Origin of the sequence: Streptococcus lutetiensis (assembly GCF_900475675.1) — a bacterium.
GTDB lineage: Bacteria > Bacillota > Bacilli > Lactobacillales > Streptococcaceae > Streptococcus > Streptococcus lutetiensis.
Map to the genome: position 1 here is coordinate 1,613,624 of NZ_LS483403.1, position 57,671 is coordinate 1,671,294.

General features: G+C 38.5%; 49 protein-coding genes, 1 other RNA gene and 2 pseudogenes (2 of these 52 running past the window's edge). 11 read left to right on the forward strand and 41 right to left on the reverse strand.

Annotated elements, in window-relative coordinates:
- Positions 1-573: the 5' portion of an ABC transporter substrate-binding protein gene (locus tag DQN23_RS08105; protein WP_020917515.1), read on the reverse strand. The gene continues 795 nt to the left of window position 1, outside the view; only the first 573 of its 1,368 coding nucleotides appear in the window; the start codon lies at positions 571-573; the stop codon falls past the left edge of the window.
- A gap of 380 nt (positions 574-953) precedes the next feature.
- Here DQN23_RS08105 and DQN23_RS08110 point away from each other — a divergent pair, with 380 nt between their 5' ends.
- Both DQN23_RS08110 and DQN23_RS08115 read left to right on the forward strand, forming a co-directional pair.
- Complete coding sequence (locus DQN23_RS08110) at positions 954-3,650, forward strand: GH36-type glycosyl hydrolase domain-containing protein (RefSeq protein WP_111713011.1); 2,697 nt, start codon at positions 954-956, stop codon at positions 3,648-3,650.
- Positions 3,651-3,670: 20 nt separating this feature from the next.
- Entirely contained in the window at positions 3,671-6,082 is a 2,412-nt protein-coding gene (locus DQN23_RS08115) for a GH36-type glycosyl hydrolase domain-containing protein (RefSeq protein ID WP_111713012.1), read from the forward strand.
- Positions 6,083-6,461: 379 nt separating this feature from the next.
- On the opposite strand, the gene bglS is transcribed toward DQN23_RS08115, so the two are convergent.
- The 21 genes from bglS to DQN23_RS08215 all read right to left on the reverse strand — a co-directional run bounded on the left by bglS (position 6,462) and on the right by DQN23_RS08215 (position 25,622).
- Positions 6,462-7,157, reverse strand: coding sequence for a beta-glucanase (gene bglS, locus DQN23_RS08120; RefSeq protein ID WP_407697482.1), 696 nt, complete (start codon positions 7,155-7,157; stop codon positions 6,462-6,464).
- Between the two features lie 414 nt (positions 7,158-7,571).
- The gene (locus DQN23_RS09105) at positions 7,572-7,745 is read right to left on the reverse strand and encodes a hypothetical protein (protein ID WP_164496880.1); all 174 of its coding nucleotides are present in this window, start codon (positions 7,743-7,745) and stop codon (positions 7,572-7,574) included.
- Between the two features lie 267 nt (positions 7,746-8,012).
- On the reverse strand, positions 8,013-8,147 hold the full coding sequence (gene rpmH / locus DQN23_RS08125; RefSeq protein WP_002885866.1) for a 50S ribosomal protein L34: 135 nt from the start codon (positions 8,145-8,147) through the stop codon (positions 8,013-8,015).
- Between the two features lie 191 nt (positions 8,148-8,338).
- Positions 8,339-8,740 (reverse strand): DUF3021 domain-containing protein, encoded by a 402-nt coding sequence (locus tag DQN23_RS08130; RefSeq protein WP_111713013.1) that lies wholly within the window; start codon positions 8,738-8,740, stop codon positions 8,339-8,341.
- 10 nt (positions 8,741-8,750) lie between these two features.
- On the reverse strand, positions 8,751-9,206 hold the full coding sequence (locus DQN23_RS08135; RefSeq protein ID WP_111713014.1) for a LytTR family DNA-binding domain-containing protein: 456 nt from the start codon (positions 9,204-9,206) through the stop codon (positions 8,751-8,753).
- Between the two features lie 13 nt (positions 9,207-9,219).
- On the reverse strand, positions 9,220-10,059 hold the full coding sequence (locus tag DQN23_RS08140; RefSeq protein WP_111713015.1) for an ABC transporter permease: 840 nt from the start codon (positions 10,057-10,059) through the stop codon (positions 9,220-9,222).
- Positions 10,060-10,911 (reverse strand): ABC transporter ATP-binding protein, encoded by an 852-nt coding sequence (locus tag DQN23_RS08145; protein WP_020917523.1) that lies wholly within the window; start codon positions 10,909-10,911, stop codon positions 10,060-10,062.
- Between the two features lie 76 nt (positions 10,912-10,987).
- A protein-coding gene (locus DQN23_RS08150) for an IS3 family transposase (protein ID WP_111712835.1) occupies positions 10,988-12,339 on the reverse strand; the annotation gives its coding sequence in 2 pieces (ribosomal slippage) (positions 10,988-11,880 and positions 11,880-12,339; 1,353 coding nt in all).
- A gap of 135 nt (positions 12,340-12,474) precedes the next feature.
- On the reverse strand, positions 12,475-13,482 hold the full coding sequence (gene jag / locus DQN23_RS08155) for an RNA-binding cell elongation regulator Jag/EloR (RefSeq protein ID WP_020917524.1): 1,008 nt from the start codon (positions 13,480-13,482) through the stop codon (positions 12,475-12,477).
- A 12-nt stretch (positions 13,483-13,494) separates the two neighbouring features.
- Entirely contained in the window at positions 13,495-14,310 is an 816-nt protein-coding gene (locus DQN23_RS08160) for a YidC/Oxa1 family membrane protein insertase (RefSeq protein WP_039696185.1), read from the reverse strand.
- A complete protein-coding gene (gene rnpA, locus DQN23_RS08165; protein ID WP_020917526.1) occupies positions 14,294-14,653 on the reverse strand; it encodes a ribonuclease P protein component in 360 nt (119 codons plus the stop codon). The genes DQN23_RS08160 and rnpA overlap by 17 nt, the downstream gene beginning before the upstream one ends.
- 140 nt (positions 14,654-14,793) lie before the next feature.
- Positions 14,794-16,188, reverse strand: coding sequence for an argininosuccinate lyase (argH, locus tag DQN23_RS08170; RefSeq protein WP_061408999.1), 1,395 nt, complete (start codon positions 16,186-16,188; stop codon positions 14,794-14,796).
- A 435-nt stretch (positions 16,189-16,623) separates the two neighbouring features.
- Entirely contained in the window at positions 16,624-17,814 is a 1,191-nt protein-coding gene (locus DQN23_RS08175; RefSeq protein WP_111713016.1) for an argininosuccinate synthase, read from the reverse strand.
- Between the two features lie 216 nt (positions 17,815-18,030).
- Positions 18,031-19,197: an MFS transporter gene (locus DQN23_RS08180; RefSeq protein ID WP_111713017.1), complete on the reverse strand. Its 1,167-nt coding sequence runs from the start codon at positions 19,195-19,197 to the stop codon at positions 18,031-18,033.
- A gap of 105 nt (positions 19,198-19,302) precedes the next feature.
- A complete protein-coding gene (gltX, locus tag DQN23_RS08185; protein WP_111713018.1) occupies positions 19,303-20,760 on the reverse strand; it encodes a glutamate--tRNA ligase in 1,458 nt (485 codons plus the stop codon).
- A gap of 122 nt (positions 20,761-20,882) precedes the next feature.
- Complete coding sequence (locus tag DQN23_RS08190) at positions 20,883-21,380, reverse strand: LURP-one-related/scramblase family protein (RefSeq protein ID WP_058832849.1); 498 nt, start codon at positions 21,378-21,380, stop codon at positions 20,883-20,885.
- A gap of 38 nt (positions 21,381-21,418) precedes the next feature.
- Positions 21,419-22,345, reverse strand: a complete 927-nt coding sequence (locus DQN23_RS08195) for an aldo/keto reductase (protein WP_111713019.1) — start codon at positions 22,343-22,345, stop codon at positions 21,419-21,421.
- A 26-nt stretch (positions 22,346-22,371) separates the two neighbouring features.
- Complete coding sequence (locus tag DQN23_RS08200; RefSeq protein WP_020917533.1) at positions 22,372-22,869, reverse strand: beta-class carbonic anhydrase; 498 nt, start codon at positions 22,867-22,869, stop codon at positions 22,372-22,374.
- Between the two features lie 115 nt (positions 22,870-22,984).
- Positions 22,985-24,346: a DNA repair protein RadA gene (gene radA / locus DQN23_RS08205; RefSeq protein WP_111713020.1), complete on the reverse strand. Its 1,362-nt coding sequence runs from the start codon at positions 24,344-24,346 to the stop codon at positions 22,985-22,987.
- Positions 24,347-24,381: 35 nt separating this feature from the next.
- A complete protein-coding gene (locus tag DQN23_RS08210; RefSeq protein WP_020917535.1) occupies positions 24,382-24,828 on the reverse strand; it encodes a dUTP diphosphatase in 447 nt (148 codons plus the stop codon).
- 26 nt (positions 24,829-24,854) lie between these two features.
- Positions 24,855-25,622, reverse strand: coding sequence for an epoxyqueuosine reductase QueH (locus tag DQN23_RS08215; RefSeq protein WP_058814289.1), 768 nt, complete (start codon positions 25,620-25,622; stop codon positions 24,855-24,857).
- A gap of 199 nt (positions 25,623-25,821) precedes the next feature.
- On the opposite strand from DQN23_RS08215, the gene DQN23_RS08220 reads away from it, so the two are divergent.
- Both DQN23_RS08220 and galU read left to right on the forward strand, forming a co-directional pair.
- On the forward strand, positions 25,822-26,838 hold the full coding sequence (locus tag DQN23_RS08220) for an NAD(P)H-dependent glycerol-3-phosphate dehydrogenase (protein ID WP_111713021.1): 1,017 nt from the start codon (positions 25,822-25,824) through the stop codon (positions 26,836-26,838).
- Between the two features lie 60 nt (positions 26,839-26,898).
- Complete coding sequence (gene galU, locus DQN23_RS08225; protein WP_373104342.1) at positions 26,899-27,819, forward strand: UTP--glucose-1-phosphate uridylyltransferase GalU; 921 nt, start codon at positions 26,899-26,901, stop codon at positions 27,817-27,819.
- A 61-nt stretch (positions 27,820-27,880) separates the two neighbouring features.
- On the opposite strand, the gene DQN23_RS08230 is transcribed toward galU, so the two are convergent.
- From DQN23_RS08230 to DQN23_RS08255, 5 genes and pseudogenes are all read right to left on the reverse strand, one after another.
- Positions 27,881-28,552, reverse strand: a complete 672-nt coding sequence (locus DQN23_RS08230; RefSeq protein WP_020917539.1) for a rhomboid family intramembrane serine protease — start codon at positions 28,550-28,552, stop codon at positions 27,881-27,883.
- A complete protein-coding gene (locus DQN23_RS08235) occupies positions 28,549-29,076 on the reverse strand; it encodes a 5-formyltetrahydrofolate cyclo-ligase (RefSeq protein ID WP_111713022.1) in 528 nt (175 codons plus the stop codon). The genes DQN23_RS08230 and DQN23_RS08235 overlap by 4 nt, the downstream gene beginning before the upstream one ends.
- 280 nt (positions 29,077-29,356) lie before the next feature.
- Positions 29,357-30,490: an N-acetyldiaminopimelate deacetylase gene (locus DQN23_RS08240; RefSeq protein ID WP_111713094.1), complete on the reverse strand. Its 1,134-nt coding sequence runs from the start codon at positions 30,488-30,490 to the stop codon at positions 29,357-29,359.
- Positions 30,491-30,548: 58 nt separating this feature from the next.
- Positions 30,549-31,247, reverse strand: coding sequence for a 2,3,4,5-tetrahydropyridine-2,6-dicarboxylate N-acetyltransferase (gene dapD, locus DQN23_RS08245; protein ID WP_020917542.1), 699 nt, complete (start codon positions 31,245-31,247; stop codon positions 30,549-30,551).
- Positions 31,248-31,965: 718 nt separating this feature from the next.
- Positions 31,966-32,757 (reverse strand): annotated as a pseudogene (locus tag DQN23_RS08255) (IS982 family transposase); the annotation flags it as partial.
- Between the two features lie 394 nt (positions 32,758-33,151).
- On the opposite strand from DQN23_RS08255, the gene DQN23_RS08260 reads away from it, so the two are divergent.
- On the forward strand, positions 33,152-33,688 hold the full coding sequence (locus DQN23_RS08260; protein WP_061408720.1) for a hypothetical protein: 537 nt from the start codon (positions 33,152-33,154) through the stop codon (positions 33,686-33,688).
- A 73-nt stretch (positions 33,689-33,761) separates the two neighbouring features.
- On the opposite strand, the gene DQN23_RS08265 is transcribed toward DQN23_RS08260, so the two are convergent.
- A complete protein-coding gene (locus DQN23_RS08265; RefSeq protein ID WP_111713023.1) occupies positions 33,762-35,876 on the reverse strand; it encodes a heavy metal translocating P-type ATPase in 2,115 nt (704 codons plus the stop codon).
- Positions 35,877-36,021: 145 nt separating this feature from the next.
- Here DQN23_RS08265 and DQN23_RS08270 point away from each other — a divergent pair, with 145 nt between their 5' ends.
- Complete coding sequence (locus DQN23_RS08270; RefSeq protein WP_233422880.1) at positions 36,022-36,339, forward strand: LPXTG cell wall anchor domain-containing protein; 318 nt, start codon at positions 36,022-36,024, stop codon at positions 36,337-36,339.
- Between the two features lie 17 nt (positions 36,340-36,356).
- On the opposite strand, the pseudogene DQN23_RS08275 reads toward DQN23_RS08270, so the two are convergent.
- The 7 genes and pseudogenes from DQN23_RS08275 to tgt form a co-directional block, all read right to left on the reverse strand.
- Positions 36,357-37,246 (reverse strand): annotated as a pseudogene (locus tag DQN23_RS08275) (IS982 family transposase).
- Between the two features lie 203 nt (positions 37,247-37,449).
- Complete coding sequence (locus DQN23_RS08280) at positions 37,450-38,799, reverse strand: glucose-6-phosphate isomerase (RefSeq protein ID WP_020917549.1); 1,350 nt, start codon at positions 38,797-38,799, stop codon at positions 37,450-37,452.
- A 319-nt stretch (positions 38,800-39,118) separates the two neighbouring features.
- Positions 39,119-39,204: signal recognition particle sRNA small type (ffs, locus tag DQN23_RS08290), an RNA gene on the reverse strand.
- Between the two features lie 31 nt (positions 39,205-39,235).
- On the reverse strand, positions 39,236-39,742 hold the full coding sequence (gene tadA / locus DQN23_RS08295) for a tRNA adenosine(34) deaminase TadA (protein ID WP_061408726.1): 507 nt from the start codon (positions 39,740-39,742) through the stop codon (positions 39,236-39,238).
- Entirely contained in the window at positions 39,742-40,518 is a 777-nt protein-coding gene (locus tag DQN23_RS08300) for an MBL fold metallo-hydrolase (RefSeq protein WP_020917552.1), read from the reverse strand. Before DQN23_RS08300 ends, tadA begins: the two co-directional genes overlap by 1 nt.
- 75 nt (positions 40,519-40,593) lie before the next feature.
- Positions 40,594-41,136, reverse strand: coding sequence for a biotin transporter BioY (locus DQN23_RS08305; RefSeq protein WP_043895136.1), 543 nt, complete (start codon positions 41,134-41,136; stop codon positions 40,594-40,596).
- Positions 41,137-41,584: 448 nt separating this feature from the next.
- Positions 41,585-42,727, reverse strand: coding sequence for a tRNA guanosine(34) transglycosylase Tgt (gene tgt, locus DQN23_RS08315; RefSeq protein WP_020917554.1), 1,143 nt, complete (start codon positions 42,725-42,727; stop codon positions 41,585-41,587).
- A gap of 264 nt (positions 42,728-42,991) precedes the next feature.
- Here tgt and DQN23_RS08320 point away from each other — a divergent pair, with 264 nt between their 5' ends.
- The gene (locus DQN23_RS08320) at positions 42,992-43,744 is read left to right on the forward strand and encodes a DUF975 family protein (protein ID WP_058814302.1); all 753 of its coding nucleotides are present in this window, start codon (positions 42,992-42,994) and stop codon (positions 43,742-43,744) included.
- Between the two features lie 85 nt (positions 43,745-43,829).
- Here DQN23_RS08320 and perR read toward each other — a convergent pair whose 3' ends face one another.
- The 6 genes from perR to DQN23_RS08350 all read right to left on the reverse strand — a co-directional run bounded on the left by perR (position 43,830) and on the right by DQN23_RS08350 (position 51,862).
- The gene (gene perR, locus DQN23_RS08325; protein WP_020917556.1) at positions 43,830-44,330 is read right to left on the reverse strand and encodes a peroxide-responsive transcriptional repressor PerR; all 501 of its coding nucleotides are present in this window, start codon (positions 44,328-44,330) and stop codon (positions 43,830-43,832) included.
- Positions 44,331-44,511: 181 nt separating this feature from the next.
- On the reverse strand, positions 44,512-44,982 hold the full coding sequence (locus DQN23_RS08330) for a CoA-binding protein (protein WP_111713024.1): 471 nt from the start codon (positions 44,980-44,982) through the stop codon (positions 44,512-44,514).
- Between the two features lie 103 nt (positions 44,983-45,085).
- Entirely contained in the window at positions 45,086-47,722 is a 2,637-nt protein-coding gene (polA, locus tag DQN23_RS08335; RefSeq protein ID WP_111713095.1) for a DNA polymerase I, read from the reverse strand.
- A gap of 279 nt (positions 47,723-48,001) precedes the next feature.
- Complete coding sequence (locus tag DQN23_RS08340; protein WP_111713025.1) at positions 48,002-48,946, reverse strand: AEC family transporter; 945 nt, start codon at positions 48,944-48,946, stop codon at positions 48,002-48,004.
- A 131-nt stretch (positions 48,947-49,077) separates the two neighbouring features.
- Positions 49,078-50,325, reverse strand: coding sequence for a YkvI family membrane protein (locus DQN23_RS08345; protein WP_058814305.1), 1,248 nt, complete (start codon positions 50,323-50,325; stop codon positions 49,078-49,080).
- Between the two features lie 244 nt (positions 50,326-50,569).
- Positions 50,570-51,862 (reverse strand): adenylosuccinate synthase, encoded by a 1,293-nt coding sequence (locus tag DQN23_RS08350; protein ID WP_020917561.1) that lies wholly within the window; start codon positions 51,860-51,862, stop codon positions 50,570-50,572.
- A 409-nt stretch (positions 51,863-52,271) separates the two neighbouring features.
- Between DQN23_RS08350 and gshAB the strand changes: the two genes are divergently transcribed.
- The 4 genes from gshAB to hslO all read left to right on the forward strand — a co-directional run.
- Positions 52,272-54,521, forward strand: coding sequence for a bifunctional glutamate--cysteine ligase GshA/glutathione synthetase GshB (gshAB, locus tag DQN23_RS08360; RefSeq protein ID WP_111713026.1), 2,250 nt, complete (start codon positions 52,272-52,274; stop codon positions 54,519-54,521).
- A gap of 97 nt (positions 54,522-54,618) precedes the next feature.
- Positions 54,619-55,437, forward strand: a complete 819-nt coding sequence (locus DQN23_RS08365) for a hypothetical protein (RefSeq protein ID WP_020917563.1) — start codon at positions 54,619-54,621, stop codon at positions 55,435-55,437.
- A gap of 18 nt (positions 55,438-55,455) precedes the next feature.
- Positions 55,456-56,730 (forward strand): toxic anion resistance protein, encoded by a 1,275-nt coding sequence (locus tag DQN23_RS08370; RefSeq protein ID WP_111713027.1) that lies wholly within the window; start codon positions 55,456-55,458, stop codon positions 56,728-56,730.
- 113 nt (positions 56,731-56,843) lie between these two features.
- On the forward strand, positions 56,844-57,671 hold the 5' portion of the coding sequence (gene hslO / locus DQN23_RS08375) for an Hsp33 family molecular chaperone HslO (RefSeq protein WP_043895138.1). 39 nt of this gene lie beyond the right edge of the window; 828 of the gene's 867 nt are visible here — the first part of the coding sequence; the start codon lies at positions 56,844-56,846; its stop codon lies off the right edge, out of view.

Consider the following 57,671-nt stretch of genomic DNA (forward strand, 5'->3'; position numbering starts at 1 on the left):
AACTGCTGTTGGGTCATCAGTACCAAAGACATCTTTTGCAATATCACGACGATAGATTAGAACACCTGGACATGTTTGCCAAGTTGAACCGCGTTGAACGCCATCTTCATCAGAAGCTGTTTCTTTAGTGAATGCATATTGGTCAGCCAAATCTTTCTTAGGATCAATTCCTAAATCTTTCAAAGGCATTGCAACATTTGCTTTTTTAGAAGTGTATTTTCTCACGTAGTCAGTTTCTGACAAGAAGATATCAATCTTATCATCAGCAGAAGCTGAGTCTTGTTTTTCAAGTGCTTCATCCAATTTTTGTTGGTAAACACCATCTTGGTTTGGATTGATAATCCAGTGGATTTCACTACCGTCTTTTAGTTTAGTAACTGTTCCATCTTTAGAAGTTGATTTAACTTCTGGATATACAGCTTCCACACGTTGACGGAATTCATCATTCCAAGAGTAGATGTTGATAACTTTGCCTTCTGCACCCGAAGCTGATGTACTTGATTTAGAAGAGCAACCAACCATTGTCCCTGCTGCAAGAGCAATCGCTATAAAAGCGCTTACTTTTTTGTTCATAATCCTTCTCCTTTTTGAGGTTTCCCCTCATGTTTTTTGTAACTGCATTATAACGCTAATCCAAGAAGTGTTATATTATAATATTTTAAAAAATATCAGTTTTATGACCTTGTTTGAAAAAATTTTTATAAAAAATCACGCTTTTCTAATCTTTTTAATAGGTAAACCTTTTCATATAAAACGCCGTTTTTCCTATAAAATTAGGGTTTATGGCCACTTTTCTAACTTTATAAACCATAGTTTCCTAATAAAGTGCCATATGTAAAAAAAAATGATACTTCTTGAGTTAATATCATAATTATGATATTTTTCTCTTCTTTTTTATTTCCTATAAGGCTAATTTCGACTAAAATATGGGGCAGAAGATAAAGGAGATAACTATGAAGCCATTAACTTTTACTAATAATAAGGGGGATTTCAAACTATCCCAAGCAGAAAATATCAGTTCTTTGTACTTTCCACTTGCCTCAGAAGTTGGACTAAAAAGTGCAGTCACTCCTAACTTGGGTGGGGATTCAAAAATCAATCAAGAAACTTTCCTATTAGAACCTGTCAGCGTGGATAACCTCCACAACAATCGTTCAACTCGAAATTTCTGGGTTCGCGACGACAAAGGAAATGTTTATTCTGCAACAGGTGCTTCTGCTAAGCAAGAAGCTCTACGTTTTTCAGATCAAGAAGAAAATTCTGTAGAAGCTGGTTTTATGTGGCATACTATTGAACGTCAATCAGCTGACTTACCTTTAAAATCTACAATCACATCATTTGTTCCACAAGATGAAAATGTTGAAGTCATGCTTGTAACACTTGAAAATTTATCTGATGCTGACCAAACTTTAACAGCATACGGTGCCATTCCGATTTTCGGACGTAGCGCTGATAATATCCGTGACCACCGAAATGTAACATCTATGCTTCACCGTATCAAAACTACAGATGAAGGTGTTTTAGTTTGTCCAACCATGTCATTTGATGAACGCGGTCACCAACTCAATCACCAAATTTACTACGTGCTTGGCTTTGATGACAAGGAAAAAACACCTGAAACATTCTATCCAACCGTAGAAATGTTTATCGGTGAAGGAGGAACATTTACTCATCCAGCTGCCGTTTATAAAGAAACAAGTGGCGTAGCAAGCGACAGCCATATCGATGGGCGCGAAGCCATGGGTGCCTTCAAATTTGAACCATTCACCTTAGCTGCTGGTCAAAGCAAAACTTTCATCCTATTAATGGGGATCAACGAAAATCAAGAACATATCCAAGCAGTCGCTCAAAAATATAAAAATCTTACGACTGTCGAAAAAACATTGCAAGAAACAAAAGATTACTGGCAAGAAAAAGTTGGAGTTGATTTCAAAACTGGCGACAGCGACTTTGATGGTTATATGAAATGGGTTTGTTTCCAACCATTCCTACGTCGTCTCTTTGGTTGTTCATTCCTTCCACACCATGACTATGGACGTGGCGGACGCGGTTGGCGTGATCTTTGGCAAGACTGCTTGTCACTACTTTTAATGGAACCAAAAACAGTTGGTGATATGATTGTCAACAACTACAAAGGAGTTCGTCTTGATGGTACCAACGCTACAATCATCGGTGAAGGTGATGGTAACTTCCTTGCTGATCGTAACGGTATCACACGTGTTTGGATGGACCACGCACTTTGGCCTTTAATGACAACAAAACTTTATATCGACCAAACAGGCGATATCGATATCTTAACTAAAGAAGTTTCTTACTTTAAAGACCCACACGTCAAACGTGGTACTGAAATCGACCAAGACTGGAACGATGCCTACGGCAATGAACAACGTACTGCTGACGACGCTGTCTACACAGGTAGCATCCTAGAACACTTGTTAATCCAACATTTGACAGGATTCTATGAAGTTGGCGAACACAATATCTATCGTCTCCGCGGAGCTGACTGGAATGATGCCCTTGATATGGCGGATAAAAATGGTGAAAGTGTTGCATTTACCGCTGCTTACTCTGGTAACTTGATGGAACTAGCAAGCCTTGTTCGCCTCCTAGAAAGCGAAACCAATACTGAATCTATCGAAATTCTTGAAGAAATCGGACTCTTGCTCAAAAAAGATTCTGATATCTACGATAATATCGAACGCAAGCACCAAATTCTTGATGCTTACACTAACCAATGCCTTCACAATGTGAAAGGACGCAAAATCAGAATTTCACTTTCTGAACTTGCTCTTAACCTCATTCAAAAAGCAGCTTGGTTGCGTCAACACCTTCAACAACAAGAATGGCTTGACTTTAACGACCAAGAAGGTTGCTACAATAGCTACTACGACAACAGCAGCAAACCAACGGAGGGCTTCTACAATGACCGTATGCACATGATGTTGACTGGACAAGTCTTCCCTATCATGAACTACGTCGCTACAGATGAACAAATCCGTAAAATCACTGCCAGCGCTGACCACTACCTCTACCGCCCAGAAATCGGTGGCTACCGCCTCAATACAGATTTTAAAGAAATCAAAACAGACCTTGGACGTATGTTTGGTTTTGCTTACGGTGAAAAAGAAAACGGTGCTGTCTTCTCTCACATGACTGTTATGTATGCTAATGCGCTTTACCGTCGTGGCTTTGCCAAAGAAGGTTGGAAAGCTCTTAAGACACTATCTGATACAGCTCTAAAATTTGAAACTAGCCGTATCTATCCAGGAATTCCTGAATACTTCCGTGCAGATGGTCGAGGAGTTTATCACTATCTAACTGGTGCAGCAAGCTGGTACATGTTGACAATGGTTACTGAAGCCTTTGGTGTTCACGGTAAAGCAGGTGACTTTGTCCTTTATCCAAAACTTCTTGCAGAACAATTCGACGAAAATGGACGTGCAAGTATCACAACTCAATTTGCTGATAAAACCTTCCAAATCCACTACGATAATCCAAATCAAAAAGATTTTGGAAAATACATTATCAAAAAAGCCACTTGTGATAGCCAAGAAATCGATATTACGGATGATGCTTTTGCCTTTATCACAAAAGCTGACCTTGCTAACCTAAGCGACGAGGTTCATGAAATTGTCATTACACTAGATTAAGAAAAAGAAAGGATTTTCTCATGAAATACGGTTATTTTGATGACGTTAATCGCGAATATGTCATCAACCATCCAAACACACCCAAACCTTGGGTCAACTACCTTGGTTCCCCAGAATACGGTGCCATTATCTCAAACAACGCTGGCGGTTACAGCTTTGCTAAATCAGGTGCCAATGGACGCATTTTACGCTACGTCTTCAATAACTTTGACCAACCAGGTCGCTACATCTACCTTCGAGACGATGATACCAAAGACTTCTGGTCTGCCTCATGGCAACCTGTTGGTAAAGACCTTAAAGACTACCACAGTGAATGCCACCATGGTATGGGCTACACTAAAATGATTGCTAATTACTCTGGCATTCATTCAAAAGCCAGCTACTATGTGCCAAAAGATAAAAGCTATGAAGTTTGGGCAATTACCGTTACTAACCGTTCTGAACAAACTCGCCATTTAACACTAACTGGTTACGCTGAATTTACCAACCACAGCAACTACGAACAAGACCAAGTTAACCTACAATATTCACTTTTTATTACACGCACACTTTTCCAAGATAACCGCATCATCCAACAAATCCACGGAAATCTTGATACCCTTGATGACAGCGAACAAGTTGATGAAAAGAATGTTACTGAACGTTTCTTCGGTCTTAGCGGTGCTAGCGTCAGCTCATATTGTGGAGACAAAAAAGGCTTCTTAGGCGGCTACAACGGCTACGACAAACCTGTTGGTGTCACATCAGGAGACCTCGGCAACCAAACAAGCTACAATGAAAATGCTTGTGGTGCCCTTTCAAGTAAAGTCACTCTTGAACCTCAAGAAAGCAAAACACTTGTCTTTCTTCTTGGTGAAAAATCATCACAAGAAGCTGCCGAAATCCTAGAACATTACAAACACCCTGCAGAAACTGTTGAAGCAGAAATTCAAGAACTTCGCAAAGAATGGGAAGACCGCTTGACTAACCTACAAGTCAATACACCTAGCCCAGAATTCAACACTATGCTTAACACTTGGAACGCTTATAACTGTTACATGACCTTTATCTGGTCACGCGCAGCATCATTTGTTTACTGTGGTCTTCGTAACGGTTATGGTTACCGTGACACCGTTCAAGATATTCAAGGTATCATTCACTTGAAACCTGAAATGGCTGCCGAAAAAATTCGTTTCATGTTATCAGCTCAAGTTGACAACGGTGGCGGACTTCCACTTGTAAAATTCACTCACAACCCAGGACATGAAGACACACCAGATGACGCTTCTTACGTTCAAGAAACTGGGCACCCAGCTTACCGTGCTGATGATGCTCTCTGGCTCTTCCCAACAGTTTACAAATACATTTCTGAAACAGGAAACCTTGCTTTCCTTGATGAAGTGATTCCATTTGCCAATAAAGGCGAGGCTAGTGTTTACGAACACTTAAAAGGTGCTGTGCAATTCTCACTTGACCACCTTGGACCACACGGCATGCCTGCTGGACTTTATGCCGACTGGAATGACTGCCTTCGTCTCGGTGCCAATGGTGAATCATCATTCGTTGCTTTACAATTCTACTATGCTCTAAGCGTCTTGCGTAAATTTGCCAAAGCCAAAGAAGATACTGACTACCTTACTTTCCTCGACTCTGAGCAAGAGAAAATGGGACAAAAAATTCAAGACCTCTGTTGGGATAATGACCGCTTCATTCGTGGCTTTACCGAAGCTGGCGAACGTATCGGTGCAGCTGATGACCCCGAAGCTAACATGTGGCTAAACCCTCAAAGTTGGGCTGTTATCAGTGGCTTTGCTGATAAAGAACAAGCTGAACTTGCCATGAACAATGTCTACGAGCAACTTAACACTGATTATGGTGCCATCCTCATGAACCCACCATATCACGCTCACGCATTCGACGGGGCCCTTGCCGTTATCTACAACCAAGGGACAAAAGAAAATGCAGGTATCTTCTCACAATCACAAGGCTGGTTAATCCTAGCTGAAGCCCTACGCGGACAGGGTCAACGTGCCTTTACTTACTTTATGGAAAATGCCCCAGCTGGTCAAAATGACCGTGCAGAGATTCGCCAACTAGAACCTTACTGTTATGGCCAATTCACAGAAGGTCCTGCTAGCCCACACTTCGGACGTTCACACGTTCACTGGCTCACAGGTACAGCATCAACTATCATGGTTGGTTGTGTGGAAGGTATCTTGGGACTTCGCCCCGACTTAAGCGGATTAAAACTCTCACCAGCCATTCCAAAAGAATGGGATAACTTCAGCATGACTAAGATTTTCCGTGGCAAAGAACTTCACATCACTGTGGAAAATCCAAACCACAAGGAAACAGGCTTTACAAAACTTATCCTAAACGGCAAGGAACTTGACCAAGCCTATCTTCCTGAAGAACTCTTACAAGACACTAACCAAATCACTCTTACCCTATAAAGGAAACTGGGACTTGTTCCCAGTTTTTTTATGGCTTCATTTTAAAAAAAGTCCCTTCTCTAAGGCAAAATCATCTCTTATAAGAGTCATTAAGAATGATTGTATATTTTATTCAGCCAAAGCAATTACTGCGTCAAATCGCCTTTTATAGCTGCTATAAGATGAGCCTACACAGGCTTATCAAGCCACCAATCAATTGATTCTACTCATCATAAAAAAGGAACTGAGACAAGCTCAGCTCCTTTTATCGTTAATGTTTAAAAAGAAAGAATTTTAAAGAGTTATTTTGTTGAGAGAGATTTTAACCGATTTATTTGGGGAGTGTAGTTATAATCAGTTAAATAAAAACAAATTGTTATTTGGTTACTGTCTAGCTTTATTAAAATTGGTCGTAGCTAATCCAGTCATAGTATCCATACAAAGGAGTTTGACCATTGTATGGAGCCAACCATGCATCTGCGCCTTTTTCTGGCCAAGCATTCATCATAATCTTACCAGGTGTGCTAGGAATATCATTGTAAGCAGTATAAACAGCTCTTCCATCAACATACCAAGTAATGTGATTAGCTTGCCAATCAAAACCATAAGTATGGAAGCCTTGAGAGGCATCAAATCCTAAATTGTGAAGATGCACGTGTTCATCTTTTTGACCTCTACCATGAGTAAAGTAGTTGAATTGAACTTTTGTTGTATCTTTCCCTAAAAATTCAATGTCAATTTCATCCCAAGGTTTGCCTTCACTCGGACCAGTATAAGTGAAGAATGAAGAAACGACACCTGGATTTTTAATAGGTTTCATGTTCACTTGATAAAGACCATAGCCGAAGCGTTCTTTACTACGCCATTCGCCCCCAGTGTAGCCACCACGACCATCACTGTCAATTTTAAGACTCATCAAACCGTTATTAAAGCCGACATTTCCAGGGACAAAATTACAATTAAACATACTTCCATTGGAACCATTACGAAGTTCCATGGTATTACCATTATAGTAATTTAGTTCTTGACTATAGTGGTATTTGCTTTGCGCATCAACACCTTGTTGAAAACCAAAGAGAGCCAATAAGAGAACAATTAAACAACTAACTTTTTTTCACATAATAATACCTCAATTTTAATCGTTTTTAAAAAGGAGTTCTGTCAGAAAAAGGAACTAATCTCCTCTACTACAGATTGAAAACGCCTAATCAGTCGTAGTTAAATTCACTTTTTCTTTTCAGTAACTGTTACTTCAAAAATGGGGCAATTTTTTCTTTTTCATATTCCGAAAAGAATGCTAGTCACACGATAAATGTTTCTCTTTAAAACCCTCCTTACACCATTATATCATAAGTATAGTGCTTTTATTTTAGATAATATATTATATTCCCACAAAAAATATCAAATTTATGACCTGAAGGCAGAAAATTAAAAAAGTCTTCTCAGAACCATTTTGCTAAAAAATAGCTCTAAGAAGACTTCCTAAAAATAAAGAAAGACAACTCATCATTTAAACGTGGTGATTTAATCTCACTCGTTTATAAGACATAATGACCTGCATTAATGCTGATAAAAAGAAAATAACTGCAGCTAAAATCAAGACACTTTTCACACCACTATCTAAAAATACTAGAACCAGCAAAATCAAATCAACAATTCTGACATAAATGCTAATTTCCTTCATCGCCAAAAACCTCCCTTTATTTTATCCCATGTATTTTTATAAAACCGCTTTCATCTATATTATACTACATTTTTGACCGCTTTTTCATAAAATCTTAAAAAATTTTTATAAAAAATCATAATTTCAATATGAAACCGTGGTTTAAAAATTATTTTTTTATCAAATGCTTTCTTAATACTATCAGTAGCTTAACCAATGACTTCTTTTAGATAAGCAATTTGGGCAAAAAAAGTCCGCCAGACTCGAGCACTGGCGGATAGTCTATCATTAAGCAGATAAAACTTTACGTCCTTTACGACGACGAGCTGCAAGCACGCGACGTCCGTTTTTAGTTGACATACGGTGACGGAATCCGTGTTTACGTTGACGACGGATTTTACTTGGTTGATAAGTACGTTTCACGATGAATACCTCCTAATAGATTTTCGTATTCGTTTAGCCGGCTATATTTGATCAGTTACTAAACATACCATACTATTTTATAATAAGTCCGTCTAACTGTCAAGCTCTACTTTTTGTTTAATTTCAAAGACTTTCTTTTGAGCGTCTGATAGAAGAAAAAGTCCTGAATCCTGGCAATAATAAGTTAAAATTTATTTTTTAGTTTTTTCTGGTAGTTTCTGGTTAATATTTTTGATGCGGTGATTAAAGCTAATATAAATCACGAGCCAAATAATCAAATACGTTAGGAAAAACTCACCTAAAAATGGTAGTGACCAGATAAAGGATGTTGTGGTACCAATTAACATATTTAACCAGCTGTTCAAGCCATAAACTAAACAAAAGTGAATCAGAATTTCCCAAGTAATCGGAATAACATCCACTTCAAAAATCATACTAACAATTCCAATCAAACCACTGACTAAAACAACGCTGGTAATCTGATGAGTCGTCTGAGTAGTCACATTATTTTGCCATAAAAAGAATAGGTAAAGAAGGCCTCCAAAGCCAACACCAACTAGAAAATAGACAATCCCTCGTTTCAAAAAAGTCATCAATCACACCTCACAATCCCAAAGCTTTTTCCAAATCTGACAAATAACGTCTGCTAACATTTGTCGTCACGTCATTTGTAAGCATGGCCAACATATTTCCTGAGAAACTATTCTCCAAAGATTTTAAATGATTAATATTAATCAGAGCATGCTTTGAGACCTGTACAAAGTCTGGATTAGCTAGATGCTCACGAAACTTGTACAAGCGATCCGTAGTGATAAGTCTTCCATTGGTCGTCTCCAAAATCAAAGAAGTCCCATCAACATCCACAAGAATCAAATCTGACACGCGTAATAACTCTGTACGAACAGCTGTTTTTACTGGCAAAATCTCCACCCTGCCCTGCTCAAATTTCGCTAAATAATCTAAAACATATTGGACAGCTTGGTCGTATTTTCTACTTCGTACCAAAATTTCAATAGTCTCTTTTGGTAAACTGCTATCCTCTTCAAACTGGTAATGCACCCTTCAACTCCTCTTATTTACGTTTAGTCAATGAAAATCGCTCAAGATACAAGCTTAGTGCCAGAAGAACGACGATGCCACAAATAACAAGACTCACTAAAAGTATTTCTTGATTTAAGGTTGTTAAGCTTTTTAATTTCAACCCAATCCCTAAAAATTCTTTTGCATCCGTGTTAACAGCATCTTTTGCAATCAAAAGCTGACGATAAGCTGCTGATACGTAAGCTGCTGGCGTTAATTTAACCACTTTTTGTGCAAAATCAGGCAACGCCCCAATTGGCATGTAAACTCCAACAAGAAATCCTGAAACTGTTCCTACAATAGTCGATAAAGCTTCATTTGTTGTTAGTGTTTTAACAAATTGCAAAACAAGGAGAGCAGAACCAGCTCCCATGATTGAACTTAAAAGCATTATTAAAAGCATTTGAGGTAAATGGTTAAAACCAAAATCAATGCTATCTTGCCAGTAGAAATAAAGCTGCATGGTAACCAACATGACTAGCTGCATAATAAAACCAATCACACTAGATGAAATGAGGTAGCCAAGATAAAGTTTTAATTGTGAAATATCTGTCAGTAAAAAATCTTCTAACTTATGACTGACCTTATCTTGAACCAAGCGAGAAATACCAGTCCACGTTGTTGTAATACTCGTTACCGCTAGCGTCCCACCAAGCACCCAATTATCGAGTAATTCTTCAAGATTTGGTGTGCCAGTAAAGGAATCTTGCATGTTCTTTTGTAAAAAAACAACATAAAGAATAAATGCAATCAAAGCTCCCAAAAGTGAGAAAAAGACACTTGCTTTATTTGAAAAATAGAGTTTTAAATTGCGTTTGGTCATCGCCCACATTTAAGCCATCTCCCTTCCCGTAATGCTCAAAAAGACATCATTAATATTGGCTTTCATATAGTCAAAATCACTAATTACGTCTCGCTTATCAGATAAAATGGCTAAAGCATTAGCCGAATCATCCACAAACATTTTTAACTGACCGTTTTCTAAAAGCTTGTAATCAATATCTGAAAAAGCCGTGATATTATCCGTTTCAATTAACAAATATGGTTTTGAATATCTTTCTTTCAGTTCCTTAGCAGAACCTTTGGCTAAAACCTTCCCGTGATCAATAATATAGGTCATATCAGCATTTTCAGCCTCTTCAAGGTAATGAGTGGTCAAAAAGATAGTCAAGTTTTCTTCACGCTGTAAACGGCGTAAAATCTCCCAAATAGCCCGACGTGTCTGAATATCAAGTCCTGTCGTTGGCTCATCTAAGAAAAGCAAATTTGGCTTATTCAAAAGTGCACGAATGATATCAACACGACGACGTTGTCCACCAGACAAAGTGCCATAAGTTTGATTAAGAAAATCCTGTAAACCTGTCAATCGAATAAGTTTTTCTAACCAAGCTTTATCTTGTTTACGATAAAGTGCTTGGCGACTTTTCAGATTATCTAAAACACTCAATTCCTCATCAAGCACACTCTCTTGAAAAACCATTCCAATTTTCAAATCTGCTGCCAATTCAATCTCACCTGATGTTGGTTTTAAGAGCCCCGTCAGCATTTTCATGGTTATTGATTTTCCAGCGCCATTTGTCCCAATATAAGCTAGCAATTTCCCTTCTTCCACTTCTAAATTTAAGTGGTCAATCACCGTTTTATCTCCAAAGGTTTTGATTAAATCTTTTGTTCTAATAAGCATAATTAACCCTCCCTTTTGACATTATTTTATCAAAAAAAGGCTTGAATGTACTGACCCCAAAAAGTTGGACAATAAATTATTGAAAGGATTTAGTTCTGTATTGCACAGGACTGAGTCCTTTTAATTTTGTCTTGATACGTTTATTGTTGTAATAAAAAATATAATCCGTAATGGCTTGTTCTAGCTTATCAAGCGACTTAAAAGTCTTTTCATAACCGTAAAACATCTCAGACTTTAAGATGCCAAAGAAGGACTCCATCATGCCATTATCTGGACTATTTCCCTTGCGTGACATAGATGGACGAATCCCTTTGGATGCCAAGAAATCATGATAAGACTGGTGTTGATATTGCCACCCTTGGTCGCTGTGAAGAATAGTTCCTTGGTAAGAGGTAGCCGGAAATGCTCTTTTAAGCATGGTTTGAACCTGTTTTAAATCAGGTGAGCGTGACAAGGTGAATTCAATAATCTCACTATTGTATCCATCAAGAACAGGGGATAAATAGAGTTTCCCTCTAATATTCGGTAAAGCGAATTCAGTGACATCTGTATAACACTTCTCATAAGGCTTAGCCCCTTCAAACTGACGTTGAATTAGATTATCAGCTTTCTTCCCAATCTCTCCCTTGTAAGACGAGTATTTACGCTTACAACGAGTACGAGCAGCGAGTCCCATGAGTTTCATTAACCGTTGAACCTTCTTATGATTGATAACAAATCCTCGGTTTCTTAGTTCTAAATGAATACGACGGTATCCATAATTGCCTTTATGGTCATCGTAAATGGTTTGAATCATCTCTTTGACCTTCTTATCTTTCTTAGCTCTATTAAACCGTTTCAACTGATAATAATAAGTAGAACGAGCTAGCTTAGCGGTTTTTAGTAAGAGGTCTAATCGAAATCCTCCTGAGACCAGTTCTCTAACTGTTTCCGCCTTTTGCGCTGTAAGGCTTCGTCCCTCAAGCGCAATTCCCTCAACTTTTTTAGATAAGCTACCTCGGTACGCAGACGCTCATTCTCTTCCAGAATATGCTCTAGCTCAGTCATTTCTTTACAAGTTTTCTTTGGTTTACGTCCCATCTTACTCGGTCTCCCTCGTTGTTTCTCAACAATAGTATACCCGTTTTTCTTGTATTGTGCTATCCAATTGGTGAGTAGGGATTGTTGGGGAAGAGCATAATCCAGTGATACGGTGAGCTGAGATTGACCTTCAATAAGAACTTTATTAATGATTTCCTGCTTTAATTTAGAGGGATAATACTTATTTTTCCCTTTTTTAACAACCTCAATACCATGTTTATTCATAAGCCGTACCATGTACTTAAGATTGGATAGACATACACCGTACTTTCGACTAATATAAGGCCAAGAAAAACCAGCTTGTCTTAACTGATATATTTCTAGTTTATCTTCATAACTTAATTTCATACAAAAACACCCCAATTGTTAGATTTTTTTCTGTCTAACTTTTGGGGTGCAGGTCAGAAATAAAGCCTTTTTCGGTAAGCGGTCAAAAATAAGCGGTAAATAGTATTAAAAAAAGCCCGAATGGACTTTTAAGTCTTATTGAACAGGTGTTACGACCACGTAACGATTTGGGTCGTTACCTTCAGAATAACTATCAACGCCTTCAATACTTGTGATAGTTTTATGAACAATTTTGCGTTCACTATTACTCATTGGATCCATGACATAATCTTTACCAGTTTCAAGCACACGGCTTGCGGCTTTGCGGGTAAATTCAATCAATGTCTCTGTACGGTGTTCCACGTAATCATGAACATTCAAAATCACAGAGAAATTCTTTGAATAACGGTCATGTAGGAAATTTTGTGAAAGCAATTGGAGTGATTTCAACACTTTTCCGTGATAGCCAATCACACGACCAGCCTCTGGTGTTTCGATTTGCAAATTGATTTGACGGCGATTGTGGCTTGTTTCCACAGTCGCCTCAACATCCATTTCGTAGATGATTTTTTTAACATAATCAGCTACTTCTTCTGTCGCTTTTTCGATATCTTTGCTTAATTCACGTTGAGCTGGAAATTCGCTGGCCACAAATTCTTCAAAACTTTGGTCTGTGTTAACAGGTTTTGGTGTGTCTGAAACTTCTTTTGGCTCTACAACTGCTTCGTTAACATCGTCTGTTTTTCCGAGCGCTTCTAAAACTTCTGTATGTCCAGATTCTTCAAGAATGGTTTGTGTTTTTTTCTTGTGCATGACGATGTCTTCCTTGACAGAATCATCGATGACTTCTCCACGTTCTTCCATTTTTTTAATGATGCTGGCTACTTTACGAAGCTCCATAGTATCTTCAAATTTTGATGATACAGGCTCATTTTTTTGATTAACTTCTTCTGGCACACCTTTAACTGCTTTTTGGTTAGCACGGTGAGCAGTGACTTCATTAATCCCTTCAATATCTACTTGAGCTGGTTTCTTACCAAAGCCAAAGAAACCTTTTTTCTCACGAGAAACAACCTTAATATGGGCTTTAAGACGTGACAAATTTAACTCTTTCAAGCCCTTTTCAATAGCATCTTCAACAGTTCGACCTGTGAATATTACCATAGTTTTATCCTCTTACTTTCTTCTCTTTTGCGCTTTCTTTTTAGCACGACGAATCTTAGCCGCATGTTCTTTTTCAGCACGTTCCTTAGCTTCACGTTCTGCAATAATCTTAAATGGATTATTTAACAAAAGGATTTGGAACACTTGGAAGGCATTTGATACTGTCCAATAAAGCACAACCCCTGACGCCAAACGGAAACCAAAGAAGAAGATAATGATTGGCATCACGTAGGTCATAAGCGTCATCGCGAAATTTTTCTCACGCGCAGCTTTATTAGTCAACCAAGTTGAAAGGAATGTAAATAGAGCTGCCAAAACAGGCAAGATATAATATGGATCTGGTTGCGACAATTCAATCCACAAGAAAGTTCCTGTTTTCAAGAAAGCAACACGAGTCAATGCTTGGTACAAAGCCATCAAAATTGGCAATTGCACAACCAATGGAAGCATTGTCGCATATGGGTTAACACCATATTCTTTATAAAGTGCTTGGCTTTCTTCAGTCAATTTCATGCGGCTGTCTGTATCACGGCCAGGATATTTTTCTTGTAATTTTTTAAGCTCTGGCTGCAAATCTTGCATCTTTTGACCTGATTTGATTTGCATGTTGTAAAGTGGCATCATAATGGCACGAATAATGATGGTAAAGAGAACAATACCCACACCAATACGACCATTAATTGAAAGCCATTGAATAGCTTTGGCAAAGAAGTAAACAATTTGTTCCCAACCGTTAGTTGATGAAGCGGTTACTTCGCTGCGCCCACAAGCAGCCAAAAGCATTAAAGTAAGACTACTTAATCCTAATAATTTAATCTTTCTTTTCACTATTGAGACCTTCCTGATATAAATTAGCAAGTTTTAACACATGTAATAAATTTTTCTTCACTTCATGGTAATCAAGTTCCTCGACACCTTTACGCGCAATGATGACAAAGTCCTGATTAAGCAAATTTGGTGATAGTTCCATGATAACGTGACGAATTTTTCGCTTAATACTATTGCGAGTGACCGCATTACCAAGTTTTTTGCTCACAGAAAGCCCTACTCGATAGTGGCTCTGATTTTTTTCTAAATGATAAAGGACAAATTTTCGGTTAGCAACACTTGTACCTTTGCTAAAAATCGCCTGAAAATCTTTGTCACTTTTGATACGATAGGTTTTCTTCAACGTACGACTCCATTCTAAATTATTTTTATTATACCATAAAATTCAAAAAAGCCCTAACCTCTAAGGAGTTTGGGCTCATTATCTTTAAAATATTTTTATTGGAAAATACGCTTAAAAATCTTGAAAAGCCTAAGTGTCTATTAATCTAAGTTTTGCAAGGCTTCATTGGCTAATTTAATTTGCCATTTGACTTGGTCAAATCCTGTTCCACCAAGAGAATGACGACGCTCAACTGCCGTATGAGATTTGAGAGTTTCATAGATATCTTCTTCAATCAAATCAGAAATTTCTTGGTAACGTTCAAATGGCACATCTTGCAAATAATAACCAGCTTTCGTGCATTCGAGGACTAATTTACCTACAATTTCGTGAGCTTGACGGAAAGGAAGCCCCTTGCTAGCAAGATAGTCAGCCAATTCAGTCGCATTTGAAAAGTCTTTTTCAGTTGATTCACCCATGTGTGCTTTATTCACAGTCATTGTTTTGAGCATACCAGCTAAAATATCGATAGCTACCGTGATGGTTTCAACAGTGTCAAACATCCCTTCTTTATCTTCTTGTAAATCTTTGTTGTAGGCAAGTGGTAAAGATTTCATGACTGTCAAAAGACCAAAGAGATTGCCATAAACACGACCTGATTTTCCACGAATCAATTCCGCCATATCAGGATTTTTCTTTTGTGGCATGATAGATGACCCTGTTGAGAACGTATCAGAAAGCGTCACAAACTTAAACTCATTTGAACACCAGCTAATGATTTCTTCACAAATACGGCTCATGTGCATCATCAAAATCGAACTGTTTGCCAAAAATTCCAAGATAAAATCACGGTCAGACACAGCATCAAGAGAGTTGCTGTATGGTTTAGCAAAACCCATGAGCTCCGCTGTCATTTCACGGTCAATCGGAAAAGTTGTTCCAGCAAGAGCAGCTGCACCAAGTGGTGATATATCCGCATGCTTGATGTTAAATTCAAAACGTTCACTATCACGCGTAAACATGTTATAGTAAGCCATCAAGTGATGCCCAAATGAAATTGGCTGTGCGTGTTGCAAATGCGTGTAACCTGGCATGATGGTATAAACATGCTCATCAGCCAAACTAACAAGAGTTTTACGCAAGTTCGCAAGTTTAGCAATGACTTCGCCAAGCTTGGCTTTCAAATACAAGTGCATGTCAGTTGCAACTTGGTCATTACGTGAACGCGCTGTGTGCAATTTCCCAGCAACTGGACCAATTTTAACGGTCAAAAGACTTTCCATATTCATATGAATGTCTTCGTTTGACACGTCAAATTCGATTTTGCCATCCTTGTATTCAGCTAGCAATTCTTCAAGACCAGCTTTGATTTGATTGGCTTCATCTTTTGTGATAATGCCTGTTTCACCAAGCATGATCACATGTGCAATTGAGCCTTTCAAGTCAAACTCTGCCATTTTTTGGTCAAAAGAAATGGATGCCCCAAATTCTTCAACCCATTTTTCAAGACCAGCTTCAAAACGCCCGCCCCATAATTTATGATTTTCTGTTGTCATATCACTGATACAATGAACCACCAAAGCTGGCGTTCAAAGCCTTTCTCTTTTCTTATTTCAATTAACAAATAAGTCCCAGGAGCTACCAAGGACTTATGATGTGTTGCCTCACTGGGCGAATGTCTTAAATGAATCTCACAGGATATCATTATTTAAGCTCGATGCCACTCTCTGTTGACACTAACGAGTGTTTGGTAAGTTATAAGAAAAGAGTCTCAGATGGGGCTCCCTGTCCCCTTTTATCTGATTCTTGGTGAAAATTTTCAGTACTAATCATAGTCATCATGACTTGCCGTATCCTAAGTACTGCCTGCGCCATTCTTCCTTGGTTAGCTTTGAACCCCTCACCAATTCTTTTCTTATTTATTTGGCTGTGACTTGTTCACGTCCATGTTTTTCTTTTCTTTTTCATAATCGACTGCTTAAGCAGATGATTTATTTATTGTTAACTTGTGAGTTAACTTGAGTTGGTAGTCCCCAAAGTTTGATGAAGCCTACAGCTGCATCTTGGTCGAAGCTATCAGCTGATGTGTATGTTGCCAAGTTTTCATCGTAAAGTGAATTTGGTGATTTACGAGCAATAACTTTTGCTGAACCTTTGTACAATTTAACTTTTGCAGTACCATTAACCACTTTTTGTGTTTCTTTAATGTAAGCAATAATTGCTTTTGTTGCTGGGCTGAACCACAAAGCATTGTAGATAAGGTTTGACAATTCATTTTCAAGAATTGGTTTGAAATGAGACACTTCACGTACCAATGTGATGTCTTCGATTTCTTTGTGAGCTGTCAAAAGAGTGATCGCACCTGGGCATTCGTAAATTTCACGTGATTTGATACCAACCAAACGGTTTTCAACGTGGTCGATACGTCCAACACCGTGTTTACCTGCGATAGCATTAACTTCTTGGATAAGGTCAGCCAATTTCATTTCTTTGCCGTTAAGAGCAACCGGTTTACCTTCTTTGAATTCGATATCGATGAATTCTGGTGTATCAGGAGCTTCTTCCGGAGAATTTGTGATACCAAAAGCATCTTCTGGAGCTTGGTTCCATGGATTTTCAAGAACACCACATTCATTAGCACGGCCCCAAAGGTTTTGGTCAACTGAATATGGATTGTCAAGGTCAGCAGGAACTGGAACACCATTTGCTTTAGCGTATTCAATCTCTTCTTCACGAGACCATTTCCATTCACGGACTGGAGCAATAACTTTCAATTCAGGATCAAGCGCAGCGATTGCTACTTCGAAACGAACTTGGTCATTCCCTTTACCAGTACAACCGTGAGCGATTGTTGTCGCACCAGTTTTATGAGCGATTTCTACCAATTTTTTAGAAATCACTGGACGGCTAAGTGCTGATACTAATGGGTATTTTTGCTCGTAGTAAGCGTGAGCTTGAAGCGCTGGAAGTACGTATTCTTCAGCGAATTCATCTTTAACGTCAAGAACGTAAGATTCAACTGCACCAACTTTAAGAGCTTTATCATGAATAAAATCAAGGTCTTTACCTTCGCCGACATCCATACAAACAGCAACGACGTCATAATCTTTCATAAGCCAAGTAATGGCAACTGAAGTATCAAGACCACCAGAGTACGCAAGGATAACTTTTTCTTTTGACATAGGACTGCTCTCTTTTCTTATTTTTGTGTTTTTATCAATTTTATGTGTATAATAATACATAACAAAACCAATCCTGTCAACACTTTTTTGAATATTTTTTCAAAAAAACTTAATTTTTTATGATTTTATAACAAATATACCGCATATATACAGAAATAAGCACTTTTTATGCAAAAAAACTCCCTAGCAAAAGCAAGAGAGAATATATTAGCTAAATTATTGAACTTTTTCAAAGCGTTCTGTGTAGAACAAAGCTGCTGTCATCACAATTGTACAGATGAACAAGCAAAGTGCTGCTACTGTCCATGAACCAAAGAGATTAAAACTAAATCCGAAAAGCGTTGGTACAAAAGCTGGCAGGAAGTAACCACCTGATTGCACCATACCAGATAATTGTGCTGTTTGGCTTGGTGTGTGTGATTTCATTGAGAATATCACAAGCAAATATGGGAACAAAGCGCTAACTGCGATACCGATAAGAATATTCACAATCAACCAGTAAGTAAAGCTGCTAGTTTGGAACAAGAGCATACCTGTACCTGCAATACCACAAATTGATACGATAGCAAGCATGATTTTACGATTTTTACTTGAAAGGCTAGTTGTCAATGTTGGAATAGTCAATGAGAATGGCAAGCTCATCAATGAGTAAATTGAAGCTAAAATTCCCGCTGCTTCGCTTGAAACGCCTGCTTGGCTAGCCATTGTTGGCAACCATGTCATCCCTGTGTAGAAAAGAAGGGATTGCAAGCCACCAAAGATAAGAAGGGCAATTGCCGCTTTGTTTTTCCAAAGAGATGCAGAATGTGTGTGTTCATCTTTTTCTGTCATATGATTATGGAAAGTATTTGGGAACCAAACAACTAACGCAATCAAAATCAAGAGACTAAGGATAACGATTAGCCCTTTCCAAGAAGTCATTTTAACAATCGGCACAGCGACTGATGAGGCAACTGATGAGGCAATCCCCATAGCTATTGTATAAACCGTTGTTAACAACCCAATACGAAACGGTTGGTTTGCTAAAATGATACTTGGGAACAAAACGTTCATCATGGCAATGCTGATACCGATAATCATCGTACCAATGTACAGACTTGGAAGGTTAAATACACGCATGATTGACCCTGCAAAGAGTGCAACCAAAACCATAGTGAATAATTTTTCAAGTCCAAACTTGTCTGCTAGACGCGGTGCCAAAGATGAGCAAAACGCAAACATAATCAATGGAATACTAGTTAAAATCCCTAATGAATTCACAGAGACACCCAAACCATCTGCCACATCACTTAGGACAGTTGGAATAGTGGTAAAAGGAATACGCATTACGGTACCTACTAGGATAATCCCTGGGACGAAAAAGATAGAATAGTCTTTTTTCATGTAACTCCTCTTAACTTAATTTCATACAAAAACACCCCAATCGTTAGATTTTTTTCTGTCTAACTTTTGGGGTGTAGGTCAGAATACCTCAGACTTTTTTAGCTATTATTTCAAATTTTTTAGCATGTTATCAATGTGTTCAATTGATTTTTCACGACCAAGAAGGTAGATAGTATCTGGAAGTTCTGGACCGTGCATTTCACCTGAAACGGCGATACGAATTGGCATGAAGAGGTTTTTACCTTTGATACCAGTTTCTTTTTGAACAGCTTTAATTTGTGGGAAGATGTTTTCTGATTTGAAATCTTCGTCACTCATAGCTTCAAGTTTAGCTTTGAAGGCTTCAAGAACTGTTGGAACTGTTTCACCAGCCATGAATTCTTTTTCAGTATCTGTCAATTCTGGGAAATCTTCAAAGAACAAATCAGTCAATGGAAGGATTTCATCAACAGATTTCATTTGTGGTTTGTAAAGTTCAACTAATTTTTCTGCTTTATCAGTCAAACGACCAGCTTCTTCCAAGAATGGTTTAGCCATTGCAAAGATTGTATCAAAATCTGCATTCTTGATGTATTCGTTGCTCATCCAGTCCATTTTCTTTTGGTCAAAAGCAGCTGGAGATTTGCTCAAACGGTGTTCATCAAAGAGTTTGATTAATTCTTCACGTGAGAAGATTTCGTCTTCACCACCTGGGTTCCAACCAAGAAGAGCGATGAAGTTGAAGACTGCTTCTGGCATGTAACCTTTTTTACGGTAGTCTTCGATGAATTGAAGTGTGTTAGTATCACGTTTTGACAATTTTTTACCAGTTTCAGAGTTGATAATCAATGTCATGTGACCAAATTCTGGTGCTTCCCAACCAAGTGCTTCGTAAACCATCAATTGTTTCGGTGTGTTTGCAATGTGGTCATCACCACGGATAACGTGAGAGATTTCCATCAAGTGGTCATCGATAACAACGGCAAAGTTGTATGTTGGGTAACCATCTTTTTTCTGGATAACCCAGTCACCACCGACGTTTCCACCTTCAAATTCGATGTCGCCTTTAACGATATCATGCCATTTGTAGATACCAGATTCGTTAACAGCCAAACGAACTGTAGGGATGATTCCTTTTGCTTCACGTTCTGCGATGTATGCTGCTTTTTCTTCTTCAGACATACCAAGGAATTCGTTGATGTAACGAGGAGTTTCACCAGCAGCTTCTTGGCGTTCACGTTCTGCAGCTAATTCTTCTTCGGTAACGTATGATTTGTAAGCTTTACCTTCAGCCAACAATTGGTCGATGTATTTTTGGTAAGTATCCAAACGTTCTGATTGGCGATATTTTTCGTGAGTTTGTGGGCTTTCGTCCCAATCCACTCCCAACCATTTAAGGTTTTCCAATTGTGAACGTTCACCGTCTTCAACATGACGTTTACGGTCAGTATCTTCGATACGGATAACAAAATCACCACCGTGGTGACGAGCGTAAAGATAATTAAAGAGCGCAGTACGCGCATTTCCGATGTGTAGAAGTCCTGTTGGACTTGGTGCATAACGCACGCGAATTTTCTTAGGCATTTTCGTCTCCTGTTAAAATTTCAATCGCTTCTATTATAGCACAATCTTGAGTCTTGGAACAAAAAATTCAGCTGAAATCAGCTGAATTCCTTCCTATATCCAAGATTTAGAACAATTGAGCTTTAACTTGATGCTGAATTAGCTGCACTTGACTCTTTTTCTTTGACATAATCAATGGCAACAACTAACGAAATGACCAAATCTGATAGAGCGTCGTCATAAATTTCCACTCGATAAGTTGAGGGAAATTTAAACCATTCTTGGTGGATATTAGCTACCTCACTTCCTTGATTAAGAAGACTAAACGACATATTCCAAATATCACCAGCTACTTCCAAGCCAAAGTCAGAAATATCATATTTGGCTTTCAACAGTGAAAAACGTTTTTGAATCGTAATTTCCTTACCATCCGCAAAAGTCACCGTAAATTTCTGGAAAGGAAAACTAAACTGTTGCTTGATGTGACTAACGGTCTTTCCTTGCCCATCAAAAATAGTAAATTCCTTAAATAGTTTCAGAAAAGAACCTTGAACCTGATAAGCCAAACGACCACCTTCATCTAAAATATCAAACTTACCAGCTAGTGACCAGAATTTCTGTTTAATTTCGAACCTTCGCATAAGCTTCTCCCATCTTACTCAAAACACTAAAGGTATTTTTATGGCAAGTCATTGCCAGCAGCCAAGTAAATTTCATACCATTCTTTTCGCGTCAACTGGATTTCTGCTGCCTTAGCTGCCTCAGCGACACGAGCTTTTTTGGTTGTTCCAATCACAGCTTGCATTTTTGCTGGATAGCGCAGCACCCAAGCAATAGCAACCGCTGACGGGCTGACATGATATTTTTCAGCCAAACGGTTTAAAACCTGATTTAACTCAGGGTATTTCTCAGAACCTAAGAAAACACCACCAAAATAGTCAAACTGAAGCACTGACCAAGCTTGAATCACCACATCATGCAAACGACAATACTCAAAAATACTGCTGTCGCGAACAATCCCAGCCTCTTGTTTCATATTGACATGAAAACCAGCGTCAAAACTAGGAGTAAAGGCTGCACTCAGTTGCAATTGATTAGCCACCAAAGGTTGGTTAACATCTTTTTGAATCAATGCCATCATCATCGGATTTTGATTTGAAACACCAAAATCGATAACTTTTCCCTGTGCCTTCAACAAATCAAAAGCTTCCGCAATTTCTGCAGGCTCCATAAGCGCATCTGGACGATGAAGTAACAAAGAATCAATGTAATCAACATTAAGACGCTTTAAAATACCATCCACAGCTTCTAAAATATGCTCTTTTGAAAAATCAAAATAAGTAAATTCTTCCATGCGGATACCACATTTTGATTGAATCCACATCTTCTCACGCAAATCAGGACGACATTTCAACACCTCTCCTAAGATCTGTTCACATTTTCCATGACCATAACAATCAGCAATATCAAAGGCATTAATTCCAACCGCCAAAGCCGACTCAATCAACTCTTCAACTTGATCAACCGTCATTTCTGAAATGCGCATTAATCCTAAAACAACTTCTGAAACTTCCTTTTGGCGCTCGCCAAATTTAATATATCTCATTTTTTTCCTTTTTCAAAATCAAACACCTAGAGTGTTACTTCACTGATGCGACCTGTATCAACATCATAAACAGCTCCTGAAATAACGATATCATCAGGAATCAACGGAGACTCGCTCAGCTTTTTAACATCCTCACGGACACTTTCTTCAACATCAGAAAATGGCAGAAAGTCTTTTCCATGGACCGACACACCTAAATCACGCGCCAATTGGTCCGCGAAAGCATCATTATTAAGACCTTTCATCCCACAATCCGTATGGTGCAAAACAACAATTTCGCGTGTGCCCAATTGCTGCTCAGAAATTACCAAAGATCGAATGGTATCATCGGTCACACGCCCACCTGCATTTCGCAAAATATGAGCATCTCCAAGCGCCAATCCAAGGGCATGCGCCACGTGCAGGCGCGAGTCCATACAAGTCACAATCGCAACATGTGTCTTAGGTTTCTGTGGCAAATGCGCCGTGCCATGCAAGTCAGCATAAGCTTGATTGGTTTTTAAAAATTTTTCAAAATAAGACATAAAAGTCCTCCTAATATAGCCATGAGAGCGTTTTTTATCATCTTATCATTTTTAGGATTGCTTGTCGCTTAAAAAGACTTAGCACAAAAAAACAGAGGAGCATTCTCCTCTACATCTATTTAAAAACTTTCTTAAGAACTTCACCGACGGTTGTTACCCCAACCACTTCAATCGTTTCTGGAATATCAATACCAGCCAAAGAATTCTTTGGCGAGTAAACTTTGGTAAAGCCAAGTTTTGCCGCTTCATTGATACGTTGTTCAATACGAGTGACACGACGAATCTCACCCGTCAAACCAATTTCACCAATAAAAGCTTCTTGGGGATTGGTTGGCTTCTCTTTATAGCTTGACGCAATCGCTACCGCAACTGCCAAGTCAATGGCTGGTTCATCAAGTTTCACCCCACCAGCTGACTTGAGATAAGCATCTTGATTTTGCAACAAAAGCCCACAACGTTTTTCAAGCACCGCCATAATCAAGCTGACTCGGTTAAAATCAAGACCTGTCGTTGTGCGTTTGGCATTTCCAAAAACCGTTGGTGTTACCAAAGCTTGGACTTCTGCTAAAATTGGACGACTTCCTTCCATAGTAACCACGATAGCTGAGCCAGTCGCACCGTCCAAACGTTCTTCTAAGAAAACTTGGCTAGGATTAAGTACTTCAACAAGCCCGCCTGATTGCATTTCAAAAATGCCAATTTCGTTGGTTGAGCCAAAACGATTTTTCACGGCACGCAAAATACGGAAAGTATGGTGACGTTCCCCTTCAAAATAGAGTACTGTATCCACCATATGCTCAAGCATACGCGGCCCAGCAAGCTGCCCCTCCTTAGTCACATGACCAACGATAAAGGTTGCAATATTATTAGTCTTAGCTAGTTGCATGAGCTCCGATGTCACTTCACGCACTTGTGATACTGACCCTTGAACCCCAGAAATGTCAGGGCTCATAATGGTTTGAATCGAGTCAATAATCAAGAAATCAGGCTGAATTTGCTCAATCTGCGCACGAATGGCTTGCATATTAGTCTCAGCATAAAGGTAAAATTCATTGTCAATATCGCCAAGACGTTCACTACGTAGTTTAATCTGCTCAGATGATTCTTCCCCAGAAACGTAAAGAACCGTTCCCTTGTCAGCAAGCTGAATCGATACTTGCAAAAGCAGGGTTGATTTTCCGATACCTGGGTCACCACCGATAAGCACCAAACTACCTGGCACCACACCGCCACCAAGCACACGGTTAAATTCATCCATGTCTGTCTTCGTGCGTGAGTAGTTAATCGAGCTCACATCTTTTAACTTAGTTGGTTTGCTCTTTTCACCTGTCAAGCTGACACGCGCATTTTTAACCTCTTGCACCTCAACTTCTTCAACAAATGACGTCCATGACGAACAGTTTGGGCAACGCCCTAAATACTTAGGAGAATGATAGCCACACTCCTGACAAATAAATGTTGTTTTCTTCTTAGCGATAGCTCATTTCCTCCCTTATATTTTCACTCTAAACCTTATTTTCCTGTTGACCCAAAGCCACCAGTACGCACACCAGCTGCTTCGTCACCATCAGCAACCAAGAAAGGCATGAAAACACCTTGGACAATGCGTTCGCCAGCTTCAACCACAACTGTTTCATCTGTAATATTTTTCATTTGCGCAAAGATGTGACCTTCATTGGCTGGATTGCCATAGTAGTCACTATCGATAACACCTACTGAATTAATCAAAACCAAGCCTTTTTTACGTGGATTTGATGAACGATCAAAGAGATAAAGCACCTCGCTAGCTTGCATGTAAGCTTTGACACCAGTTGGCACCAATTTGATTTCACCTGGTGCGATTTCTGTTGTGACAGCTGCTTTCAAATCATAACCAGCTGCATGCGCTGTTTCACGTTTTGGTAATAATGTTTCGTCTGTGAATTGAGAAACTAATTCAAATCCTCTAATTTTGCTCATTTTGTCTCCTTAATTATCTATTCGTATTAGATTTCTTTTCCTTCAAAGGTAAAGCGAATGTGTGGAAATTCTTTTTCGCCGTCTTTTCCTACCATGAATTCCTTAGCTTCTTTTTTGATTTGATTTAAATCAACACCCTGCATTTTTGCCGCAAAAACACAGCCACAATAACATTGGCGGTAAATGTCATACTCTTCACACATTTCAACAGAACGGCGGTAGCCATTATTTTTCTTGAAATCACTTGGCAAATACTTAGTCGCATAAACCTTTTGGACCTCGACACCGACACTGTTAATGACTTGGGAATTTTTGTGCGGGCTGATTGTTAAAGCACTAGCAAAATAGTCATAGCCAAGCTCAACTGCTTTTTGCGCAGCCTTGTCCAAACGATAATCAAAACAAGCCGTACAACGTTCCCCACCTTCAGGCTCTTCTTCTAAGCCATGAACCTTTTGAAAATATTCAGATGGGTCATAAGGTGCTTCGATGAAATCAACCGTATTTCCTGTTTTTTCATTAAATTCTGAGATAAATTTTTGCACCACATAAGCACGGCGAAGATACTCATCCTTTGGGTGAATATTAGAATTCGCAAAATAAACCGTCACATCAGCGTATTGCGTCAAATATTCTAATGTATAAGTTGAACACGGCGCACAACAAACGTGAACAAGAATTTTAGGTCTTACTTCTTCTTGCGCCCAACGTTTAGCCATTTGTTGCATGACACGGTCATAGTTGATTTTTTGATTGGGATTCATTCGTGATAAAATCTCTTCTAAATCAATCACAAAAATAGTCTTCCTTTCCAGTACTGATGAGGTCACCCCATTATACCATAAGTTATTTTTCAAAAAAATGACAAAGATTTCTAATTAAAATAGAGCAAAAAATGATAATTATCACCTGTTTTTTATAAACAAAGACAAACAGAGCTGTCTTATGATATAATGGAGATTGTAATCTTGCTCGTTTAAGAGAGGAGTAAAAATGACAAGACAAAAAGTTGCTGTCTTAGGGCCTGGTTCTTGGGGAACCGCTCTTGCACAAGTATTAAACGACAATGGACATGAAGTTTGTCTATGGGGAAATATCCCAGAACAAATCGAAGAATTAAATACGAAACATACTAACACTCGCTACTTCAAAGACATTACAATCTCTGAAGATATCAAAGCGACACTTGAATTGAAAGAAGCACTTACAGACGTTGATGCTATCTTATTTGTTGTCCCAACAAAAGTAACACGTTTGGTCGCTAAACAAGTCGCTGAAACACTTGATCACAAAGCTGTTATCATGCACGCTTCTAAAGGTCTTGAACCTGGAACACACGAACGTCTTTCAACAATTCTTGAGGAAGAAATTCCTGCCGAATTGCGCTCTGAAATCGTCGTTGTCTCTGGACCAAGCCACGCTGAAGAAACAATTGTTCGAGACATTACCTTGATCACTGCCGCTTCTAAAGATCATGAAGCTGCTAAATACGTTCAAAAACTCTTTAGCAACAATTACTTCCGTCTTTACACTAATACTGATGTTATTGGTGTGGAAACAGCTGGTGCGCTTAAAAACATCATCGCTGTTGGAGCTGGTGCACTTCACGGTCTTGGTTTCGGTGACAATGCTAAAGCAGCCGTTATCACACGTGGACTTGCTGAAATCACACGTCTCGGGGTTAAATTGGGAGCTAACCCACTCACTTACAGTGGCCTTTCTGGTGTTGGTGACCTTATCGTAACAGGAACATCTGTTCACTCTCGTAACTGGCGAGCTGGTGATGCTCTTGGTCGCGGTGAAAAAATCGAAGACATCGAGAAAAATATGGGAATGGTTATCGAAGGGATTTCAACAACTAAAGTTGCCTATGAGTTAGCTAAAGAATTGGATGTCTACATGCCAATCACAACTGCTATCTACAAAGTCATCTACGAAGGTGCTGATGTTCGTGATAGCATTCTTGGCATGATGTCAAACGACTTCCGTTCAGAAAACGAATGGCACTAAAATTAGAATTATAGTATAATTTAATTCAGCATAGTTTTATTTATGAAAAGGAGTTCTCGTATGAATATGAGAAAAGTTAGAAAAGCCGTTATTCCCGCAGCTGGTCTTGGAACTCGTTTCTTGCCAGCTACAAAAGCACTCGCTAAAGAGATGCTTCCAATTGTTGATAAACCAACCATTCAGTTTATCGTTGAAGAAGCCTTAAAATCAGGTATTGAAGAAATCTTGGTTGTTACTGGTAAATCAAAACGTTCTATCGAAGACCACTTTGACTCAAACTTCGAATTAGAATACAATTTGGAACACAAAGGGAAAACTGATCTTCTTAAACTCGTTAATGACACTACAGCCATTAATCTTCACTTCATCCGTCAAAGTCACCCTCGTGGACTTGGTGATGCTGTCCTTCAAGCCAAAGCTTTTGTAGGCAACGAACCATTTGTCGTTATGCTTGGTGATGACCTTATGGATATCAACAACGATAAAGCTGTACCACTTACAAAACAATTGATTAACGACTATGAAAACACACATGCATCAACAATCGCTGTTATGCATGTGCCACACGAAGAAGTTTCATCTTACGGCGTTATCGCACCTCAAGGCGAAGGAAAAGACGGTCTTTACAGTGTTGAAACATTTGTTGAAAAACCAGCACCTGAAGATGCACCTAGTGATCTTGCTATCATCGGTCGCTACCTTCTTACTCCAGAAATCTTCAATATTCTTGAAGCACAAAAACCTGGAGCTGGTAATGAAATCCAATTGACAGATGCTATCGACACTTTGAACAAAACACAACGTGTTTTTGCACGTCAATTTAACGGTGATCGCTATGATGTCGGTGATAAATTCGGCTTCATGAAAACTTCTATTGACTATGCGCTTCAACACCCACAAATCAAAGATAACATGAAACAATATCTTATCGATTTGGGTAAAAAATTGGAAGCTGAATCAACTAAAAAAGAGTCTAAATAATATACTATAACATAAAAAAGTTCCTCTAGACAAAGTCTAGAGGAACTTTTTTATTATAACTTTAATGTAAAGCCAGGACAATCAAGAAAAGACTTAACCCAACATAAGTCGCTGCTGCCAACCAACGTTGCCACGGTTTAAACATGTTTTTCTCCACAAGTGTCGGTAAAAAGATGGCACATAAGACACCACCAACAAGACCGCCAATATGACCAGCAATTCCAATACTTGGAGTAAATAAGTTAAAAATCAGATTCACAATAATCAAAGCTTGATAATTTCTTCCAAGTTCTTTCAAATAAGGATTTCTTCCAAAATACCCTGCGACCATAATCGCCGCAAAAACACCAAAAAGCGACGTTGAAGCACCCGCAGCAATCACGTTTGGCGTAAAGAAAAGCGTAAAGATATTACCAACAATTCCTGATAGAACATACAAGGCTAAAAATTTGTGATGTCCCCAGATCTGCTCTGCTATTTGACCAACAAAATATAGCGTTAAAGCATTGAAAAAGAAATGCTCCCAACCGATATGGACAAATATCGGTGTCACTAAGCGCCACAATTGACTTGGAAATAAACTAACGTAAGCACCATACATCCCGCCAGTATTAAAAATAGCTTGGTTAGATGTGGCATTTCCAAAATAAATCACCTGCATGGCTATAAAAACCAAAGTCGTTAGAGCCAGCAAAAAAATCGTCACTGGACTTTCTTTAATAACGTTTTTCATCGACTAAATACCTCCATAACAGCGACATCATGACTGTCTGGCTGAAACTCTGCTTTCTGACACTCATAAATCGTACTGATCGTTTTGCCTTTATAATCCGCTAAATACCTGTCATAATAGCCAGCTCCATATCCAATTCGAAAACCATCTTGGTTAAAACCAACACCTGGTACATGAATCAAATCAATTTTTGACTTATCCACAGCTTGATCACCAGCAGGTTCCCACAAACCAAATGAGTTTTTCACCAAGTTATCCACATCATAAAGACAAAAAATCATTTTGCCGTGTGGATGAGTTTTTGGAACTAAAATAGTTTTGCCATCTTTTTGAGCTTGTTTAATCAACAATTCAGTATTGTACTCAAAATCAAAAGCTAAATAAGTTGCAATAGTATCCGCTTTTTGATAAGCAGAAGATGCTAGTAAATCATCTAATAAAGCCTTATCTTTCAAGGCTTTTTCTTTTCTATCTTGATATTTTAAATGAGTAATGATACTCTTTCGTAAGGCTACTTTTTCCATGCTTTTATGATAACACAAAACCGAGATTTTACTCAGCAAAAACCTTAAAATTTACTTTGAGGTTTTTTTAAGGTTTCTCAGATATACTATATCTATCCTAAATAGCGGTTCTCCCAAACCGCTGGGAATTGGCTCTTTTGGAGTTATTCCCTTTTCATAAATCTCCTGGACATGATTGAAAAATCATGTCCTTCCCTTTTTAAGCCGCTAGCTCCCAATAGCGGCTTTTTTTATTTTTCAAATACAAAAAAGGGAGCAAGACTAAAAACTTGCTACCTTTTTAATGACTTACTTTTTCTTTCAAGAAAGCTGAGATTTCACTAACCGCAAACGAAAGGGCTGCTTCATTTGGACTCATCTTAGGATGGTGAAGAGCGTAAGGTGTTTCAACGCCTAACCAGAACATCACTCCTGGAATTTTATTTAACAAATACCCAAAATCTTCTCCAGTCATAGCTGGTAAGCAGTCAATCAGATGTACAGCTTCGCGATTTCTGAAGAAGTCCATAGCCTCACGCGCCAATTCGGGATTATTTTCCACAGGGAGATAACCGCCCTGTTTCAAATTGACCTCTACTTCCATTCCAAAACTTGCTGCTACTCCTTTAGCAATCTCAGTTATACGTTTTTGAATTAAAAGGCTCATGTCTTGCGTCAAAGTACGAATAGTACCGTGCAGCTGCGCTATTTCTGCAATGACATTATTCGTTGTCCCCGAATGAAATGACCCAAAAGTGACGACGCCACCTTGAATCGGGTCGACATTTCGACTGACAATTGTCTGAATCTGCGTGACAAAATACGACGCAGCAACCAAAGCATCATTTGCTTCATGTGGAAAAGCAGCATGTCCTCCTTTTCCTTTAAAAGTCACCAGCACTTCGCAAGTTCCTGCAAACAATGTTGAGGTATTGGTCGCAATATCACCAACCTTGAAATCAGGGCGAACATGAAGTCCATAAAATTCATCTGGTTTCCAATCACCAAAGGCATTATCTTGATACATGAGCATGCCGCCTGCTTCATTTTCCTCTGCTGGTTGGAAAAGAAAGAGTAAATTATTTTTAGGCTGTACTTGCACCAATTCATTAAGTAAACCAAGCGCAACGGTCATGTGCATGTCATGCCCGCAAGCATGCATACGCCCCTCATGCTGGCTAGCAAACGCCAACCCAGTTTCTTCTACAATAGGCAAAGCATCAATATCTGTTCGCCAACCAATCGTCTTTTCAGGAGCTGAGCCATTTAAAAAGACAAGAATCCCAGTTCGCCAAGTACGTTGCTCTACAAAACCTTTTCCAGCCGTAATTTCTGCAATACGCTCCAAAAGATAAGCTTGTGTTTTAAATTCTTCCAAACCAATTTCAGGAATCTGGTGCAAATCACGGCGGATATTAACTAAATCTAAAGTCATATTTTTTCCTTTATTTTTTAAAAGCTTGAGAGAAGTTCTCAAGCCTTTACTTCCTTTATTACAAATTACGCAAAGCGTCTTCGAGTGCTGTTTTTTGTTGTGTTTTGGCATCAATTTCTTTGATGACACGCGCTGGAACACCTGCTACAACAACATTTTCAGGTACATCTTTGGTAACAATAGCTCCCGCAGCAACAACAGAACCATTACCGACTTGAACCCCTTCGATAACGACCGCATTAGCACCGACAAGGACGTTGTCTCCGATACGCACAGGGTCAGCTGAAGCTGGTTCAATTACACCTGCAAGAACAGCACCTGCACCGATATGGCTATTTTTACCAACAATGGCACGACCACCAAGAACAGCACCCATGTCAATCATTGTTCCTGCACCGATTTCAGCACCAATATTAATCACAGCTCCCATCATAACAACCGCATTGTCTTCGATTGTCACTTGGTCACGAATGATAGCCCCCGGTTCGATACGAGCGTTAATACAGCGTTTATCAAGCAATGGCACAGCTGAATTACGACCATCTTGTTCAACAACATAATCTTTATTTTCAGTCAAGTTTGCCAAAAGTGGCTCAATGTCTTTCCAATCACCAAAAAGCACATTACCAAGCTTAATGACACTTTCTGGAACAGCTGCTGCTAATTCACCTTCAAATGTCACTTTAACATTTGTTTTTTTCTCAGCATTTCCGATAAATGCGATAATTTCTTGAGCAGTCATTTTTTGTGCAGTCATATTTAAGATACCCAGAGCGTTTTAAAGACCTAGGAGAATCCTGATACCAAGACTTTCCAAGCCAAACACCCTACTCCTTCCAATTCAAAATTAGTTAATTGTATATTATTATAACAAATATTCAGAAAATTTGGAAAGGAATTTTATTAAAAAATCACTCAGTAAAAAACTGAGTGATTAGGTATTATTAAAATACAAAATAACTTTTATTCACCAGCTAATTCTGTAAATTATCCATCAATATCTTCCACGTCTTTAGCCATCTTTTGTCTAAAGTCTCCTCTATACTCATTCATTCCCGAAAAATCTTCTGAAATTTTTCCGTCCAATAAATCCTACAAATGTATCGACTAATTTATTTCCCATTGGTTTAAATGTCATATAAGTTAGACCCCCAGAAATCACTCCACCAATTACTGGAATTACTTTAGTAATTGATTTCCCGATACTTTGTTTCGTAATTTTAAATCCTATGATGCTACCTATTTTCTTAACAAGCGGATACCAAGCAGTCTTGGTTAAGGCTTGTTGTGCTACTTTTTTCCCAAGATTTTTTTCCGGCCGTTTTAGATACATTAGCAATTAAGGCAGATGAACCGCCTGCTCCAAACATAATGCCTAGATAGGCAACAATACGAATTCGTGCTTCCTCTGGTAGTTGATTATAATCTCCGCTAAATAACTCTTCTTCACCAAATAAATAAGCTATTTGCTGTGACAAATTTAGAGCAAAGCCAAAATATTGAACCACATCTGCTCCTCCAGATGCCAAAGCAGTAACTGGAAAAGAGAAAACTCGCTCAATCACTTTTCTACGTTTTGAAAAATTAGGGAAAAGGATTTTCTTTTGCTTCATGTTCTTCCTGGCAGGTGTAATTAGATCAATTCCTTTTAATTCCAGCCTATCATGCAGTGACTGACCTAGATATCCCATATCTCCAAGGACTGTTGGTGCCCCAAATTGACTCAACACTTCCTCGGTCATTGAACTATCAGCCATTGAAGCAAGAGTAATTGTGTAGTCTATGACATAGCCTGATTCACTGACTAAAGCATGACATTTATATCCATAGAAGTACTGTCCCTTTGTAGCATTGTAGCCAACATTTGCATAATCTCCAAGAACTTTGCTTCTGAAATTACGAATAGGCTGACACAAAGGAAGGGGGAAGCTGTCAATAATCGATACACTAATTCCTTCAACCTCTTTAAAGACGAGTGCTTGGCGAATGACTTGGATACTCGGTAAGAGGGCATTACAACGGCGGACAAAGCGAGAATATTCTAGGAAATTAGGAAATAAACTTTGAGCCAATTGGTGCTTAGCTTTAAGCGTTTCACTAAAATGCAGTACGCCCCATAGGTAACAAGCGATAACTAAGCAATCTGATGTTGCGAGATGGACGTTCTTTCGGTTTTGAACCTTAAGGGGAACCCTCATTTGATAAAGCGTCTCAATGGTTGTCAGTAAATAAACAAAAACATTTGGAAGTGTGCTATTATAAGTCATATAAGTCGTACGCTTTCTAATGCTTAGTGGTTTAAGATTAGGATAGCACGACTTAGTTATTTTCCAATGAAATTAACTAGCAATTCGGGTAAATAATTTGTATTCTTTTACTGGGTATTCTCCTTTTGTAATAGCACTAGTGGGGATAGTTGCAATGTCAGTTTATCCAGTATTAGAGTGGGTGGCATATAGTCGTATTGGTAAAAGGGGAGGGAAATGGTGGAAATTATTTCTATTCGTGATGGGAATATTGTCTATATATCATAGTTATAGTAGTTTGGGAAACCTTTTAGTATTTTTACTTAGAATTATTATAGGAATTTGCTACATCTTTACTTTTTTCTAAAAGATATCAACCTTTCAAGTAATAGTAATTAGAAAAGGAAGAGAACTAATGAGTCAAAATAAAGAGGCAGAAAATTTAGACGATATATTTTTAATCAAAGATAAGAATAAACCCAGAACAAATAAAGAAAGAAGCAGAGAAGAAAAAGCAAGGGAAACTAAGCAAATTGTGAATAATCTTAAAAAGATGCAAGATCCTGGAAAGAGATGGAACGAAGAACAGAAGAATGAAGTTCACTATGAAAGAAATGGACTCGTTAGATTTGAAAGCCTTACTAAACAAAAGCCAAGAAAAATTAAAAGAGGAAAAAGCTATCAAGTGTTTATGGAAAATATAGATATTTATCTTGATTCTAATGAGGTTAGATTAGAAATAAAAAAACTGCTTCAAGATACTAAAGATTATTTACTTCAAGGAGTCTTTGATGTTTTTGATGCTCATTGTTATCTTAGAGGTAATATTTATTTTTTAGTTCATAAAGGGAGTCAATTAAATGATTATGAACGAAAGATTCTAAAATCATTTAAAAATAAACCATATTTAAAAAATATCATTACAATCATTAGTATTTGTGTGATATCATAGTTAATCTTTAGGTTTATTTAAATGATAAAAGTTTCATAATTAGTATGAAAAAAATAGAAGAGCATGTGCTCTTCTATTTTTTATCATACCTCAATCCCATCGCGTTGATTGAGACAATCACGGTTGAGATTGACATCAGGACTGCTGCAATGAGAGGATCAATATAAATCCCTGTAAATGGATAAAGAATACCCGCTGCAACAGGAATAGCAATGATGTTATAGCCTGCTCCAAACCAGAGGTTTTGTTTCATTTTTCTAAGCATGCGTTTGGAGATATTAATCATATCCAGGACGTCACTTGGATTGGAGTTAACTAGGACGACATCAGCGGTACTGATAGCAACCGAAGTTCCTGCTCCAATCGCAAAACCAATCGTAGCAGTTGCAAGAGCTGGGGAATCATTGACACCATCACCAATGAAAAGCACGCCGGCTTTCTTTTGGTACTCTTTCACAATTTCTGCTTTATCTTCAGGTTTTAATTCCGCTCTAAATTCGGGAATATTTAGTGCACTAGCAATTTTTTGAGCAGTTTCTTTATTATCACCCGTGAGCATAACAGGGGTAATTCCTTGAGCTAATAAACCATTAATAAAGGCTTTCGCGTCTGCTTTAGGAGAATCTCCTAAGGCAATAAATCCTAAAACATCTTGTTGTTCATTGATTAGGAAAGATACAGTTAAACCTAAATCTAAATATTGAGCAATCTTTTGTTCATCATAAGAAAGTTGATTTTCACGAAGATATTTATAGTTAACAATTTGATAAAAGTTTTGATTAACTTGTCCTTTAATCCCAACTCCTGGAATATTTTCAACCGCTTCAACTTTTAGATTTTCAAGAGGTTTAGCAGCTGAAACGATTGATTGAGCAATCGGGTGAGTGGAACTTCCTTCAAGTGCTGCCATGATTTGGAGAATGTCTGTTTCATCAGTAAAATCAATAACACTACGAACAATAAACTTACCGTCAGTTAATGTTCCCGTTTTATCCATTAAGGCATATTTAATTGTATTTATTTTTTCTAGAGAAGTTCTGTTTTGAATTAATAAACCATTTTTAGCAGAAATACTGGTTAGGCGAGAAACAACAAGTGGAACCGCAAGACCTAAAGCATGTGGACATGCAATTACAAAAACAGAAACCGCAAGAAGTAGAGCAAAACTAAAGTTAGAACTAATTGTCCAAAAAACTAATGAAAAGATACCAACAATAAGTGCAGCATAGAAAAGGTAACCAGCCACTCTATCTGCCATGTTTTCCAAATTAGATTTTTGAGTTTGGGCTTTCTTGACTAATTCGGCCACTTGATTGAGAAATGAATCTTTTCCAAGGGTTGTGACTTTCATCTCAAATGGTTGGTTTTGATTGAGGGAACCACCATAAACAAGGTCATTTATTTTTTTATTGACTGCTCTGCTTTCACCAGTAATCATTGACTCATCAACGAGCGCTTCACTTAATATAAGGCCATCCGCAGGTATTTTCTCATTTTCTTTCACTAAAAGTAAATCGCCAACTTTTAGTTCTGAAAGCTCCACATCCTTCCCACTTTTTAAGTGAGCTTTTTTGGGAACAAGGCTTGCTAAATCTTTCAACGCATCGCCAGCACCCATGATTGCTTTCATCTCAATCAGATGACCAATCAGCATAATGACAATTAATGTTGCCAGTTCAAACCAGAAGTTCATGCCCATATGTCCGTTAAAACTCATGATTGTGGCATAAACAGAATAAGCATAGGCAACGGTAATTCCCATTGTAATAAGCATCATCATGGCTGGCTTACGGCTTTTTAATTCACCTTTTGCTCCGCTAAAAAAAGGAGTCCCAGAGTAAAAGAAGATAATTGTACCAAGGATAAGTTGCAAAATTTCACTTCCGGGGAATTTAAGGATAGTAAAGCCCGCGATTGGTGAAATGAGTAGAAGCGGAATCATAAGAATGATAGCCACTTTGAGCTTTTTACTCATATCACCCATATGCATCATGTGTCCTCCATGATTCATCATATCCATATTGTCCATATCATGCATATTATCCATATTGTGCATGTTGTGCATGTTGTGCATGTTGTGCATGTTGTGCATCTCATGGTTTTCGTGCTCCATATCCATTATTTCATGATTATGATAATGCTCAGACATCATTTCATCGTGATTAGACGAATGAGTTTTATTTGACATATTTTACTCCTAAATGAATGCTTTGAAATTTCTATCTATATATAGTTTACAATTGTAAACTATATAAGTCAAGGAAAAGGTAACAGCAAAGAGATACTAAGAATTCAAGTTTTAGTATGAGTGGAGTGATAAAAGCAATTCATATTTGCTAGATTCATGCTATGCTATTTTGGCTTCCGCTGAGTCAGATGGTTCAATAACATCTTCAAGTATGTTGACTAATCCAAATTTATCTTCAAATGAAGCAAAAGTTTCGACCTTAATTTCTAAGGTATCAAGTAGTCCGAGTCTTTCAAATTCATTAAGCGCAACTAGCTTACAACTTGAAACAACTGTAACTAAAGGAGAGCTTCCCAAAACAGGTGCTGATGACGATTTAAGTTTAGTATTAGCAGAATTGGGATTAGGCTTAGTGGCAACGTTAACTATTGGAAAAGTTAAATATAAAAAAGGTTTTGAGTAACCCGAATTGCTAGTTGATTATTTAGCCATGACTTGATACCCGATAGAATATCTTAAAGTCTCTGGTTCCAGTGATTTAGCTGATTTTAACAGTAAAGAATACGCTAAAAGTATCATCTCTAATTTCAATTGAAAACCTTGAGGCGAACGACTTTTACAACGCTCAGCTCCTAGATTTGTCAAAAAAGAGAAAACTCGCTCAATCACTTTTCTACGTTTTGAAAAATTAGGGAAAAGGATTTTCTTTTGCTTCATGTTCTTCCTGGCAGGTGTAATTAGATCAATTCCTTTTAATTCCAGCCTATCATGCAGTGACTGACCTAGATATCCCATATCTCCAAGGACTGTTGGTGCCCCAAATTGACTCAACACTTCCTCGGTCATTGAACTATCAGCCATTGAAGCAAGAGTAATTGTGTAGTCTATGACATAGCCTGATTCACTGACTAAAGCATGACATTTATATCCATAGAAGTACTGTCCCTTTGTAGCATTGTAGCCAACATTTGCATAATCTCCAAGAACTTTGCTTCTGAAATTACGAATAGGCTGACACAAAGGAAGGGGGAAGCTGTCAATAATCGATACACTAATTCCTTCAACCTCTTTAAAGACGAGTGCTTGGCGAATGACTTGGATACTCGGTAAGAGGGTATTACAACGGCGGACAAAGCGAGAATATTCTAGGAAATTAGGAAATAAACTTTGAGCCAATTGGTGCTTAGCTTTAAGCGTTTCACAAAATGCAGTACGCCCCATAGGTAACAAGCGATAACTAAGCAATCTGATGTTGCGAGATGGACGTTCTTTCGGTTTTGAACCTCAAGGGGAACCCTCGTTTGATAAAGCGTCTCAATGGTTGTCAGTAAATAAACAAAAACTTTTGGAAGTGTGCTATTATAAGTCATATAAGTCGTGCGCTTTCTAATGCTTAGTGGTTTAAGATTAGGATAGCACGACTTAGTTATTTTCCAATGAAATTAACTAGCAATTCGGGTATATATATGATTTTGTCAATCGGTTTCAGAGAATTTTTTAAGGAAATTTTAAGGATTTTTTCACGCAAAAAAAGCTCCCTTACGGAAGCTTTTTTATCTATGTTAATGATGAATTAAAGACGTGCGTTCAATTCAGCTGACAAGTCTTCAAATCCTGGTTTACCAAGAAGAGCAAACATATTTTTCTTGTATGCTTCTACACCTGGTTGGTTGAATGGATTAACGGCGTTAAGGTAACCTGAAAGACCGATAGCTAATTCGAAGAAGTAGATTGTGTAACCAAGAGTGAATTCATCTTGTTGAGGAAGTGTCAAGAACATGTTAGGTACTCCACCGTCAGTGTGAGCAAGAAGTACACCATCAGTTGCTTTTTTGTTTACGAAATCAACGTCTTTACCTTGAAGGTATCCAAGACCATCAAGATCTTCTGACAATTCAGGGATAACAACGTTTTTACGTGGTTTATCAACACGAACAACTGTTTCAAAGATGTTACGGTAACCTTCTTGGATGAATTGTCCAAGTGAGTGAAGATCTGTTGAGAAGTTAGCAGATGTTGGGTAGATACCTTTTTGGTGTTTACCTTCTGATTCACCAGCTAATTGTTTCCACCATTCACCGAAGTATTGAAGTGATGGTTCGTAGTTAGCCAAGATTTCAGTGATATAACCTTTACGGTAAAGAATGTTACGAATAGCAGCGTATTGATAAGCGATGTTTTCTGAAATTTCAGCAGAAGTCAATTCTTGACGTGCAGCGTTAGCACCAGTCATAAGAGCTTCGATGTCGATACCAGCGGCAGCGATTGGAAGAAGACCTACGGCAGTCAATACTGAGAAACGTCCACCAACGTTATCTGGAACAACAAATGTTTCCCAATCGTTAGCAACAGCTTCAACTTTAACAGCACCTTTAGCTTTATCAGTTGTAGCATAGATACGTTTGTTGGCTTCTTCTTGACCGTATTTTTCAATCAAAAGTTCTTTGAATACACGGAAAGCGATAGCTGGTTCAGTTGTTGTACCAGATTTAGAGATAACGTTTACTGAAAAATCTTTATCTTTAACATATTCAACAAGGTCTGCAAGGTAAGTTGAAGAAATTGAGTTACCAGCGTAAAGGATTTGTGGACCTTTACGTTCTGCAGATGCTTGTAGGTTATAGAAGTGGTTGCTCAAGAAGTCGATAGCCGCACGAGCTCCAAGGTAAGAACCACCGATACCGATAACAACAAGAACTTCGCTGTCTGATTGGATTTTAGCAGCAGCTTTTTGGATACGCGCAAATTCTTCTTTGTCGTAGTTTTCAGGAAGGTCTAACCAACCAATGAAGTCAGAACCTGGACCTGTACCTTTGCGCAAGTATTCGTCAGCAGCGTTGACTTGTGGTTGCATGAAGTCGATTTCTTCTTGTTCGACGAATTGACCCAAAAGTTTTGAATAATCAAATTTAATATGTGTCATTACAATACTCCTCAAAAAATTAAATTTCTCTTCTATATTACTCTTTTATGCATGATTTTTCAATGATTTTTACTAAATTATCTCAATTAAATAAAGCGTTTACCAAGTTGCTGAAAACTTTCATGAAACAACCATCTTGTGATGAAAATTCCACCAATTTTTACAGTTATAGCCACGTCACAACACAGATGACACTTGATTTATCTAAATGATTAAACATGATTAAAATATTTTAATTCCTGCCCCTATTCGCCCCTTTTAGTCTCTTAAATAAAAAGCAACCCTCTGAAACGAATATGTCAAAGGGTTTTAGTTTTATATACAAAAAGAGCACACACCTACAATCGCTTAGGGCTGCTGGATTCCTCCCCTGACCCACTTCACGCGCAGATGTTGCTCCGAAGAATATTATATCATAATTTCTAGATTATGCAAACTAAAGCTGTTCTTTGGCAGCTTGCTTAGCTGCTTTTTTCTTTTCACGGTTTTTACGGAAAAAATCTTGCATGATACCTGCACATTCAGCCTCGAGAATACCCGTCTCAACCTCCACACGATGATTAAGACGAACATCTGTCAAAATGTCGTAAAGACTTCCAGCACCGCCGAATTTTTGATTGGCAGCCCCATAAATCACTTGCGGAATGCGGGCAAGCCCAATAGCTCCGCTACACATCACGCAAGGCTCAATGGTCACAAATAGGGTGCTATCTAGCAAACGCCAATTGCCTTCGTTTTCATTGGCATCATCAATCGCCATGATTTCAGCGTGTAAAATAGCCTTTTGCCGCTCTTCACGCGCATTATGCCCACGTCCAATAATCTCACCATCTTTGACAATAACACAGCCAATTGGAATTTCTTCTTTTTCTAGCGATTTTTGCGCTTCCTTAAGCGCTTCTCGCATGAAAAACTCTTTTTCTTCCTGTGTAAATTCAGCCATTAGAGCTTCCCAATTTGCCACGATTTGTGAGGCTCTGCCAAATCAACAGGAACATCTGCAGCAAAACCTTGTGCTTCTTCTTTGAGCACTTGAAGGTGGTTTTCAGCAGAGATGCCTTGTGGTGGAACTGGTGGTGTGTGTGTCAAAACAAGTGATTTCACACCTGCAGCTTTGGCAATTTGCCCTGCTTCTTTGGTTGTCAAATGCGCTGGGTGATTTTCATTTCCTGCATAAAGGTAAACATCTGCCAAGAAAAGGTCAGCACCTGCAGCAAATTTATCCAAACCTTCAAAATAGCCTGTATCACCAGTGAAAACAAGTGTTTGCCCTGTTGCACGTTCGACAATACGAAAAGCGTAGCAAGGAACAGGGTGAACAGTTTTGATAAAGGTAATGTCGAATGGACCAACCTTCTCAACGCCGTTGACATCATAAGCTTTCCCTTGAGAAACACCGTCTAAAGTCAGTTTAGCAAATTCTTGCTCATCTTCGGTATGTCCGTAGATTGGCAAAATTTTAGGCTCCCAGAGATGTTTGGGATATAGTTGGAAATAATGGCGTAGCACGCCTAAATCAGCAACATGGTCAGGATGATAATGTGAAATAATCACCGCATCCAAGTCAAGTGGACTAATTTCTTTTTCGAGTTCTGTGACAGCGCGGCTTCCGCAATCCATAAGCAATTGAAAGCCATCTTCACTTGTAACAAGATATGAAGTTGTTCCGCCGTCTTTGTAAGGGTATGCGCCCCAGCAACCAAGTGTTGTAAGTTTCATAGTAGACTCCTTCTCTAGTATTACTTACTCACATTATAACAAAAAATGAAATCTTTTTTCAAAAAGGTAAATCACTTAACACGCTACTTGAGACGGAATTAATTTATCTTTGAATTTATAGGCAATCATTGCTGCAACAACTGATTTAATCGTATCTCCTGGAATAAAAGCTAGATTTGATAAAAGCGAAGCTACTAACGGCGTATGTGTGTAAACTGACAAATAAACCGCACCAACAACATCCACAAAAATCATGCCACCAAGTAAAATGGCAATAAGATTTACCACAAAGCTTGTCTTTTTAAAAATGGCCAAAATTCCTGAAATTACCATCGGCACAAACAACCAAGCAATGACATAGCCAAGCGTTGGTCCAGCAAAAACAGTAAAAAAAGTGCTACCTGAAAATGCTGGAATGAACATCCCTAAAAGATCAAATAAAAGAATCGACAAGGTTCCCTTTTTCCAACCCAATAAAATTCCAGCCAGCATAACTCCCAAATTTTGCAACACAATCGGAACTGGAATAAAGCCCAAAGGTATAGCAGGAATGAATCCCAAAATCACTAAAATCGTTGACATCATCGCAATGTAGAGCAAATCTCTCACGTTTTTCATAAACAACTCCTTAAAATAAATGGTCTCGTGCACCTGGCACTTCGGATTAAAGGCATGGTGACAATACGGACAAGCTCCCTTTTTATACTCAGCAAAAGTTAAAAAATGACGACAGCTCCCACGAATGACGGGCGCTACATCTTCTTTTGACACTAATTTAAAAGGGTGATTTTGCAACTGATTGTGACACTGATAGCAAACAAAATATTCCTTACATTTATTACATTTTAGGGCAACGACATCACACTTTGTATGATAATGCAGGCATCTTCCCTCACTATCAAGTCCAATTCCATAAATCATAATCATCACCAACCTTTTAACAAAGTTTACTACTTCATTTATTTTTAGTCAACTTATTTTTTCGATTAGGTTAACACTTTTTAAAAACTAATATCACTAAAACTAAAAAAGCCTAGAACAAAAGCCGTACTAGACTCTGTAGTTATTAGAAATTACGGGCGCTACGGTTGTAGCCATAACGTTCAAAGAAATCTTCACGGAATTCCAAAAGATTATCATCCATGATAGCTTGACGAACTTTTTTCATCAAGTTTACAAGGAAGTAAAGGTTATGGTAACTTGTCAAACGAAGACCAAAGGTTTCATCAGCTTTAAGAAGATGACGGATATAAGCACGTGTGTAGTTGCGACATGTGTAGCAATCACAATCATGATCAAGTGGTGTAAAGTCTTCTGCGTAAGCAGCATTTTTAACAACCAAACGCCCTTCACTTGTCATACATGTTCCGTTACGAGCGATACGTGTTGGAAGCACACAGTCAAACATGTCGACACCGCGGATAACACCATCAATCAAGCTGTCTGGTGCTCCAACGCCCATAAGGTAACGTGGTTTATTTTCTGGCAACATTGGCACTGTGAAATCAAGCACGGCATTCATTTCTTTGTGTGATTCACCAACAGCAAGTCCACCAATTGAGTAACCTGGGAAATCCATACTTACCAAATCATTAGCTGATTGACGACGAAGGTCTTTGAAACCAGCACCTTGAACGATACCAAAAAGTCCTTGGTCGTGCGGACGACGGTGAGCTTTCAAACCACGTTCAGCCCAGCGGCTTGTACGTTCAATTGATTTTTTAACGTAATCGTATGGTTGATAGAATTGTGGGCATTCGTCAAAACTCATCATGATATCTGAACCCAAGTTATTTTGGATTGAGATAGCTTTTTCTGGTGACAAGAACATTTTTTGACCATTGAGGTGGTTTTTAAAGGTAACCCCTTCTTCGGTAATATTACGTGTCTCAGCCAGTGAATACACTTGGAAACCACCGCTATCTGTCAAAATAGCTTGGTCCCAATTCATGAATTTGTGAAGACCACCAGCACGAGCGATTAATTCATCACCAGGTCGCAACCATAAGTGGTAAGTGTTTGACAAAATGATACCTGAACCCATTTCTTTGAGTTCTTCTGGTGATTGTGTCTTAACTGTGGCTTGTGTTCCAACAGGCATGAACATTGGTGTTGGAAATGTGCCGTGTGGTGTGATAATTTCACCCAGACGAGCACCTGTGTGTTTTTCTTTTTTAATTAAACGATATTTAATCGGATAATCTGTCATCTTTTTTCTCCTTGCTATCACAAAAAACAGTTGTGGGCATTTTTTATTATCGTCATGATTAAACAGTAATCAGACTGAGAAAATCTGAAAAAACTTCCAGATTTTTACAATGCATTGCTTAAATAGCGCAACCTTTACGATTTTACCAAAAATCACATTTTTTGTCATGTTTACCTCTTATCGTGTGACTTCTCTAATACAATGTGATATAATGAAAGCCTGGAAGTAATACATTTTACGGAATTTTTTAAGGAGGTTCATATTATGAAAGCTTCAGAAACTCGTCAAAAAGCTAGAGAATTTTTGAAAACTCTCTCTGGTAAGTACCAATTGTTTCTTGTTTCTATCATTTTAGCTATTTTAACAATTTCAATTAGCTATACAGAAACATATCATATTAATGGTACTACAGTTAATGCTACTGCATCTGTTCCAGGTATTGTTTCAATTCTGTCTGCATTATTCCTTGCTTCAGCAAGTTACGCCGTGCTTGATGTTATTCGCCACAAACGTGACTATGTTGAAGTGGGAGACAACATGCGTGTTTTCTCAAATGAAATATTTGGAAAATATGTAGTGACTGCTATTGTCAAATGGGTGTTCCTATTCCTATGGTCTTTAATCGGTATTGTGGGTTCTATCATCTTTGTTGCAGGAGTTACAGCAACTACTTCAAATAATTCTAATGGTGGCATCTTTGTCACTATCATTGGATTTGTTCTTATGGTTGCAGGTTTTGCTCTTTCAATCATCAAACAATACTCATATAGCATGACAACATACGTCCTTTATGACGCTATTCAAAATGGCACTTATGAAGGTCCACGTAGTGTTATCAACAAGAGTACAGAATTAATGACTGGCAACAAATGGCGCTACTTCTGCTTACAATTTAGCTTCATCGGTTGGTATATCTTGACTGGCCTAACATTTGGCTTGCTTCATTTCTATACACTTCCATACACTACAACTGCTACACTTTTCTTCTATGAAGATTTGCTAGATAAAGCAGAATAATAAATCATTAACAAGCAAAAAATCTCCAGTAATACTGGGGATTTTTTATGATTAAAAAGAGAGCCTGGAAATTTTCCCAAACTCTTTATTTATTATCTTCTCGGTAAGCCATGAAAGGTTCGCCGGCTGCTTTGAGCTTTTCTTGGCATTTTGGACAAATACCGTAGGCTGTCAATTGAACCTTAGTAATCATGTAGCCAGTTTGTTCATAAGCTTCTTTTCCAATATCAATAGCATCAACATCCATAAAGTCTGCAATATCGCCACAATATTTACAAACGATATTAATGTGCTGGTGACCCATGAAGTCATAGTAGGTTATTGGGTCGTTAGTCACTTTTAATTCAGCAACAAAACCTTCTTTAACCAAGACTTTCATGTTATTGTAAACAGTCGCCAAACTCATATTTGGATGTTCTGGCAAAAGGTCTTTATAAATTTTCTCAGCACTTGGGTGCTCATAGCTATTTATGATATAAGCGATAATGGCTTTACGAGTCTCCGTGATACGAATGTGCTTTCTTTTGAGATGCTCAATGACATTTTCATAGGCATCCAAAGGACGGTGATGGGTATGAATGTCCATTATGGCTCTCCTGTTCTATTTATTAAGGTCATTATAACATAGTTTATCTGTCAGTGATCCTGACATGCTCATTCATTTTTTATAAAAATCTGACGATTTCAAGTTTTCGAGGTAAAAGTTAACTATTTTTCCCAAAAAGACTACTAATCTAGCATTTTTAGCCAATAAAGAATGAGAAAATTCATTTCGAAAGAACCTCCTCATTTTCACTGTTATTTTCAAAAAACTTTTTCAAGCCTTGGTATTCAATCTTAATACACTTGTTCATAACGATTTTATCACGTCCAGTAGCTTGTAGAATCTCTGCAGCTTCTTGGCTTTCTAGACCTAGCTGAGCCCAAAAAATATCAGCATCCGTTTCGATAAAATCTTTGGCAACTTCTGGGAGAAACTCACTTCGTCTGAAAACATCAACGATATCAACGTGAACGGGAATGTCTTGGAGTCTAGCATAGGCTGTCTCACCAAGTACCTTCTCACCCGCTAAACGTGGGTTAACTGGGATAATCGTATAACCTGCTTCTTGCATCACCTTAGAAACACCGTAAGCTGGACTATTTTCACGCTCGGAAAGTCCCACAACAGCAATGGTTTTAGCATTTTTAAGATAAGATGCAATCACATCTTGGCTAGGATTTTGAAACGATGTCATTTAGCTGCCTCCTTTTATTGCATCTTTCTTAAGTATAGCAAATCATTGATTTTCTGCCTAGCAAAAAGGAAATGACTGTATCAGTCACTTCCTTTTCATTTTTTTATTTTGCTTCGTACCATGTTTGGCCTGCACTTTCATCTGCCACTAGTGGGACTGAAAGTTCGATGGCTGATTCCATGGTTTCTTTAACTAATTTTTCGATAGCTTCTAGCTCGTCTTTTGGCACTTCAAGGATGATTTCATCGTGTACTTGTAGAAGCATTTTTGTCTTGAATTTACCTTCAACTAAAGCTTTATCAAGGTTAATCATAGCAATTTTGAGAATATCGGCTGCGCTACCTTGAATTGGCGAATTAATGGCTGTACGCTCAGCAAATTGACGCACGTTGAAATTACGAGCATTGATATCTGGCAATTCACGACGACGGTGGAAGAGCGTTTCAACATAACCTTTAGCTTTAGAATCACGCACCACGCGCTCCATGTAGTCTTTAATACCTGGATAGCGTTCGAAGTAAGTCTCGATGTATTGTTTAGCAACTTTACGTGGAATACCCAAGTTATTAGCAAGACCATAGTCTGAAATACCGTAAACAATACCGAAGTTTACTGCTTTTGCGTTACGACGGTCATTTGGTGTGACGTCTTCTGGTTTTTCAATGCCGAAGACACGCATGGCTGTTGACGTGTGGATATCTGCTCCCTCACGGAAAGCTGCAATCAAATGTTCATCATTTGAAATGTGAGCAAGCACGCGTAACTCGATTTGTGAGTAGTCAGAACTTAGAAGGACTTCGTCTGCTGTTTCTGGGACAAATGCCTTACGAATCAAGCGACCTTGTTCCAAACGCACTGGAATGTTTTGCAAGTTAGGGTCAACACTAGACAAGCGACCTGTTTGTGTCAAATCTTGCAAATAACGCGTATGAATTTTGCCATCTTTCAAGATAAAATCTTGCAAACCAACGATGTAAGTTGATTGAAGTTTGGCGATTTGGCGGTATTCTAAAATCTTAGATACGATTGGTGAGATTGGTGCCAAGCGTTCCAAGACATCTACCGCTGTGGAATAGCCTGTCTTAGTCTTCTTAGTGTAGCTTGTTGGCAATTGCATCTTGTCAAAAAGCAATTCTCCCAATTGTTTTGGTGAATTAATGTTAAATTCCATACCAGCTAAATCATAGATTTCTTGTGTCAACTCATCAATAACAGCTTGGTTGGCTTTTTCCATGTCTTGCAGCGTTTCTTTCTTAACCGAAATACCAGCGATTTCCATCTTAGCAAGAACGTTTGCAAGAGGTTGTTCCATATCAAAGAGAAGGCTTGCTTGTTGATGCTCTGTCAGCTTGTCTAGCATGGCTTTTTCAGAGTGGTTCAAAACAACAATCTTACGAGCCAAGTGGCTAAGAAGAACAGCCTTATCTGGCACGGCGCGTTTAGCCCCTTTACCATAAACAGCTTCATCGCTATCAAGAACATACTCTGTGTAAAGACGAGCAATCGTTGATAATTCATTGTCATCCACGGTTGACAAGAGGTATTTTGCCAAGCGGCTGTCAAATGCTGGCGCAGGCAAATCAATTCCTAAATGGCTAAGAAGCACTTTGCTACGTTTGAAATCATAAGTCTTGATTGGTTTAGCTAGCGCTGCTTTGAACAAATCGTCCTTAAGCAACTCAAGATTTGTTGATGCATAAATCGCCTTGTCATTTCCCCAAGCAAAACCAATGATATTTTCAATATGATAATTATCACCTAAGATTTCAAAATAGAAAAATTGATCATCTGTGAACATGTCTGCACTCAAGCTATCCACTTCAGTGTAGGAAACATCGAATTTTTCTTGTTTCTTAGTAGCACCAAGATTGTCTTTAAACTGTTTGAAGCCCATTTCATCATAAAATGGCACAAGTTTTTTTAAGTCTGGTCCGCTGTAATTAATATCATCTAAACCAATCGCAATCGGCGCTGTGATGTTAATTGTCGCCAAGGTCTTAGATAAGAAAGCTTGCTCTTTATCATTAATCAAGTTTTCTTTCATCTTAGATTTCTTCATGCCGTCGATGTTTTCGTAAACACCTTCAAGGCTGCCGTATTCTAAGAGAAGTTTTAGACCTGTTTTTTCACCAACTTTGGTAACACCAGGAATATTATCGGATTTATCACCCATAAGGGCTTTAAGGTCGATGAATTGTTTTGGCGTAATCCCCATTTTTTCCATAAGGTAAGTTGGGGTGAATTCTTCAAACTCAGCCACACCTTTTTTAGAAATTTCAACAGTTGTGTTGTTATCCGCTAATTGGATAAGGTCTTTATCCCCACTGACAATGGTTACGTCGTACTCATCTTCATTTTCAGCCAATTTATCCAATGTTCCGATGATGTCATCAGCTTCATAGTTTTCCAATTCATACCAATTGATACCAAGCGCTGTTAACATTTCACGAATGTATGGCAATTGTTCACGGAATTCATCTGGTGTTTTAGCACGACCAGCTTTGTAATCTTTGTACATTTCTGTACGGAAAGTCGTTTTTCCCGCATCAAAAGCTACCAAGACGTGCGTTGGCTGAATTCTTTCTAATAAATGATTGAGCATGAGGTGAAAACCATAGATGGCATTGGTGTGCAGACCAGCACGGTTTTTAAAGCGATCAATCTGATTGTAAAGTGCAAAAAAGGCACGATAAGCAACGGATGACCCGTCAATTAATAATAATTTCTTCTTGTTTTCCATGGCTTTATTATACCACATCTTGAGCCTCCATTTGGCTCTTAAAGATGTTTCAAAAAGAAGAAAAAATTTCTCCTTAAGCTTACTTTAAGCCACTCCTCTTATACTATAATCATTCCTAAAACTTTCACAACTAGCTTTGCTAGTTTGACGTTCATCTAGAACTCCCAATTTAGATGAATGTATCTTTTTCATAATCTCCTTAAAGTCTAGCTACTCCAGCTAGGCTTTTTGTTTTAAAAAAGCATCCCAATTATTAGATTTTTGGAATGCTAATGATATTTATAAAACGTTCAATAAGAGCATTAGAATTGGAATGACAACCATAGTCAAAATAGTTGATTCGGTTACCATGATAGCTGCATAGTCACTATCTGCTCCGTAAAGTTTAGCCACAACAGGTGCATTGGTCATGACTGGCATGGCTGATTGAATAATAAAGACTTCTTTCATCAATTGTGGCATTTGGGTGTGTTTGACAATGATTAACATCAAAAGCGGAGCAATCACGAAACGCCCGACTACGACCAAGACATTGTCTTTGGTAAATCGCAAACGTGACAGCCCTACATTTGCCACCGAAATCCCAATGAAAATCATCGACAAAGGGATGGTCAAATTGCCCAAATATTGGAAATCACTCAATAAGAAAGCTGGGAGTTTGATATTTAAAAGAACCAAAATCACCCCAATGATGAATCCCATAAGTGGTGGCGAGAAGATTTTCTTCAAGGTTCCTCGCAAATCAAGCGTGACTTCTTTGCGACCATCTCTTTGAATCAAATAAGTCCCTATAGTCCAGAAAAACGTCGTGTTACACATGTAATAAACCAAGACATAAGGAATACTTTTATCCCCAAAAAGTGCTTGATTGATAGGAAGTCCCACAAAAATCGTATTAGAATTAAAAAACATAGAAACAAATAAGCCCTGATGCTTTTTATCAATCAAGAATAAATGAGCTACCGCTACAGCAATAGCTAATAAAATCACCATTGAAAGCGCTGGAAAACGCAATTGTGGCAGCATTTCAAGCAACTCTTTTGCCGTAAAACGCCCAACAATGGTTGAAATCATATAGCATGGTAATGCTACTTGTGTTACCAACTTGGCAATGAGATTCGGCGCTTTTTCATCGAACCAACCTTTTTTGGTTAGCACATAACCGACTAATACCATGATAAGAATAATCAGAACACCCGAAAAACTACTCACAAACCTTGCCATTGCTTACTTCCTTTTCACCTTTTAGTTTCAGTATAGCATATTTTTAGCGCTTTCTTAACTACTTTTATGAATATTACCCCAGTCATTTAAAAAAGCTAGAAAAATAATATTTCTAGCTTTCTTATTCTTGATTAATCATCATTTTCCGAATCGAACACTTGCTCAACGTGGTCATGAATATCTTTTTTAATTTCTTTTGTTTCAACGACAGATTCTTCACCTAGTTGTTGATATTCTACTTTATCTTTCTTGGTAAATTTCTTATCATCGTCATATTTTTTAGAAATCAAGGAAATCATGCGGCGACGAAGATGTTTTTCGTCCTGCACATTACCTTTTTCACGAATCCAAGCTTGAAGCAAAACAACCAACATAATCAAGCCAATGTAACCAAGGATTGGATACATGACAGAAACCAGTTGTTTAAAACCAAGGAAGGACAAGGCATAACCACTTACGACAAAAAAAATCATGTCACGTTTAAACTGACTTTCACCTTTATTTTCAGAAAAGCGTTTTGCTAAAGCATAGTAAAGACTAAAGGCTGTGTTGAAAATAAGCCCAAATACGACAAGGGAATAGGCAAAAGCAAACCAAGGATGGATTTCATTGGCAAGTACTAACATTGGAATATCTGCAGAAGCAATCTTTCCAACATTGACAAACAAGACAAGTGAGGTAATCGCAATAATCAGACCGACAATTGCACCACCAAGTGTTCCCCCTTTTTCAGCAACGCCAATACGAATAATTGAACCACCAAGGACAAAAGCCATTGATACCCCAGTCATCACACAAATGGCGAAGTAATTAAGAACAGACACCCAAATATTTGGCATATTTGTCGGTAGAGTCTTAGCTACTGTATTTAACTGTTCAAAGTCAAAAGAATGTCCAATCAGACTATGACCAGCAATGATCAATACCATGATAATAACAATCGGCGTGAAAATCCCAATAATCTGAGTAATTTTCTCAAAATCAAGGAAACTTACAAAAATCACAAGGAGAACACAGATTAAAGCTCCTAACCAAGTGGGCAATCCAAATTGTTGATTAAGGTTAGAACCCGCTCCAGCAATCATGACAAATCCAATGACATAACAAGAAATAATCAAAGCAATGTCTAATACACGATTGGTAAAAGGATGGGCAATCTTTGAAAGCACCTCTGAGTGGTCATTCGAACGATAGTAACTTCCTAATGTCACGATAATACGTCCAAAGATAGCATTCAAAATACCTAAAACAATAACGCCAATCATTCCCCAGATACCAAATCCGACAAAATATTGCATCAAATCCTGTCCCGAAGAAAGTCCAGCACCAACAATAATACCAACATAAGCCAGTGCAATTGATAAAATTCGTTTAACCATTTTTCCTCCTTTTTAAATCAGGCAACATTAATAGGTTAACAAAAACAGATTAAGACAAAATGACGATTGTAATCTCAATATGACATTTGTTAAATTTCTGTGAAAATTTTCACGTTATTTACAACTCTTTTTCAAGCAAATGCCATTTAAAAAATAAGGGTATTTCTTACCTTCATTTTAGCACAAAACCCCGCCAGAAAGCTTCTGGCAGGGTTTGCTTTTATAAAGATTTTTTTCAACTTAATTAAATATTTGCCCAAACTGATTCAAGGATGTTAGTTTGATCGCGATCTGGTCCAACTGAGAATGTTGAAATGCGAACACCAACGAGTTCACCAACACGGCGAACGTAGTCACGAGCATTTTCGGGAAGTTCATCTAGGCTACGGCAACCTGTGATGTCTTCTGACCAACCTGGCAATTCTTCGTAGATTGGTTTACAACGTTTCAATTGTTCAAGACTTGCTGGGTAGTGGTCGATACGTTGACCGTCAAGGTCGTATGCCACACAGATTTTAACAGTATCAAGTCCTGAAAGAACGTCGATTGAGTTAAGTGACAAGTTTGTGATACCTGATACGCGGCGGCTGTGACGCATAACAACTGAGTCAAACCAACCAACACGACGTGGACGTCCAGTTGTTGTACCATATTCGTGACCGATTTCACGGATACGATCTCCAACTTCATCTAGAAGTTCTGTTGGGAACGGACCGTCACCAACACGGCTTGTGTAAGCTTTACATACACCGACAACTTTATTGATCTTGCTTGGACCAACACCTGAACCGATTGTTACCCCACCAGCAACTGGGTTTGAAGAAGTAACAAATGGGTAAGTTCCTTGGTCGATATCAAGCATAACACCTTGTGCACCTTCGAAAAGAACACGTTTACCAGCGTCAAGAGCATCATTCAAGATAACTGATGTATCTGTAACGTAATCTTTGATTTGTTGACCATATTCATAATATTCTTCAAAGATATCTTCAAATTTGATTGGTTCGCATTCGTACATTTTTTCGAAAAGACGATTCTTTTCTTCCAAGTTCACGCGCAAACGTTCTGCAAAGATATCTTTGTCCAAAAGGTCAGCAATTCGAATACCGACACGCGCTGCTTTATCCATGTAAGCAGGGCCGATACCTTTGTTTGTTGTCCCAATTTTGTTATCACCTTTAGAAGATTCTTGCAAACGGTCAAGCTTGATGTGATATGGCAAAATAACGTGTGCACGGTCTGAAATACGGAGACTATCTGTCTTAATACCTTCATCGTGCAAGTATTTCAATTCAGTTACCAATGATTTTGGATTAACAACTACACCATTTCCGATAACTGAGATTTTCTCTGGGAAGAAAATACCTGATGGAATCAAATGCAATTTGAATTTTTTACCGTCGATAACGATAGTGTGTCCTGCATTATCTCCACCTTGATAACGTGCAATCACTTCAGCATCTTGTGACAAGAAGTCAGTGATTTTACCTTTACCTTCATCACCCCATTGGGTACCAACAACTACTACTGATGTCATATTCTGTTCGATACTGATACGAAATCACCTAGCGAGCAAATAAAAACGATACTAACTTATCCAGCCTGTCGTCTCCATCTCCAAGCTAAAATTCGTATCTTCGTCCTTTCTCTACAACTTGGCAGGAATCTCACCTGCGAGTTTGTCTTACAATTTATTATATGACTTTTCTGTGTTTTTTTCAATATTTGACCTTGAGATTTTATTTTTTCCGAACTTTTTTTGAAAAAACGGCTTTTTTTCACATATTTTCTCTCATAGTTAAAATATTCAAACAACTCTTGGTAAAGCAAAACTTTTTTCATAGCAAATCTTTGCATTTTCAGACGCTTTTCCATAGAATAAATTTACATTAAAATGTATACCGTTTACATCATAATCATAGTAATTAGAGTAGCGAGGAATTACCATGTCACTTAATGGTTTACTAGAAAAATCACCAGCGACTTTGCCTATTCTTCAAGCAACTTTTGGGTTAGAAAGAGAAAGTCTTCGAATTGGAAAAGACCACCGTATCGCACAAACTGACCACCCTGCTTGCCTAGGCAGTCGCTCCTTTCACCCTTACATTCAGACGGACTACAGTGAAGCACAGCTAGAACTTATCACGCCTATCGCTCATTCCACAAAAGAAGCGCTCCGCTTTTTGGGAGCACTGACTGATGTTGCTGGCCGTTCCATCGATAAGTCTGAATACCTCTGGCCTTTATCAATACCACCAAAACTATGTGAAACAGACATTCACATTGCCAAGCTAGAGGATGACTACGAGTGCTACTACAGAAAACACTTGGCTGACGTTTATGGAAAAACACTGCAATCAATGTCTGGTATTCACTTCAACATGGAGCTTGGAAAAGATTTGGTCGCAAGCCTTTTTAAAGAAAGCGGCTATCAGTCTATTATTGATTTTAAGAATGATATTCACCTTAAATTAGCTCAGAATTTCCTACGTTTTCGTTGGCTTTTAACTTATCTGTATGGGGCTTCGCCAATAGCTGAAGAAGGCTTTTTTAGTAAAACTTTAGCCAAGCCCGTTCGCTCCATCCGAAACAGTCACTTAGGTTATGTTAATCATAAAGACATTCAGGTTTCTTACGAAAGCTTGGAAAAATACATTTCCGATATTGAGGCTTACATAGCTTCTGGCAAGTTGATTGCTGAAAAAGAATTTTACTCTGCGGTTCGCCTGCGTGGCAGCAAGCATGTTCGTGACTATCTGACAAATGGTGTCACTTACCTTGAACTGCGCACTTTTGACCTCAATCCTTTTGATAACCGTGGAATTACTCAAGAGACACTTGATACTGTGCACCTTTTTGTTCTTGCGCTTCTTTGGCTAGATAGTAGCTCTGCTATTGACCAAGACATCACAGAGGCTAGCAAGCTAAATGACAAAATTGCACTTAGCCACCCTCTAGATAAATTACCTGAAGATGCTCCCATCGAAATCATCCTTTTAGCTATGCAAGGAATTGTCGATTACTTTGAATTATCTGACTATTATCAAGGGCTTATCGACGCTATCAAAAATCAGATTGAGCATCCTGAACAAACTATCGCTGGACGCTTGCTAGAAGAGATTGACACCCTATCATTAGAATCTTTTGGGCAAAAACAAGGTCAAGCCTTTCACGATTATGCTTGGCAAGCCCCTTACGCACTCAAAGGCTATGAAAACATGGAATTATCAACACAATTATTGATGTTTGATGCCATCCAAAAAGGTGTTCACTTAGAGGTTCTCGACGAAAACGACCAATTCATCAAACTTTGGCACGGTGAACACGTCGAATACGTTAAAAATGCCAACATGACCGGCAAAGACAGCTACATCACACCACTTATCATGGAAAATAAAGTTGTCACTAAAAAACTATTGTCAAAAGCTGGTTTCCCAGTTCCAAAAGGTGAAGAATTCGCTGATAAAGCTGCTGCGCTCCGCTATTTCTCACAAATCAAAGACAAAGCTATCGTCGTCAAACCAAAATCAACTAACTTTGGACTTGGTATTTCTATTTTCAAGGAATCTGCCGACCTAACAGCTTATCAAAAAGCCTTGGATATCGCCTTTGCTGAAGATGATACTGTTCTTATTGAAGAATTCATTTCAGGTACGGAATACCGCTTTTTCGTCCTAGATGGCAAATGTGAAGCTGTGCTACTGCGTGTTCCTGCTAACGTCGTCGGAGACGGCAAGCACACCATCGCTCAATTAGTAGAGATGAAAAATCAAGACCCACTACGTGGACGTGACCACCGTTCTCCACTTGAAATCATTGACCTTGGCGATGTTGAAAAGCTCATGCTCCAACAACAAGGTTACACGCCTGATGATATTCCAGCTGACAGAGTCCGAGTTGATTTGCGACGTAACTCTAACATTTCAACAGGTGGAGATTCCATTGATGTGACAGACATTATGCCAGACGATTATAAAACATTAGCTGCGCAAATGGCTAGAGCTGTTGGTGCTTGGGTGTGTGGAGTTGATTTGATTATTCCTGATAAGAGTCTTCCTGCAAGCAAAGAAGAGCCAAACTGTGCTTGTATTGAACTCAATTTCAACCCTGCTATTTACCTTCACACTTATTGTCACGAGGGTCCAGGACAAGCACTTACACCAAAAATCCTAGCCAAACTATTCCCTGAACTTTAACCCATAAAATCTTTGCCACAATTACAGTCATCACTTGTCATTCTTAACCGTTTTACGATAAAATAAAATCAATCTTAGATAGAAATGGATTGAATATATGTCTCGACCTAGAAAAAACGGAGGAGGCCTCATTATCGCTATTATCGGGGTTATCCTTCTCATTGCTTTGCTTGAAAGCTTGTTAGAAATCATTATCCCACTTGCAATCGTTGGTGGTATTGGATATGGTATTTATTATTTTGCGACCAAGCAATCACGTCTTGAAAAGGTTAATACTAAGCAACGCTTGCAAGATTTAAAAGATAACATTCGTATTACTGACCGCCAAGTCAAACTTTTGGACAGTTATCTCGATGAAAAAAATTACACCCAATACGTTGTCAATGCGCGCCAGCTATTGCCACAAATACGTCACATCAAGTCTGAACTTAGTGAGCTCAAAGCCAAAATGGATTTAAACATCTACAAGCGTGTTCTCAAAAAAGCTGAAACTGTTGAAAAAGATATCAAATTCCAACTAGACCGACTGGATGTCTCACCAGTAAATCCTGACATTTCTGAGGAAGAAGCTGATTTACTAGAACTCGCTCCAGAGTTAGCTCATCTTTACAATAACATTCAGCAAGACCATTTGACTATCTTGAAGAAGATTGAAAATGCTGATAACAAAGAAGAACTCACTGCACTTCACGAGGCTGATATGGACCGCTTCCGCGATATTTTGGATGGCTATCTAAAAATCAAAAAAGCCCCGAAAAATTATTACAATGCTGATGAGCGTTTAGCAAAAGCGAAAACCGCAATGGAAAAATTTGATTTGGCTCTCGATGAAACGCTTCGAAAATTGAATGAAAGTGACTTAAAAGACTTCGATATCAGTCTTCGCATGATGGCTGACGACGATACAAACTTATAAGTTTAATGGGAGGGTATTATGGCTGATACTTTTAACTTTGACATTGATAAAATCGCAGATAATGCAATCACAAAAACAGACAAAACAACCAAAATCATCGTAGCAACTGATACTTCAGCAACTGGTCAAGTCTCTTTTTACGACACACTGACCCCTGAACAACAATCAGCAATCACAGCCAAAGCTCCTGCTTTAGTTGATAATTTTGTTGCTGACCAAAATGCTCTGCTTGATTTTGGAACATCTGCTGTTGAAGAAGTTAACACAACCGTCAACCGCATTTTGGCTGAGCAAAAAAAACTTGAAATTCCACAAGTTGATGACCTGCTCAAAAACGCTAACCGCGAGTTAAACGGCTTTATCGCCAAATACAAAGACGCTAAGCCTGCTGAGCTCGAAAAGAAGCCAAATTTCCTACAAAAGCTCTTTAAGCAAAGCAAAAATAGCCTGCAAGAATTCTATTTTGATTCACAAAATATCGAGCAAAAAATGGATGGTATGGCTGCCGCTGTTGTCAAACAAGAAGAAATCTTGGCTCGCAACATCGTCTCAGCAGAAATGCTAATTGAAGACAACAACAAATCTATTGAAAACTTGGTTGGCGTTATCGCCTTTATCGAAGCTTCTCAGACAGAAAGTGCCAACCGTGCGCAAGCTCTTCAAAATGAACTTGCAACACTTGATAGCGCAACGCCTGATTACCAAGTAAAATCTGACGAGCTAGCTCGCATGACCGAAGTCATCAATATGCTTGAACAACAGCACACTGAATACCTCAGTCGCCTTTACGTTGCTTGGACAACCACACCGCAAATGCGCAACATGGTCAAAGTCTCATCAGATATGCGCCAAAAACTTGGCATGCTCCGTCGCAACACCATTCCGACAATGAAATTATCAATTGCACAGATCGGTATTTTGCAACAATCCGTCAAATCTGGCGTGACTGCTGATGCTATTGTCAATGCTAATAACGCTGCGCTTCAAATGCTTGCTGAAACGAGCAAAGAAGCCATCCCTATGCTCGAACGCACTGCTCAAAGCCCAACCGTTTCTATCCAATCTGTCACAGCTCTTGCTGAGAGCCTCGTCGAACAAAACAACGGTATTATCGCAGCTATCGACAACGGTCGAAAACAACGTGCTCAACTCGAAGCAGCCGTTGTAAAATCCGCAGAAACCATTAACGACTCTGTTAAAATTCGTGACCAAAAAATTATCGAAGCCCTTCTTAACGAAGGCAAAGAAAGCCAAGAAGAAGTCGAAAAAACAAACGTCACAGAAGAAAAATAAACTAAAAAGCGAGGAGAACCTCGCTTTTTTCGCTTCTCATTTTTCACTGCATGATTACGCTTTACAGCTCACAATACTAGCCCATCAATTTTGCTTTGTGTTATAATATTCTTATGGATAAACTTATAAAATCAATTTCAAAATCTGGTTCTTTCCGTGCTTATGTGCTTGATAGCACTGAGACTGTTAGAACTGCTCAAGAAAAACATCAAACACTTCCTAGCTCTACAGTTGCTCTAGGTAGAACGCTTATCGCCAATCAAATCCTAGCCGCCAATCAGAAAGGAGACAGCAAAGTAACCGTCAAAGTCATTGGTGATAGCTCACTTGGTCACATTATTTCTGTGGCTGATACTAAAGGACACGTTAAAGGCTATATCCAAAACACTGGCGTTGATGTTAAGAAAAATGCTACTGGTGAAGTCATGGTCGGCCCATTCATGGGTAACGGTCAATTCGTTGTTATTACCGATTACGGTACTGGTAACCCATACACATCATCAACACCACTTGTCTCAGGTGAAATCGGTGAAGATTTGGCCTTTTATTTGACTGAATCTGAACAAACACCTTCTGCCGTTGGACTTAACGTCCTTCTTGATGACGAAGACAAAGTCGAAGTTGCTGGTGGCTTTATGTTGCAAGTTCTTCCAGGTGCATCTGAAGAAGAAATCAACCGCTACGAAAAACGTATCCAAGAAATGCCAGCCATTTCAAAACTCTTGGAATCTGACGACCACATTGAAGCCCTTCTAAAAGCTATCTATGGCGAAGACGAATACAAAGTCCTTGCTGAAGATGAAATCGGCTTTAACTGTGACTGCTCACGTGAACGTTTCGAAGCTGCTCTTGTCACTCTTGGCAAAGATGAATTAAAAGCCATGAAAGACGAAGACCACGGTGCTGAAATCACTTGCCAATTCTGCGGTAAAACATACAAC

Bases quoted from the DNA above. Each gene is read 5' to 3' on its own strand.
- DQN23_RS08175 (WP_111713016.1), bottom strand. From the start codon at position 17,814: ATGTCAAAAGAAAAAGTTATCCTTGCGTACTCTGGTGGTCTTGATACT.
- DQN23_RS08330 (WP_111713024.1), bottom strand. From the start codon at position 44,982: ATGACATCGTTTCAAAATCCTAGCCAAGATGTGATTGCATCTTATCTT.
- DQN23_RS08370 (WP_111713027.1), top strand. From the start codon at position 55,456: ATGGCTGATACTTTTAACTTTGACATTGATAAAATCGCAGATAATGCA.
- DQN23_RS08145 (WP_020917523.1), bottom strand. From the start codon at position 10,911: ATGCTTATTAGAACAAAAGATTTAATCAAAACCTTTGGAGATAAAACG.
- DQN23_RS08320 (WP_058814302.1), top strand. From the start codon at position 42,992: ATGAAAGCTTCAGAAACTCGTCAAAAAGCTAGAGAATTTTTGAAAACT.
- galU (WP_373104342.1), top strand. From the start codon at position 26,899: ATGAATATGAGAAAAGTTAGAAAAGCCGTTATTCCCGCAGCTGGTCTT.
- jag (WP_020917524.1), bottom strand. From the start codon at position 13,482: ATGGTAATATTCACAGGTCGAACTGTTGAAGATGCTATTGAAAAGGGC.
- DQN23_RS08220 (WP_111713021.1), top strand. From the start codon at position 25,822: ATGACAAGACAAAAAGTTGCTGTCTTAGGGCCTGGTTCTTGGGGAACC.
- DQN23_RS08195 (WP_111713019.1), bottom strand. From the start codon at position 22,345: ATGAGATATATTAAATTTGGCGAGCGCCAAAAGGAAGTTTCAGAAGTT.
- DQN23_RS08110 (WP_111713011.1), top strand. From the start codon at position 954: ATGAAGCCATTAACTTTTACTAATAATAAGGGGGATTTCAAACTATCC.
- DQN23_RS08280 (WP_020917549.1), bottom strand. From the start codon at position 38,799: ATGACACATATTAAATTTGATTATTCAAAACTTTTGGGTCAATTCGTC.
- tgt (WP_020917554.1), bottom strand. From the start codon at position 42,727: ATGACAGATTATCCGATTAAATATCGTTTAATTAAAAAAGAAAAACAC.
- DQN23_RS08200 (WP_020917533.1), bottom strand. From the start codon at position 22,869: ATGTCTTATTTTGAAAAATTTTTAAAAACCAATCAAGCTTATGCTGAC.
- perR (WP_020917556.1), bottom strand. From the start codon at position 44,330: ATGGACATTCATACCCATCACCGTCCTTTGGATGCCTATGAAAATGTC.
- DQN23_RS08115 (WP_111713012.1), top strand. From the start codon at position 3,671: ATGAAATACGGTTATTTTGATGACGTTAATCGCGAATATGTCATCAAC.
- tadA (WP_061408726.1), bottom strand. From the start codon at position 39,742: ATGGCTGAATTTACACAGGAAGAAAAAGAGTTTTTCATGCGAGAAGCG.
- DQN23_RS08210 (WP_020917535.1), bottom strand. From the start codon at position 24,828: ATGAGCAAAATTAGAGGATTTGAATTAGTTTCTCAATTCACAGACGAA.
- DQN23_RS08260 (WP_061408720.1), top strand. From the start codon at position 33,152: ATGAGTCAAAATAAAGAGGCAGAAAATTTAGACGATATATTTTTAATC.
- dapD (WP_020917542.1), bottom strand. From the start codon at position 31,247: ATGACTGCACAAAAAATGACTGCTCAAGAAATTATCGCATTTATCGGA.
- DQN23_RS08340 (WP_111713025.1), bottom strand. From the start codon at position 48,946: ATGGCAAGGTTTGTGAGTAGTTTTTCGGGTGTTCTGATTATTCTTATC.
- DQN23_RS09105 (WP_164496880.1), bottom strand. From the start codon at position 7,745: ATGAAGGAAATTAGCATTTATGTCAGAATTGTTGATTTGATTTTGCTG.
- DQN23_RS08180 (WP_111713017.1), bottom strand. From the start codon at position 19,197: ATGAAAAAAGACTATTCTATCTTTTTCGTCCCAGGGATTATCCTAGTA.
- DQN23_RS08240 (WP_111713094.1), bottom strand. From the start codon at position 30,490: ATGACTTTAGATTTAGTTAATATCCGCCGTGATTTGCACCAGATTCCT.
- DQN23_RS08190 (WP_058832849.1), bottom strand. From the start codon at position 21,380: ATGCGAAGGTTCGAAATTAAACAGAAATTCTGGTCACTAGCTGGTAAG.
- DQN23_RS08230 (WP_020917539.1), bottom strand. From the start codon at position 28,552: ATGAAAAACGTTATTAAAGAAAGTCCAGTGACGATTTTTTTGCTGGCT.
- DQN23_RS08345 (WP_058814305.1), bottom strand. From the start codon at position 50,325: ATGGTTAAACGAATTTTATCAATTGCACTGGCTTATGTTGGTATTATT.
- DQN23_RS08140 (WP_111713015.1), bottom strand. From the start codon at position 10,059: ATGTGGGCGATGACCAAACGCAATTTAAAACTCTATTTTTCAAATAAA.
- DQN23_RS08235 (WP_111713022.1), bottom strand. From the start codon at position 29,076: ATGGAAAAAGTAGCCTTACGAAAGAGTATCATTACTCATTTAAAATAT.
- DQN23_RS08130 (WP_111713013.1), bottom strand. From the start codon at position 8,740: ATGACTTTTTTGAAACGAGGGATTGTCTATTTTCTAGTTGGTGTTGGC.
- DQN23_RS08365 (WP_020917563.1), top strand. From the start codon at position 54,619: ATGTCTCGACCTAGAAAAAACGGAGGAGGCCTCATTATCGCTATTATC.
- DQN23_RS08305 (WP_043895136.1), bottom strand. From the start codon at position 41,136: ATGAAAAACGTGAGAGATTTGCTCTACATTGCGATGATGTCAACGATT.
- gshAB (WP_111713026.1), top strand. From the start codon at position 52,272: ATGTCACTTAATGGTTTACTAGAAAAATCACCAGCGACTTTGCCTATT.
- DQN23_RS08300 (WP_020917552.1), bottom strand. From the start codon at position 40,518: ATGAAACTTACAACACTTGGTTGCTGGGGCGCATACCCTTACAAAGAC.
- gltX (WP_111713018.1), bottom strand. From the start codon at position 20,760: ATGCCTAAGAAAATTCGCGTGCGTTATGCACCAAGTCCAACAGGACTT.
- argH (WP_061408999.1), bottom strand. From the start codon at position 16,188: ATGACAACAGAAAATCATAAATTATGGGGCGGGCGTTTTGAAGCTGGT.
- DQN23_RS08265 (WP_111713023.1), bottom strand. From the start codon at position 35,876: ATGTCAAATAAAACTCATTCGTCTAATCACGATGAAATGATGTCTGAG.
- DQN23_RS08350 (WP_020917561.1), bottom strand. From the start codon at position 51,862: ATGACATCAGTAGTAGTTGTTGGTACCCAATGGGGTGATGAAGGTAAA.
- polA (WP_111713095.1), bottom strand. From the start codon at position 47,722: ATGGAAAACAAGAAGAAATTATTATTAATTGACGGGTCATCCGTTGCT.